The sequence below is a fragment of the Paenarthrobacter sp. MSM-2-10-13 genome (genome assembly GCF_011605365.1).
Taxonomy (GTDB): domain Bacteria; phylum Actinomycetota; class Actinomycetes; order Actinomycetales; family Micrococcaceae; genus Arthrobacter.
This window is the reverse complement of the sequence record NZ_JAAOXO010000007.1, coordinates 57,672-114,251: the sequence shown is the minus strand read 5'-3', so window position 1 is coordinate 114,251 and position 56,580 is coordinate 57,672. Positions and strand designations below refer to the sequence as shown.

The following is a 56,580-nucleotide window of genomic DNA, read 5'->3' as shown; positions in this document are numbered from 1 at the left end:
CGGCCATGAGGCGGGGAACCACAACATACACAGCGGCGGGAACCACCAGGGCCGTGAGCAGCAGCGCCCGGAGGACCGGGTGGAGCGGCTCCATGATGGGACCCAGGAGCAGCATGCCGATGGACACCAGCGGGAAGATGGCCAGCCAGGTGATGAGGGCCCGCATGTGAACGGACGGCGCTTTCGGACGGGCAGGGGCGGCCGGGGCCGCTGGGGTTTCAACGGCGATGCGGGAGCTTGTTTGTGTCGTCATGGCATTCTCCAACTAAACGGTTGCTTTTGGCTTGGAATTACAATAACCCCACTCTCCAACAAATACAACCATCCAGTTGGAAACTGGTAATATGACTCCTATGGCATGGGACACAGAGCGAACCAAGGCGCTGCTTCTAGAGGCGGCTACCAGTGAGTTTTGCACCCGCGGATTGGCCGGCGCCCGCATTGATCGCATCGCGGCGGAGGCCGGGGTCAACAAGGAGCGGATCTACCAGTACTTCGGCAATAAGAACGCGCTCTTCGACGCCGTGATCGTCGCCGCCCTCAGCTCCCTCATGGACGAAGTACCCATCGAAGGCAGCGGACCCGAAGCCATGGCGGACTACGCCGGCAGGCTCTTCGACCACCATCAGCAAGATGCCACGGCCCCACGCCTCCTGTTCTGGGAAGGACTGGAACGGGGCACGGAAGTGGTGGGGCTGCCAAAGCGGATGGCCAACTGCGCATCCAAGGTCAACAGCACCATCGCCGCCCTCCCCGGCGTCTCCAGGGAAGATGCAGGGGATCTCCTCATCACCATCGTGAGCCTGTGCGACGCCGCCCCGGTACTCCCGGCACTCGATGGACTGATGGCCGGCAACGACCCCGGCCGCGCACAAAGGCGACGCGCCGCCGTCGTACGTACCGTCTACTTGGCGGCTGCAGCGCTTGCCGCCGAGGCGCAGGAACCGGCCCGCACCTAAGCGCAACCGGCTTGCCCGCACGGCCCATCGTGACAACTTTGACACGAAAAGTGACTTAGTTGTGAAGTTGCCCCTAGCCAAGAGGGGGCGCCATGAACCATGCTTGCTGAATGTACTCAACGACGAGCCCATACCGCATCATCACGGTCTGCACTGGAAACATCTGCCGCTCGCCCATGGCAGCGCTCATGCTCACCGAAGCCTTCGGCGCGGAAGGGCTCGGCGAACTCGTGGCGGTGGACTCCGCGGGCACTACGGGCTACGAAGTTGGACACCCCATCGACCCCCGCGCCGCACGGGTTCTAACGGCCCAGCACCTCGCGTCCGAGGACCACGTTGCCCGCGAGTGGCGGCGTGAATGGTACGCCGAACGGGACCTGATCCTGGCACTGGATGTTGACCATTTCGGCTGGCTTCAGGAAGGGGCCCCGGATCACGCCTCCCTCGGAAAAGTCCGGATGCTCCGCAGCTTCGATCCCCACATGGCAGGCCGCAGCTCCCTTGACCTCGGCATCGAAGACCCTTGGTACGGCGGCCACACGGACTTCGACAACACGTGGACGCTCATCAACGCCGCCATCCCAGGGATAGTGCAGCACGTCAAAGCAGCCATCGCAGCGTCTCAAGACGCGAAAGCCCCCGAGCCCCAGCAGGTAACCTCTATGACATGACCCCTGCACCCGTGATCATCGCAGTTGACGGCAGGTCCGGCGCAGGAAAGACCACGCTGGCCGTTGAGCTGGCGGCCCGATTGCGGCAACACCACAAGGTTTCGCTGTTCCACCTGGAAGACATCTACCCCGGCTGGAACGGCCTCATGCCCGGCATTGAGCGCTACGTGGGCACGGTCCTGAAGCCGCTCAGCGAAGGCATGGCGGCAGAGTGGACCAGCTGGGATTGGGACAAACACTACGACGGCGGCCTGAACGTTACGCTGCCAGCCGAGATCGTGATCGTTGAAGGGGTAGGCGCGGCGGCGGACGCCGCCCGTCCCATGCTGGACGCCGTGGTGTGGGTGGAAGCCTCCGGCGACGAGCGCCGGCGTCGGGCTTTGACTCGTGACGGAAGTACCTACGAACCGTACTGGGACAGCTGGGCCGCCCAGGAGGATGAGTGGCTTTCAAGCGACCAGGTGATCAGTGCCGCTGACATTCGGGTGCAGAACCTTGCCGACGGCAGCGCTCCGGACGATGTCCTCCGAACCCTGATGTACCTGCCTTCGGTTGCTTCGATTTTGTCGCCGGAACTCAGTGCGCGACGGGGACTTCAGCTGCGATCCGAGCGCCTGGACGCAACGCCCGACGCTGAGCTGCTCTTCGCTTCCCTCTACGGCGAGTCCACCAACGCGGTGTGGTTGGATTCTTCCAACGCCACCGCCGTCGCCGGCCGTTCCCAAGCCGCCGCGCGCAGCCGTTTCAGCATCCTGGCTGACGACGGCGGCACGTTCGGACAGTCGGTGCTACACCGCTCCGGAACTACCCAAGTGACCGCCGGTTCCGCCTCCGTCAGAACCTCCGGGCCGTTCTTCCGCTGGCTCGATTCCGTCTGGGGTCGCCGGGCCGTCCGCGCGCCCCGAGGTTACGACGGCCAGTTCACACTCGGCTGGCTCGGATACCTCGGCTACGAACTCAAGCGCGAAACCGGCGGGAACCACATCCCCTCCGACACCCCCGACGCAGCCCTGCTCTTCGCCGGCCGCGCTGTGGTGGTGGATCATCGCGAACAGGCTGTCTGGCTGCTCGCCTTGGAAGCGCCCGACGCCGAGGAATGGTTCCGCGAAGCCCGCACCGCCGTCGAGGCTTTAGTCTCCCCCGCCGCCGGCCTCGCGGTCTCTTTCAATCCGGAGCCTGCCGGCCTTGAGTTCGTCAGCCGCGACTCCGCCACCGACTACAAGCGCAAAATCGCGGACTCGCAGCACCAAATCAGCGAAGGTAACTCCTACGAGATCTGCCTTACCACCACGCTGGAAGCCCCTGCCGCCGGCCTGGACCCGTGGGCGAGCTACCTGGCACTACGACGCCGGAACCCGGCACCGTTCGCCAGTTACCTTCGGTTCGGCGAATTGGTGGTGGCAAGTACGTCACCTGAGCGGTTCCTGCGCATTATGTCCGACGGCGGCATGCGCGCCGAGCCGATCAAAGGCACCCGCGGCCGGTCTACTGACGCTTCCGAGGATGCTGCATTGCGGCACGACCTCGAGACGTCACTGAAGGACCGCGCGGAGAACATCATGATTGTGGACCTGCTGCGCAACGACCTCAGCCACTTCGCCATCCCGGGTTCCGTGACGGTCAGCCGGCTGTGCGCCATAGAAAGCTACGCCACCGTCCACCAAATGGTGAGCACCATAGATGCGCACCTTCGGCCGGGTGCTCCGCGGGCGGAAGCCCTGGCTGCAGCCTTTCCCGCAGGGTCCATGACAGGTGCCCCGAAGATCAGCACCATGGACATCCTTGACCAGCTCGAATCCGGGCCCAGGGGGATCTACTCCGGCGCAATCGGCTACTTCTCACTGAACGCCGCAACGGACCTCGCCGTGGTGATCCGCACTCTGGTGGTCAATCCTGATGGCACTGGCGGGCGAACCCTGTCCCTCGGCGTGGGTGGGGCCATTACTGCGGATTCCGTGGCTGATGACGAGTACGAGGAAATCCGGACCAAGGCATACGGTGTGCTGTCCACGCTGGGTGCTGACTTCCCGGCCTGAGTTTTTGTACAGCTAATGCCCTCAAGAACGTCTCTAAAGGGCGTTAGCTGTACACAAACTACTGGAGCGTGGCGGTCAATCTGGCCACGTTATCCACATACTTGGCAATTGGGGGTCTATCCATCCAGTCGTCCAACGTAAGCTCCTTGGAAACCTCGCGATACGTGGATTCAACCGTCCGCATGAGGTCCACGGTTTCGGCGCCCAAGAGCATCACCGAAACCTCCATGTTCAGGGAGAAGGAGCGCATGTCCATGTTGCTGGAACCGAGAACGGCCACTTCGTCATCGATGGTGAAGTGCTTGGCATGGAGGACATACGGCGCCCGGTACAGGTAGATCCGTACTCCGGCGTCCAGCAAGGCTTCGTAGTAGGAGCGCTGGGCGTGATGGACCAGGAACTGGTCGCCCTTCTCAGACACAAAGAGCTCCACATCCACACCCCGCTGCGCAGCGGTGGTGATGGCGTAAAGCAAGGAGTCATCAGGAACGAAGTACGGGCTGCAAATGGAGATTCTGTGCTGCGCCGAATAGATCAGTGTGTTGAACAAACGAAGGTTGTTCTCAGTGGCGAACCCCGGACCGCTCGGCACTACTTGGGCGGTGACGTGCCCTGGAGAAGGCCGGCTTGGAAGGCGCAACTGATCCTCAAGCGACTCATCGGTCTCGCTGAGCCAGTCCGTGGCGAACACTACATTGAGGGTTGCCACGATTGGCCCCTCGAGCCGGGACATGAGCTCAACCCATTTACGGCCCACTTTGTGGTGTTTGGGATTGTTGTAGGACGGTTCAATCAGATTCTGGGAGCCGGTGAAAGCAATCTCGCCGTCGATCACCATGATCTTGCGGTGGTTCCTGAGGTCCGGACGCCTCCACTGACCATGGATAGGCAGCAGCGGAAGCATTCGCTTCCATTGGATCTTGCCTGCCTTGAGCCGGCGGATCAGGCGACGGTATCCCTTGACCCGCAGCGTTCCAATGTGGTCGAAGAGCAGCCTGACGGTGACACCCCGCTCAGCAGCTTTCTCCAGCTCAGTGAGCAGTTCGTCCGTCACGGAGTCGCTGCTCATGATGTAGAACTCGGCGTTGATGTAGGTCTTGGCACCCTTCACCGCTTGAGCCATGGCTGCGATGGATTCATGGTAGCCGGGGATCAGTTCAACCTTATTGCCATCAACCATGGGCAGGGATCCCAGGCGATGGTTCAGCTCACCGGCCGACTTCACCCATTCCGGACCCGAGTAGACGCTCACCGGATCCGCAAGATCGGACGTCACCGCCCGGACACGCCGGTTAACTTCTTCCTGCTGCTCACGCCGGCGCTTGGACAATTTGAAATTGCCGAAAAGGAGGAAGAGGACGAAGCCCACCGAGGGGATGAGGAACACCGCCAAAAGCCAGGCCATGGCCGTGGTGGGACGCCTGTTACCGGGAATGATGCCCAGAAGGACGATCCGCATGACCACTTCCGCAATAGCCCACGCGCCCAATAGCCAGGTCCACTCCTGGCCAAACGGAAAAGGAAAGAGCACCTACAAACCCCCACGCTCCAAGAACAACAGTAACCTCAGCCTATCCGGCAAAGTCTTGCGCAAAGTCATCCGCAACGGCACCGCACTAAGCTGGGACCATGACTTCCTCTGCCCCGACGGTCCTTGTTTTCCTGGACCCGGCCTTCGAAAACGGACGCATTGCCGACTCCAGCCAGCCCCAGCTCATGGCTACGGACCTTGGCGCCACCCGCGGCGATGGCGTGTTCGAATCACTCCTCGCCGTCCAGGGACGCCCCCGTAAGGTGCAGGCCCACCTGAACCGCTTGAGCGGTTCGGCCGCTGCATTGGACCTGGTGCTTCCGGAGCAGGATGCCTGGCGCAAGGCGATTGATACCGCCATCAGCGAGTTCCGCGAGGTCCACCCGGCGCCCACTCCGGAGGAAGACGAAGTAGTCGTCAAGCTGATCGTGACCCGAGGCGTCGAAGGCGCAGCCAGCCCCACATGCTGGGTGCAGGCTTCCCCTTCACCGGCGGGCAGTCGGCGGCAGCGCGAGACGGGCATCGACGTCGTCCTTTTGGACCGCGGCTTCGACACCGAAGCCGGCGAGCGCGCGCCGTGGCTGTTGCTGGGCGCCAAGACGCTGTCCTATGCGGTCAACATGGCTGCGCTTCGTTTTGCGCATAAGCAAGGCGCAGATGACGCAATTTTCACGTCCACGGACGGCCGCGTCCTGGAAGGCCCCACCTCCACGGTGTTGCTGGCTCACCTTGAAACAGTGGACGACGGCGAAGGGTCCGTCAGGACTGTCCGTCGCCTCATCACCCCGCAGCATGACAGTGGAATCCTGCCCGGCACCTCGCAGGGGGCGCTGTTCGCAGCGGCGAAATCAGCTGGCTGGGAGCTCGGCTACGGGCCGCTGGTCCCGCAGGACCTTTTTGATGCCGACGCCGTGTGGCTGATCTCGAGCATCCGTTTGATTGCTCCCGTGAATCACATTAACGGCAAGGAAATCGGTACACCGGCTGTTCGGAAGCAACTGACCGCCGAGCTCAACGCGTTGTTTGCGGGCATCGAGTAAGCCACCGGACGTCGAGAGTTTTCGTTGACGGAGCTCCGCTAGGAACCTAGCAGATGGCAAGTAGAGTAATCGCTCGCATGACTTAATGATTAGAACTTCTTGCCCTCGACTGTGAGTGGTCCGCGCGTTCAATCGCGTTTCTTAGGCTCCTTGAAATGGTCATTCGTCATGTGATGAATCTTGTTCTCGTGTTAGTTGGATCACGTCCGGCTGGTACTACTTCTGACTTTGCTGGCTAAACTTCCCGGAGGGAATATGGGACTCAGCTCCCCCACAGAAGCCGAAGCATCGGCAACCGAGGCGCAGTCTCAGACTGATGCCTCCCAAACAGGACTCCGCCGGTCCATGGAGGCCCGGCACCTGGTCATGATCGCCATGGGCGGCGTCATCGGCTCAGGCCTGTTCGTTAGTTCCGGATACACCATCGCCACCGCCGGCCCCTTGGGTGCGGTCCTCGCCTTCCTCATTGGCGCAGTAGTCGTCTATTTGGTGATGGCATGCCTCGGGGAGCTCGCTGTTGCGTTCCCCGTCTCTGGTGCCTTCCACATTTATGCCGCCCGGACCATCGGCCCGGCCACTGGCTTTGCCACCGCTTGGCTGTACTGGCTCTGCTGGGCAGTGGCTCTAGGTTCCGAGTTCACCGCGGCAGGCTTACTCATGCAACGGTGGTTTCCGGGCGTCGACGTCTGGATTTGGTGCTTCGTCTTCGCCACCGTCCTGTTCACACTGAACGCCATTTCATCGCGCGTCTTTGGTGAATCAGAGTTCTGGTTCGCGCTCATCAAGGTCGCCGCCGTCGTCGGCCTGATCATCCTGGGCGGGGCCGCCTTGGCGGGATTCCACCCCTTGGCCCCCGGCGAGTTTCCCTCCTTCGGCGAGAACTTCACCACGCCTGACGGGTTGTTCCCGAACGGATTCACCGGCGTCTTCGTCACCTGCCTGGCGGTTTTCTACGCGTTCTCGGGTTCCGAATTGATCGGTGTCGCCGCAGGAGAGACAGCCAACCCGGGCGCGAACATCCCCAAAGCAATGCGCACCACAGTCATCAGACTCATGATCTTCTTCGTTGGAGCGATCGTGGTCATCGCAGCTACCATCCCGTACGAACAAGTCAGCGTGGACGAGAGCCCGTTCGTCACAGTCTTCTCCATGCTGGGCATCCCCTATGCGGCGGACATCATGAACTTCGTGATCATCACGGCACTGCTGTCCGCCGGCAACTGCGGGCTCTTCTCCTGTGCCCGCATGCTCTTCTCGCTGGCCGATGAAGGCCACGCACCCAGGGCATTCCGGAAGTTGACCAAGCGCGGGATCCCCATGGTGGCCCTCTGCGTCAGCATGCTGGGTGGCCTTGCTTCACTGATCAGCAGCGTAGTGGCGGCTGAAACAGTTTACTTGGTACTGGTCTCCGTAGCCGGTTTCGCCACCGTTGGTGTGTGGATGTCCATTGTCGCTTCACACTTCGTCTACCGCCGAACGTTCATCAAAAACGGTGGCGACCTTTCAACGCTCCCTTACAAGGCTCCCCTGTTTCCGCTGGTTCCGCTCCTCGCATTCGCGCTCTGTTTGGTGTCGTTGATCGGCATCGCGTTCGACCCCAACCAGGTGGCGGCACTCTTCTTTGGGGTTCCGTTCGTGGGCGCCTGCTACGCCATCTTCTACTTCAAGTACGGGCGGCGGCGCTCGCTCAAAAAAGCAGCGAGTGGCTCTGCGGCTTCCTGACCTTCTTTGGATGCAGATCAGCCCCTGGACAACCTTTCCCGGTTGCGCAGGGGCTGATCTCGTCTCAAACAGGGTCAGGAGCCTACGGCTGCCGCACGCCCTCCAGCAGTTGAACTTACTTCTTGGCCGCGCGGACCGGGTGCTCACTCAAAATTGAAAGGCGGTTGAAGGCATTGATCCCGATCGCCGCCATGCACAGGACGCTGATCTGCTCGTCGCTATAGTGCTGGCGTGCTTGCTCGAAAAGTTCAGGGCTGGGCCTTGATGAGCTCATGCGGGTGATCTGCTCCGCAATCTCCATGGCCACGGCCTCAGCCGGCTCAAACAACTGCACTTCCTTGTACACGGCAACGAGGGACAGCCGTTGTTCCGTTTCCCCGAATTTCAGGGCCCTCCGGTGGTGAAGGTCAAGGCAAAAGGCACAGCCATTGATCTGCGAGCACAAGTAGTTGATGAGTTCAAGGGTGCGTCGCGGGATGCCAAGCCGGTCGGCTTCATCTACCAGCTGCTGGGAATAGTGGCTCAGTGTCGCGTAAAGATCCGGCTGCTGCTTATCCAGATAGCCGGCCAGACGTGGTTTTGTTTCCTGTTCGGGCATGCTTGGAGCCTAGCGCAACGGGGGTTCCTGCCCACGCTTCAGCTCCTGAATGCGCAGGCGCAAGAAGATGATAGCGAGCACCAAGGCGTAAATCACCAGAGCCGCGACAGCCACCATCAGCAGGGTGTAGAGAATACCAACAAGTGAAAACAAGAAAACCCCCAATTTTGCGGCGGCAGGGTGCCGGACCGAAGTATCAGATGCTAGCAGCCCCCATGAAAACCCGCGGGACGTGAGAAAGGATCCGCCCAAAACCCGCGGGACGTGAGAGAGTGACCGCCCAAAACCCGCGGGACGTGAGAGAGGATCCTACTCGCGGGCGTCGCGGGCGTCCCGGGCTGCAGGGGTGTCCGCAGCAAGGCGGATGCCGTGCTCGGCCAGCCACACCGGGTTGAAGGCCTTGCTCATATAGTTGGTACCGGCGTCGGGCGCTATGGCCACCACAACGGAACCGTGGGGCGCAGCGCGAGCCACGCGAATGGCCGCAGCCACAGCCAGCCCGGACGACGGACCGAGTGCAAGACCTTCCTCGTCAAGGAGCCGGTGGACGGTGGTGTAGACCTCGTCGTTGGGAATGCGCAGGAAACGGTCCACGATGGAGCGATCGAAGGCTTTGGGCCATTCAGGCTCGGGCCAGGAGTTGCCCACCCCGTCCACCAGGATCTCGCCTGGATGTCCACCACTGTAGGCCGAGCCATAGGGATCGGCACCAACAACCTCCAGGTGCCCGCCCGGCCGCGAAGCTGCCACGCGTTCCTTCAAGAACCTGCCGTTCCCACTGATGGTCCCCCCGGTTCCGATACCTGCGACAAGGTGGGTCACCAAACCACCCGTTTGTTCCCAGATTTCCGGGCCGGTGGTTTGGTAGTGCGCGGCGGGATTGGCAGGGTTATCAAACTGCATGGGCCGCCACGCGCCGGGTGTCTCAGCGGTTATCCGCGCAGCTACAGCGCGTGCGTTCTCAGGCGACTCCGACGGCGCGTTCCAGTCGGTGAGGATCACGCGGGCGCCATAGTTGTGCAGCGCGGCGAGCTTCTCCTCGGAAATCGTGTCGCCCGTAACCACCACCACCGGGTGGCCTGTCAGGTGTCCTATGAGGGCCAGCCCGATCCCGGTATTGCCGGACGTGCTCTCCACAATTGTGGCGCCGGGCTGCAGTTCCCCGGATTTCTCGGCCGCCCTAACCATGCTCAGCGCGGTCCGGTCCTTGATGGAGCCGCCAGGGTTTTCGGACTCGAGCTTGATGTGGATGGTGCTGCCCAGGCCGCGGCCCAGCGACTCCAATCTCACCAACGGCGTGTTTCCGACCCTCTCCAAGACCGAAGCATCCAAGCCGTCAGGAGGCCCGGAAGCGGCGTGAACACCATGTTTGCGAATCTCTGTACTCACCAGGTCTTCTCCCCTTCCTCAGAAAGTTCCTGGTCAACGAGGTCCCGCAGCTCGGTCCGCGCCAGTTCCACCAAGTCGGGCGCCGATGGCCGGCGGGCCAGTACGTCAGCCAAGCGACCCACGACGGCGCCGGTCCCCTTCCCGAGCGGTTGCGCGGCTCCCGCTTCGAGCAGCAGGTACGACGCCGTCAGCGCTTCGATCACCAAGAGCTTCTCCGCTGCGTCCAACGATTTTTCCAGTTGCTGCAACGCGAGCGGGGCAAGCGTTGAATGGTCTTCGACGTCGGCCGAGAGGGTTGGTGCGCCGAGCGTCGCCGGAGCGGCCAGGGCCTTGAGCTCGGCCAGCAGTCCCGCCGCCGAGTACCAGAGCAACCCGGGAAGTTCCTCTTGGGCCAGGCCTTCCCCGGATGCTGCAGCCTGCAAATGGCGCGCCCTGATGGCCCGTTGCGGCGGATACAACTTTGCGATGCGCCGCTCACAGGAAATCCCTACGTGCGCCAAGGCCAGCCGCAAACCCTCGAAGGCGAGGGCCAGCTGCATCGGCTGGAAGTTTCCGCCGGAGATCATGCGCCCGGATTCGACATCGACCAGCGGATTATCGCCACGGCCGTTCAGCTCCACGTCCAGGGCAGCATCGAGCTGCGCCGCGAGGGTTCGAAAGGCTCCGTGCGTCTGCGGTGCGGCCCGGAACGACAACGCGTCCTGCACCGACACCTCCGGCCGAACATCCTCCAGCCACCCACCGCTCAGCAGGCGACGCACAGCAGCAGCAGAGTCCCGCTGCCCGTCCACCGCCTTGGCCGCCTGGATCGCCGGCGAAAAGGGGCTGAGGTTCCCGCCGCCGTCGTACCTTGCGATCGTCTCCAGCGAGAGGGAAAGCGCGACGTCGGCCAGCTCGGCCAGCTGCTGCAGCCGCAGCAATGCGAGGGTTCCAACACCCACCGAATACGCGTTGGCACTTACCAAGGCGAGGGCCTCCCCCGGGGCGAGGACAAGGGGTTGGAGACCGGCGTCGGCAAGCGCTTTGGCGCCGGGGACCAGTGCGCCGTCCGCGTTGAACGCTTCACCTTCTCCGATGGCAACGGCGGCGACGGCGGCAAGCTGGGTCAGGTCCGATGAACCCACCGAGCCCTCACGCGGGATGGCGGGAAAGACCCCGCGGTTGAGCATTTCGGCATAGAACTCGGCGGTTCCAGGGCGTACGCCGGAACCGCCTCTGCTGAAACCGATGAGCCGGGCCAGGATCACGGATCTGGATGCAGCGCGGTCCAGATATGAGCCAACCCCGCTGTTGTGATACCTGACCACCTGGATCTGGTACGAAAGGAGCGACTTCTCCTCCACAGCGGTATCCCGGCCGGAACCGAGCAAGGTATTCAGTCCGTAGACCCGTTCGCCGGAGGCGGCGGTATACTCCACGATTTCCCGCGAGCGGCCGAGCAAAGACAACGCATCTTGGTTGAGTTTCACATGGAACCTCGGGTCTGCCGCCGCCCGGGCCACGTCCGCAACTAGCACCGGAGACGATCCGATCACCAGTGTCTGCGGCTTCCCCGGCACCATTAGAAGTCCAGGAGGTTTTGCCGAAACCCGCCGTTGCCGTAACTCTTCCTCAACAGCCCGCGACGCCTCAGTTCCGGCGTCAGCTTGTCCAGCACGCTGTGCACTGTTACCGGGTCCACGAAGCCGGAGAACAGGAACCCATCGCCCTCCACGGCGGAGCCTGTTTCCTCCAGGTAGTCAGCGATTTCGCCAACCGTGCCGATGATCGAGTCGCCTGCTCCGCCGCTGCGTGCCTGGAGGATCTGGCGAAGGGTGGAACCTGGAGGGGCAGCCTTGGCGAAGTGTTCCAGTGTGCCTTGGTTACTGTTGGTGCTCAGCTCGGGCAACGGAGCGTCGAGGTCGAACTGCTTGAAGTCGATGACGGAGAGGTAGGAGATCGAGTTGAGCTGGCTGTCGATGTCTCTCTGGGTGAGTTCACGCCGCTGCGCCCGCAGCTCCTGTGCCTCGGCTGTAGAACCAACAACGGTGGGCTTCAGGACGAAAAGTACCTTGACGTCGTCGGGATTTCGGCCGGCCTTCGCAGCTTCCGCGCGGATCGAGTCACGGTAGGACTTCATCCCGTCAACCCCACGAGCGAGGGCAATGGCGACGTCGGCATGGCCGCCTGCGAATGCCTTGCCCCGGGGCGAGGCACCAGCCTGAACCAACACAGGTTCCTCAGGCAGGGGCGCCGTGTTCAACGGGCCTCTGACCTTGAAAAAGTCTCCTTGGTGGTTGATGGGGTGCACTTTGTTATGGTCCGCGAACACCCCGGCTTCAACATCCTCAAGCACGGCCCCAGGTTCCCAACTCCGCCAAAGGCGCCTGACGACGTCCACGAACTCCTCCGCTTTCTCATAGCGGAGATCGTGTTCAATCTGCTGGTCCAGCCCATAGTTCTGTGCGGCGAGGTCGCTGCCGGAGGTGACGACGTTCCAGCCGAGCTGTCCTTCTGAAAAGTGTTGCAGCGTGGCCAGGAGCCTGGCGGCGGTGAAGGGCGGGTAGAAGGAAGCGCTGACCGTGGGCACGATTCCTAGGTGCTCCGTGACGGAGAGAAGGTACGGGACCAAGGCAAGGGGATCGTGCTTAGGTGCAAACGAGGCGTGGGCCAAGGAAACCTCGGCCGTACCCCCATAGGTGTCCGGAACGGTGAGGGAATCTTCAATGATGAACAGGTCCAAGCCGGATCGCTCAAACGCACGGACGGCCTCCTGATAGAGGGCGGGCTTCTTCCAGTCGTAGCCCAGGCCATAGCCGGGAGTCCCCCAACCCTGGACACCGAAACCGTGGCCCACGAACCATCCAAAGTGCAGCATGGGCTTGAGTGTAGAACTGCTTTGTCCGTTCACCGCGACCTGATTTCATGCGAAGTTACAGGGGGTCGTACTGGGTCAATTATGCTCCCGGGACGTCACATTTGGGCCCCGCCCATGACGGTATGGATTTCCACATACGGCGTTCGCCTTGTTCCGCAAACACCATGCGTCCGGAATGATCGCTGTATGAGTTCAGCCACCCGCACTTCCGCCAAGGACCGCCTTTGGGGCGTCTGGGCACTCAAGGGGTACAAACGTGAATGGCTGCGGCACGACGCCGTGGCGGGTGCTGCGCTCTTTGCCCTGCTGGTGCCTGCGGGCATGGCCTACGCGCAGGCGGCCGGTTTGCCACCCGTCACAGGGCTCTACGCCACGGTGATTCCGTTGCTGGTTTACGCCGTGGTGGGGCCTTCGCGCATTTTGGTCCTGGGACCCGATTCATCCCTTGCCCCCATGATTGCCGCAGCTATTGTTCCGCTTGCGGCCGGCAGTAGTGAGAGATCGGTGGCACTCGCCGGGCTGTTGGCTGTGTTGATCGGGGTGATCATGCTCGCGGGCTCCGCACTGAATCTCGGTGCCATCACCGGGCTGCTGTCCAAACCCATTAGGCTCGGATACCTGAACGGAATCGCCTTGCTGGTGGCGTTATCGCAGCTTCCGGCGTTCCTGGGGATAGAGGCCGACGGCGACATCTGGCAAAAGCTCGCGAAGGTCACCACCGGGTTGCTGGGCGGCGGGGTCAATGTCACCGCGCTGCTGCTAGGCGTCGGTTCCCTGGCCCTCATTTGGATCCCGCGGCTGCTGAAGTGGAAGGTACCTGGCGTCCTGCTGGCGGTGGTCGGCTCCTGCATTGCAACGGCTGTTTGGGGCCTGAACGACGACGTCAAGGTCACCGGGGTTTTGCCGCAGGGGCTGCCGATGCCCGCGCTCGGCGGCATTGGCTGGGCTGACGCTCTGATGCTGCTTCCCGCTGCGGCCGGTATTGCCCTCATGGCTTTCGCGGACACTGGCGTCCTGTCCCAGACATTGGCAGCGAAGGAAGGAAAGAGAGTCTCGGGCAACCGGGAGATGGCGGCGTTGGGGGCAGCCAACGCAGCCACAGGGTTGTTGGGCGGATTCCCCATCTCCGGCAGTGCATCCAGGACCCCGGTGGCCGTGGATGCTGGTGCCAAATCCCAGATGACCGGGGTGGTTGGTGCGGGGCTGGTTCTGGCTTTCATGCTGCTGGCTCCCGGAGTGACCGGGTACCTGCCTTCGGCCACCCTGGCGGCCGTCGTCATCGCTGCGGCAATTGCCTTGGCCGACCCCGCCGGTGTTAGGCGGCTCTTCAGCCTGAGCCGAAGCGAATCCGTGGTCATGCTGGCTGCGTTCCTGGGCGTTCTCACCGTTGGGGTACTGCAGGGAATCGTCGTAGCCATAGCCTTGGCACTTCTGGACTTTGTTCGGCGGGCCTGGGATCCGTACCGGACAGAACTCGGCGCCGAAGAAGGGCTCCCTGGCTATCACGATCTGGAGCGGCACCCCGAAGGTGAGCGCATCCCCGGACTCCTCATCCTCCGCTTTGATGCGCCCCTGTTCTTCGGTAATGGGCAGGTCCTGACTGCCTTTGTCCGGGAGCAACTGGACGAAGCCCCGGAGGAGACCGCGGACCCGGTTACCCATGTCATCCTCGCCGCGGAGCCCATCACCGGGATCGACACTACGGCGCTGGATGACCTGGTCACATTGGACGAATGGCTGGCCCGCAAAGGCGTGGATTTAGTGTTCGCCGAACTGAAGGGGCCTGTCAAAGACAAACTACTCCGCTTGGGCACTGCAGCCCGTTTTACGCCCGAGCACTTCTTCCCCACTGTGGGCGCAGCCGTGCGCGCACTGAAAAACGCATAAGGGAAGCACCGCCGATTACGCAACATGACGGCCGGACACCAGCCCGCAAGTGCAGCCCAAGGCCCGTGGATGTTACGTTTTTCTTGAGTAATGAGTACCAGCGCGAAGCCCTGACTTGCTGGTCGGCAACCCTCTCTCCGGCGGGGTGCCTCAGGTGACTACTCGGCGTATCGACAACTCGAACTGCAAGCGTGACTGAGGAGCACCAGCTATGCCTGAACCCACTGAAGAAAAACTTTCCTATCGCCTGATTACTGGCCCGGACACCCGTGATTTCTGCGAGCGGATCCACACCGCCCTCGCCGAGGGCTATGTGCTCCATGGCAGCCCGGCTGCCACGTTCAACGGCACGGACGTCATTGTTGCCCAAGCAGTGGTGCTGCCCGCCGCGATCGCCAATGCCGATGCCGCCGTTGCCAGTGCCGTTGACCAGCTTGAGAGCGACGACGACGAAGCAGCATTCGAGGGACACGCATGAGCTACGCAGGTGACCTGACCCCGCAGGATGCGTGGGCCAAACTCGAAGAAGGTGCCATCCTGGTGGACGTCCGCACCGAGGGCGAGTGGGCCCACATCGGTATCCCCGACACCAAAGCCACGGAAAACGATCCCCTTTTCATCCAGTGGAACCTCGCCGGCGGCATCCCCAACTCCCGCTTCATCGAGGACTTGCGTCAGCAGGCACCCGAGGACCACGGCGTTGAGTTGGTGTTCCTGTGCCGCTCCGGTCAGCGCTCCATCTCCGCAGCCATCGCCGCCACGCAAGCCGGTTTCACTGCCTACAACGTCTTGGAGGGCTTTGAAGGTGAACCGGACCGCTATGGTGAGCGCACCGTCAACGGTTGGAAGAACCGTGGCCTGCCGACGAATCTGGGGACTGAGTAAGTGACTTTTAATCCCGATGCCGCCGGTTGGAGCCCTGATACCCAGGCTGTTCGCGGTGGCCTTGACCGTACCAACTTCCAGGAAACGTCCGAGCCCGTTTTTCTGAACTCCGGTTTCGTCTACGAATCCGCTGCTGCCGCCGAGCGCGCCTTCACCGGTGAGGACGAACGTTTCGTATACTCCCGCTACGGCAACCCTTCCGTTGCAACGTTCCAGGAGCGGCTGCGCCTGCTCGAAGGAACCGAAGCCTGCTTTGCGACTGCGTCAGGTATGTCCGCGGTCTTCACTGCCTTGGGTGCCCTGCTGGCTGCCGGTGACCGCGTGGTTGCCGCCCGTTCCCTGTTCGGTTCCTGCTTTGTGATCCTCAATGAGATCCTGCCACGGTGGGGCGTTCACACGGTCTTCGTAGACGGCCCGGACTTGGAGCAGTGGCGCGAAGCCCTCTCCGAGCCCACTACCGCGGTCTTCTTCGAATCTCCGTCCAACCCCATGCAGGAGATCGTGGACATCGCTGCGGTCAGCGAACTGGCGCATGCTGCCGGGGCCACCGTGGTGGTGGACAACGTCTTTGCCACGCCCCTGCTACAACGCTGCGGTGAGCTGGGAGCGGACGTCATTGTTTACTCCGGCACCAAGCACATCGACGGCCAGGGACGCGTCCTTGGCGGCGCGATCCTGGGCACCAAAGAATTCATCGACGGCCCGGTCAAGCAACTCATGCGGCACACCGGCCCTTCACTATCCGCGTTCAACGCCTGGGTGCTAACCAAGGGCTTGGAGACCATCGGACTGCGTGTAAACCACAGCTCGGCATCCGCGTTGAAGATCGCAGAGTGGCTCGAGCAGCAACCCGCCATCAGCTGGGTTAAGTACCCGCTGTTAAAGTCTCACCCGCAGTACGAACTTGCGGCGAAGCAGATGAAGGCGGGCGGCACCGTCCTGACCTTTGAGCTATCTCCTTCGGCCGGACGATCAGCCAAAGAGGCTGCCTTCGCCTTGCTCGACGGTCTCTCCGTCATTGACATCTCCAACAACCTGGGCGACTCCAAATCCCTCATCACCCACCCTGCCACCACCACCCACCGGGCCATGGGACCGGAGGGGCGGGCGGCGATCGGGCTTTCGGATGGTGTTGTCCGCCTGTCCGTAGGGCTTGAAGATGTAAACGACCTCATCCTGGATCTGGAGAAGGCCCTCAAACAGGTCTAACCTTGCTGCCATGAGCGAGAACCATCCCTATCGCCGTGCCGGAGCGGTCATCGTTGCCGGCACGGTGGTGTGGTTCGTAGGAATCTCTCCAGTCTCACGCGTTTACATCACCCCCAACAACGCCGAGCGGCTGCGCATGCTCACAGCCGGACAGCGCGGCTGGATCGTGGGTCAGCACCTTACCGCCGTGGGAACAGTTGCAGTGCCTGTGGGAATCGCCGCCTTTGCCCGCGCTGTTCAGGACCAAGATGCCGTTCAAGGAAACGCATCGCATCGGAGGGCGAGGAAGTGGGCTTTCGGTGCAGCCGCCGCCTTACTCGCGGGCGCCCCGTTCTTCGTCTCAAGCCTCGCCCGGCGAGCATCCGACCTTGAAGGGTTCGCCTACCGCAGGGGATCCAACGCGCCGTTCCTGGCGTACTCCGGGCTGCATGTTGTGGCGTTGGCCGCGCTCGGCGGGAGCCTTCTTTCCTTACCCGCAAGCCGCTGGATTGGTATCACGGCTGCGGCCAGCGCACCCGTTTACGGCGCCATCCTGGCAGTCAAAAAGGACATCCCGCCGTTCTGCTTCTATCTGGTGGAGGGACTCGTCGGCGCCTACCTGATGACGTGGGAAGAACAGGACGCAAAGGCCTCCTGACCCGGGTCAGCATGCGAGGTCGTTCCTGATGCGCGCGGGGGCAGTACCCCGCATTCCGCGTCAGGAGGCCGAGTGGGGACAGGGCTGAGGCCGGCTCCCGGTCCGTTCCGCACCAGTTCCCGCCATCCGCACCAGAGGTATCTGGCGCAAACGGCGGAAACGGGAGCGCCAAAAGCACTAACGGGTGCCGCCGGCTGTCCAAGCAGCGCCAGCGTCAGTCCTGGAAGTACTCGATTTTCGCGCCAATGGTGTTCAGTCGCTCTGCAAGGTCCTCATAGCCGCGCTCAATCACGTAGATGTTGCGAAGTTCGGAGGTGCCCCTGGCTGCCAACATGGCAAGGAGCAGGCAAGCGGCCGGGCGGAGGGCCGGCGGGCAGCCGATTTCCGCGGCACGCCATTTGGTGGGTCCGTTGACGTAGATTCGGTGCGGATCCAGCAACTGCACCTGTGCGCCCAATTTGTTGAGTTCCGTCAGGTAGATGGCTCGGTTCTCGTACACCCAGTCGTGGATCATGGTCTGGCCCTCGGCGTTGCCTGCGATCACTGCGAAGAACGGCAGGTTGTCGATATTCAGGCCGGGGAACGGCATGGGGTGGATCTTGTCCTGTGGGGCGTGAAGCTCCGACGGCTTGGTGGTGACGTCCACCAGCCTGGTGCGTCCGTTGCGTGCCATGTATTCCCCGGATACCTCGAGGTTCTGGCCCATCTGTTCCAGGGTGGCAAGCTCAATTTCCATGAACTCGATGGGCACCCTGCGGATGGTGACCTCTGAGTTGGTCACGATGCCTGCGGTGATCAGGCTCATGGCCTCAATCGGGTCTTCGGACGGGAAGTACTCAATGTCCACATCAATGGCGGAACGCCCGGTGATCTTCAGCGTTGTGGTCCCCACGCCGTCAATTTCCACACCGAGGCCCTGCAAGTAGAAGCAAAGGTCCTGCACCATGTAGTTAGGGCTGGCGTTGCGGATGATGGTGGTGCCTTCACGGTGGGCGGCCGCCATGATGGCATTCTCCGTGACGGTGTCGCCGCGTTCGGTCAGGACGAAGGAGCGATCGAGATCGTCGGCGGGAGGAGCGGTCACGGAGTAGAAACCGGACTTCGCCTCCACTTCGAGGCCGAACTGGCGAAGCGCCTGCATGTGAGGTTCCACCGTGCGGGTTCCGAGGTCACAGCCACCGGCGTAGGGAAGAAGATATTCGCTGGTTTCGTCCAGGAGGGGACCCAGCAGCATGATGACGCTGCGGGTACGCCGGGCGGCGTCAACATCCATGGACTCGAGATCCAGTACCTCGGGGCGCCGGATGCGGAGATCGCTGCCGTTGAGCCATGTACATTCCATGCCGATGGAGGTCAGCACCTCAACGATCCTGTTGACTTCCTCGATCCGGGCGAGCCGTCGCAGCGTGGTGGTGCCGCGGTTAATGAGACTCGCGCACAAGAGGGCTACGCCGGCGTTTTTGCTGCTGTTGACGTCCACTTCACCGGAGAGGGTCCGGCCGCCCTCCACGCGGAGGTGGGTCATCTGCGGCTTGGCCACTTTGACGATGGACCGCCCAAAAATGGCTTCGAGGCGTTCAATCATGCGGAGGCTGAGGTTTTGTTTGCCCTGTTCCATCCGGGCGATTGCGCTCTGGCTGGTTCCCAATTCAGTAGCCAGCTGCCCCTGCGTCCAGCCTTTTTCGCCACGGGCGTCGCGGAGCAGGAGGCCTACATGTTCGGCGGTAGGTTGCGTCATAACCAATAAATATCACAAGTGAGCTAGAAGTTCAGTGCAACATGCCAATTCAGCGGTAAACATCACACCATACCCGCCCTGTGCGATATAGGGCACGACGTCGGAGACTCGCCTTGGGTGAACGCTTTCCCTCAGTTCCTTCAAGGGCAGAGCTCCCCATTGTGCCCCAACGGGAGTTGGCGAAGGATGTACAGGAAAGCTCAGGGGGAAATATGCCTTTCTACGGCGCCGACGTCGATCAGCTCAAAGCACTATCGAAAACCCTTGCCAGCGGGGCCTCGCTGCTGGCCACCCGCGCCCGGGAACTCGATTCCCTGATCGCGCAGGGCGGCTATTGGCAGGGACAGGATGCCAAACGCTTCGCCTCCGAGTGGCAGGGCCACTTACGGCCGCTGCTTGAAAGGACCTCGCGTGGGATAGAAGAAGCGTCCAAGTCTGTGCTCACCAACGCGGACCAGCAGTCGGGTGCCTCCACTGAGGGCGCCAGCGCAGGCAACAGCGGCCCAGGCGGCGGCTCCGGCGGAAGCGGGACCGGGACCGGGAGCGACTCCGCCAAACCGGCGAAGGACGCCACAACAAAGACCTCCAATCCCACGCCCCAGGAGATCCTGGACCAGTACCAGGTCAGTGACGCGGAGACCACTAACTGGCCCGGCGACTGGGATCCGTTGCGGTTCGTGACGGACCAAAGAGTGGTAACCGAGAAGGAAGCGGAACTTCTGAATGGCCTGGGACCCTTTGAGCTGAACGCTTTCAAGGGCATTCACGACGACGCCTTCAGCGTTGCCGATGAGCGCTTCCCCAGCGAAGACCGCAATGATGACCAGAATGACGCTTTCCGACACGCCTATTGGAACGCCCTCATGGTCAAGGAGTTTGGCGCTGACTGGGCTGAGGACTACGCCACCGCCCACGAGCAACTCCCCGGAAACCCGGCTCCACGCGAAGCAATGGATCTGTACAACAATGAGGTTGGTCGCAATGTGGCCATTGCCAATCCGGATGCCAGTGCTGAGGAGCTTGCAGACTTGATCGAGGAAGCCGTCAATAACGGAGACACTGTGGTGGTGGGACCAGACCTGTTGCCGCACCCGTCCAACCAGATCCCCGCCGACCAGACGGGCGACGCCGGCAACGCCGAGCCAGCCCCTGGTGAAGATCCTGAGTTCAACGACGAGTCCAGGACTACTTCGTGAGTCGTCCTGCCACCCCAAACGCACGACGCCGCACCAAGACTGCGGTGCCCCGCGTCACCATGACCAGCCTGCTCACCTTAGTTCTGGCCTGCGCCTTGGCCGCCTGTTCCCTCGGAGGATCCGTCATGCCCGAAACGAACGACCACCTCAACAATCAGGTCCTGGAGTCCGCCACGAACGGCACGGCGCTCAAGCTGTCCGATGCCACGGATTTCGACTGGGACCAAGCAGGTTTTGTCACGTCTGGAACCCCGGCCAAGGACATCGAGGAAGCCTTTGGGGAACCGCTCACCAAGGAGAGCCGCTACACCGCGTCACCGGCACTCTTCGTTTTCTTGAAGGACGGCAAAGTCACCAAAGCGGTCCGCATCGTCCCGGACGCCTTCTCAGGGGCTGACGCCAGGAAGAAGTACGGCCGCGATGTGGTCCTCACTCCGTCGGAGGGGCAGAAGGGCTACCTCACCTGGCGCGAGTAACGCCCACCGCGAGGAACCCGTCAATCGTTAGGCCCGCCAGTACCCCAACGCATCAATCCGGTGCTTGTCCACTCCGAGTTCTTTCCTCAGGTGCTTGACGATTGCCCGCGTACTTGATGCTTCGCAGGCGATCCAAAAAAAGTCGTCTCCCACGGAAACAGCGTCTGCCGTGAGCGCAGCGCAGACTTCCTCCACCAGAGCGGCACCGTCACGTTTGCGCGGAACCCAGGTGACGACGTCGGAATCGACGGTACGCACCTCAAGCGAGGGGTCGGCGTCGTGTTGGTATTCAAGCCACGCCGTCACGGGAGCTGCGCCTGCAGCAACACGCTGCCGCTCATCCAGCAGTGAATTAATGGCCGGGATGGAAGCGGGATCTCCCACAATCCACGTCCGCCGCGGGGCGGGCTGCGGGAACGTGAAGGAGCTGCCTTGGACGGTGGCATCAATGGTGTCGCCGGGCTGCACTGAGCGCGCCCAATCCGCAGCAACGCCGTGATGCATCGCGAAGTCCATGCTGAACGTACCGTCCGCAGGGGAGGCGTTGACCAAGGTGTAGGCGCGCTGGTGGGCCTTGCCGGAGTCGTTGAACCAGAGCCGGATCCACATGGTGGGATGCAGGCCGCTGCGCTCCAGGAGTCCGCCGTCCCGCACGTGCACACGGAGGAAGTCCGGGGTGATTTCTTCGCTCCCCGTGACTTCCAGGGTGAAGTCCTTGGCGCCCATGACTTTGAGGACGACACCTTCCCAATTGCGCTTCAAGCAACACTCCTTCACGAATGTCCACGATTTGTGAACGGGGCCAAAGCCATTTATCTTGAGCTTAAGTAAGCCTAACCTAAGTTCGAAAGCGGCCTAAGATTATGACGCCTGCCCCAACGCAGCAACCCGCCCCGGCAGGCGGCCCCGGAACGTACCGGGATCGGTGGGGAATCCCCCATTTGTGGGCTGATTCAGCCGATGAACTCGCCTTTCTGCAAGGTCAGAATGCGGCCACGGACCGCTCCTGGCAGATCGAGCTGGAACGGTGGCGTTCGGAAGGCCGCACAGCCGAAGTATTGGGCTCAGACGCGGTGCTCTGGGACCGTTTTGCCCGGCAGGCGCGGCTGGATGACACCGCGCGCCGCTGCTTTGAAAACCTCGACGCCGTCACTCAACGCTGGTGCGGGCAGTACGTGGCGGGTGTCAATAGTGCACTGGCGGAAGGCCAAAGGGGCGGAGCCGAGTTTGACGAGTCCGGCAGCGAACCCGAGCCGTGGAATCCATGGACCCCGCTGGGCGTCTTCCTGGTGCACCACATCCTCTTCTCCACCTTCCCCAACAAGCTGTTCCGGGCACACGTCGCGAGGACACTCGGCGACCACGCCGTCAGCCTGTTCAGCATCGAGGCACCCGTCTGGTCAGGCAGTAACGCGTGGGCGGCCCACGGCTCGACGACGGCCAGCGGCCTGCCGCTGATAGCCGGCGACCCCCACCGCCTCATGGAACTCCCCGGCGTCTACCAACAGGTACGGCTGGCCTGCCCCGAGTTCGACGCGATCGGATTCGCGTTCCCCGGAGTTCCCGGCCTCCCCCATTTCGCCCACACCGGCAACACCGCCTGGGCGATCACCAACGCCATGGCCGATTACCAGGACCTCTTCGTGGAGGAATTGCGCCGGATCAGCGACAGATCCGGTGATCGCATCGAGGCGCGCGGAGCGGAAGGCTGGGAGCCCGTCGTCGTGAGTTCCGAAACCATCACCGTCCGCGACGGTGAGGGAGTGGCCGTTGAAATTATTGAAACCGCGCGCGGCCCGGTCATCTCTGAAACGCCCGACGGCGGCGCACTGAGTTTGCGTTTCCCGGCCAGGGTCGAGGGGCGGTTGGGTTTCGAGGCCCTCCTGCCGCTGCTGCGGAGCCGGAGCGTTTCCGACGTGGAAGCCGCCTTCGATGCGTGGGTGGAGCCCGTCAACAGCGTAGTGGCCGCCGACGTTTCCGGGTCCGTACGGCATTTCGTCGCCGGGTTGGTTCCGCAACGGAATCCGGCCAACCGGCGCTTGCCCGTCCCGGCCCTCTCGGCCCGTCACGAGTGGGAGGGACAGTACGTGGTCCTGCCCCGCACCGAGGTCCAGAGGTTTACCGTCAGCGCGAACGACCGCGAAGCTGGCGGCGGTGACGTCGTGGCCATGGAGTTCGCGCCCGCGCATCGGGCCCTCCGCATCCGGCAGTTGCTGGAGTCGACCGCCGGTCCGTTATCCGTGGACGCCATGCAGGCCATCCACACGGACACTCTGCTGGGTCCGTGGCCGTTGTTCCGGTCAACGCTCTCCGGCCTTGACACCCAGGACCTGTCCAGGGAGGCCAAGGAACTGCGTGCGCTGTTGTTGACGTGGGATGGACTGATGGATGCCGGCAGCCACCAAGCTGCGGTCTTTGCAGCGTGGCGCGGAGCTATCGTCCAGCGACTGGCACGGCATTCCGCGTTGGCTCCCCTGAGTGAGCCCACTGGTTACTCAGCATTGTTCAGGCCTTGGTTATCCGTGGCATCCCGCATTGGATTCGCCTTGGAGACCCTCCTGGCGCATGGGTCCGAACTCGGCATTAACGTTGGAGTGGAAGCCGCCGCCGCACTTGAAGACGTTGCCTTGGAGGAGTCCATGCTCAACGGCGCTGCATGGGGTGACCGGCACAAACTTCTGGCCGTCCATGTCCTCCCCGGACCGCTCGCGTCATCGGCGCCCACCTCAGAGCTCAGCGGAGACACCGGGTGCGTCCTGTGCACCGACAGCCTGCCCGGTGTCGAAGACCGAAGCTTCCGTGGACCCGTGGCCCGCTACGTCTGGGACCTGGCTGATCGGCGTAACAGCCGTTGGATTGTGCCTTTCGGTGCTTCCGGCTCGCCAGGTCACCGGCACTTCGCCGATCAGCTGCCGCTCTGGACCGCGGGTCAACTCGCCCCAGTGGTCACTGACTGGCCTTCGTTGGCCAAAGATCATCCCTGACCAGCCCGTTCCGTCCCTCTCGTGACCCCACATCCGCCAGCATCCGCATCAGAACGCATCAGCCCCGAAGGAAGCCATGACCACCACCACCCAGGACTTCTCTGTCCGCACCACCGTTTACGCTGAAGACCTCGAGGGGTGGGGCGCATTGCGGCTTGTCCCGCTGGTTCCTGCCGAGGACATCCACTTCATCTTCGAATGGGTCACCCAACCCCGCGCCAAGTTCTGGGGCATGACGGAAAACTCCAGGGACGAAGTCCAAGGGATCTACGAGTTCCTGGACTCCTTGGAGACCCACCACGCCTTCCTGGCCCTCCTTGACGGGGAGCCACTGGCCCTCTTCCAGACCTACGAGCCCCTGCACGATCCCGTGGGTGAGGCATACCCCGCCCGCGAGGCGGACATCGGCATGCACCTGCTTCTGGCCCCCGCCACACGGCCTATCCCGCATTTCACTCCGAAGCTGGGCACGTCCTTGATCAAGTACATGTTCTCCCTGCCGGGCAAGGACCGGATTGTGGTGGAACCGGACTCCCGCAACGCCAAGGCCCTCCGCCGCCTGGAAGCGACGTGCTTTGAGTTGGGTCCCATCATTCAGCTCGCTGAGAAGGAAGCCCAGTTGGGGTTCCTGACCCGCGCAGGCTTCGATGAAATCCAGGAGCAGCAGGCTCTCTGAGCCCGCGTAGAGAGGACAAAAAGTGCCGCCGGCGGCCCCCAACGCTACCGGCGGCACGCTTGGTGCCCAGCTCACCAACGCCTCCAGCGCTAACGCCAGACGAAACTCCAAGTTCCCGCTCCAACGGCCGTCAGCACCGCACCGGCGGCGATCACCAGTCCGCCAAGGACCACCCACGCATCCAACAGCGAGTACGTAGATTCGCGCGCCCACGTCCGCCGGCCCCCGCCGAAACCGCGCGCTTCCATGGTCACAGCCAGCCGGGAAGCCCTGCGAACAGCTTGGACCAGGAGCCCGAAGCTCTGGCCGAGGGTTGCTTTCAGGCGTTGGAACGGGCTGCCTTGTGAACCCACCCCACGGGCGCGGCGGGCCATGCCAATGGTCTGCCATTCCTCGGCCATGAGCCCCACCAGCCTCATCGCCGCGAGGGACCCCAGGACAAAGCGGTGTGGCAGCTTTGCTTTCTGCGCCAAGGCATCAGCCAAGTCGGTGGGATCGGTGCAGGTCATCAGGAGAATGGCCGGCAACGCAATCGCCAAACCGCGCAGCATGAAACCCAGCCCCAGCTCCAGGGAACCTTCACTGATGGACCAGAGTCCGACGTCGAGCAGCACAGCTCCGCTGTCCGCCGCCACAATCGCGGTGCTCCAGCCGCCGATCGCTGCCGCGATGATCAGGGGCCAGGCCCGCTGCCACAGAAGCCTGAGAGTGAGTCCGGCCAGTGGAAAGAGCGCCAGTTCCGCAACCAGTGCTGTGGAGGCCGAGACCCAGTCGATGGACAGGGCCAGCACCAAGGAAATCAGGAAAACGGATACGAACTTGGCCAACGGGTTGGCTTTGGTCAGGAGGGCATGGTTCCCGCGCAGGTTCAAGGCGTCCCTCATGCTGCACCCGCTTCCTGACGTGTGGCTTCACCCTGTTGGACCGGGCCGAGCCGCAATTCCGTTCCGCCGAGCACAGCACTGAATTCTTGGTCGTGGGTCACGGAGACCACCGCGGTTCCGGCGTCCAGCAGCTCGGAAAGGAACGATGCCAGTTCTGCCCAGGTGTTGGCGTCCTGACCGAACGTGGGCTCGTCCAGGACAAGCACTTTCGGATGGGCCGCGAGCACCGTGGCCACCGAGAGCCGCCGCTTCTCCCCGCCGGACAACGTGTACGGGTTGGCATCCACCAAGTGCGTCAACCGCAACCGCTCCAGCAGTTCATCCACGCGTTCCTCGCCGTGGCCAAGATGCTTTGGACCAAACATGAGCTCATCCAGGACGTTGCCTGTGACGAACTGGTGCTCAGGTTCCTGGAAAACCGTCCCAATGCGGGAGATCAACTGCTCGGCTTTCCACTTGTACGGGTCAATACCGGCACCCTGGGAAAGGTCGACGGCGGCACTGACCTTGCCGTCCACCGGCGCAAGAAGGCCGGCCAACGTGAGCGCGAAAGTGGATTTGCCGGCACCGTTCGGACCCGTGATGGTCAGCGCTTGGCCTGCCCTGACCTGTGCACTGATGCCCGTTTGAACCGGCACGGGTGGGATGGTCTTGAACCTCTTGCGTCGGGGCTTTTCCCGCGAAACTGCGAGGTCCTGCGCCGCGAGGAGGAGCTGCGCGGTGTGGGGTTCGGCATGGGGATCATTCCGCCGTTCCCGGGTCGCCGGAACATATCCCGGCACCCAGACGCCGGCTGACATCAGCCTGGTGCGGGCTTCAGAAAGTACCTGGTCCGGTGGCCCGTCCAGGAGGACGCCACCCGTCGCCCGGCCCGCTCCCAAGCCGCCCGAGCCCGCCGCCTTTGTTGACCCTGGCTGCAGGACCACAATCCGGTCCACCAGGTCCTTCCACACGGACACTCGGTGTTCCACCACAACAAGGGTGGCGCCGGTCTTGTCCAGGCACCGCCCTACCGCATCCCGGACCTCCAGAACGCCTGCCGGGTCCAGGTTTGCTGTTGGTTCGTCCAGCAGGATCAGGCCGGGTCGCATCGCCAAAATGCCGGCCAGCGCCAGGCGCTGCTTCTGGCCTCCGGAGAGTGCCGCCGTCGGGTGATCCAACGCCAAACCGCCGCCTGCCGCGGTACGCAAGCCGACGTCGTCGAGCGCTTCATGGACGCGTTCCCAGATCTCGTCCCTTGGGACGGCGAGGTTCTCCGCGCCGAAGGCGACGTCGTCACCCACGCGCGAGAGGACCACCTGTGTCTCAGGGTCCTGCTGCATCAGCCCGGCCCGGCCACGCTGCTCGCGGGGCGCGACGCCGTCAATCAGCAGGGAGCCGGTCTCATCCGAGTCGTCTTCCTCGTCCCCCAGAACCCCGGCAAGGGCATGCAGGAGCGTGGACTTGCCCGCACCCGAAGGACCCAGCAGCAGCACGCGCTCCCCCGGTTCAATCCGAAGGTCCAGGCCCTCAATGGCAGCTTGGGCCCGGCCTGCATGCCGCCACCCCCAGCCCTCGGCGGAGATGGCAGCAGGCTGCACCGCGCCGCTAAGTGTGGCGGACATCAGTTGAAGACTGGCTCCGAAGCGGCCTTGCGCGAGGCAAAGGAGCTCAGCACCCCGGTCTTGGCCAGCCCGCGCGTCGCAATCCACGAGAGTGCGCCCGCGATGATCGCCCCGGAGATCGTGGTGAAGGTGATGTAGGCCAGCTTGTCGATGGCCTCGTAAGCGATGTTCCAGCCCCAGGGCAGGAAGGAGTCGTTCAAGCCGCAGAACAGGCCCGCGCCGGCGCCCGCAAGGAGAGCAGTGGGCAGGTTGAACTTCTTGTACCGGAAGGCCGCGAAGATGAGCTCGGCGCCGAGGCCCTGCAGGATGCCGGAGATGAGTACAGTGGTGCCGTACTGCGAACCCATGATGAGCTCGCCCGTGGCGGCAACAGCTTCGCAGAACAGCGCTGCACCCGGCTTGCGGATAATGAGCATGCCCAGGACCGCAGGGATCATCCAGCCGCCGGCGATCAGACCGGTGAGCGGCGGATACGTCGCATTCATGGGGATGGAGACCAGTGCGGCGCCCTGGGACCATGCCCAGAAAATCACGCCGCCGGCAATGGCGATCAAAGCCGCCACAACAATGTCTACAACACGCCAGTTATAACTGGTCTTCTTCACGCTTACCGTGGTCATTTTCTGCCTCCTGAGGTTACAGGAGGGGAAAGTGCTACCCGTCATCCAGCTGGCCTGCGCCGCCCGGATCCGGACACTCTGAGAAGCTCGACTCCCTTGCGCCGGTACTAACCGGATCAGGTTCGAGGGTCTGCGGCTATCCGCACTCTCAGCGCCCTCGCGTCTCCTGCATCTCTGCAGAGTCCGACGGCGGCGCTCCCCTGTCGTTATCAAATCTGCCCTGATGGGCTGGTTCAGTTTACACCTGAGCCCGTGGCGGGCGCTGGTCCGTTGGCCGGCATTCAGTCACAATCAGCCGCGGTAGAGCCCAGTGCTGAACCCCGTGCGCGTTGCGAGGCCCACTCTGCACCCTAAACCCACACCATTCCCTGCACACCGGGCCACACAACGGGACCTGAGAGAATGAACCAGCAGACTTCACCGCGGCAAAGGGGCACACTTCATGACGGACCTTCCCACCACCCATAGCGCTGTGCCCCAACCACGTCTGGCTGCAAGCGTCATCCTGCTCCGAGATGCCCCTTCCGGGCTCGAAGCCTTCGTCCAACACAGGGTCAGCACCATGGACTTCGCCGCCGGAATGGTGGTCTTCCCGGGAGGACGTGTGGACTCCGCGGACGGGTCCGGGTGGGACTACCCGGCGGAATTGCTTCAACGCCACGCGTCCGAGTGGAACCAGAGCTCCGTGGGCGCGAATCCTGCCGAAGCCGTGAGAAATGCCGGGACAATACTAACTGCGGCCATCCGCGAGGTTCAGGAGGAGGCCGGGCTCACCATCGAAGCCGCACACCTCCGCCCGTGGGCCAACTGGATTACGCCCACAGACATGCCCAAGCGCTTCGACACCTTCTTCTACATTGCCAAGCCAACAGCTGGTGCTACGCCCCAACACCAAACAACCGAGGCTTGGCAATCATTGTGGATGCCTGTGGCGGAGATTCTTGCAGCGGAAGCGGCCGGCACTTTGAAGTTGATGCCGCCAACCTATTACCTCCTCAAGGAACTTGCCGGGTTCGGAACAGTTGACCAGGTTTGGACGGCCGAGCACAGCGTCGTCCCGGTGCTGGCGCCGGTGGGCTCCATGGCAGCGTTCCTTAAGGAGCGGGAAAACCGTCGCTAACGCGTGCGATGGGTGTAGCCAGCTAGGCTGGGGACATGAACCTCTTCTTTAAGCTGATCGGTGCCGGAGTGAGCCTCGGGGCAGGCTTTGTGGGCACCAAACTCGTCAACAAAGGGTGGGAAAAAGCGACAGGCAACAAGCCGCCCCTGGGTCATGACGACGCAGAAACCAGCCTGCGCTCGGCCTTGACCTTCGCTTTGATCTCCGCCTTTGTCAGCACGCTCATCCAGGTCCTGGCGAGCCGGGGCACCCAGCGGGCCATCGCGCGCTTCGCCAAGAGCCACGACATCGTCTAGGCATCCAAACCACGACGCCGGGATCACCTGCAGGTGATCCCGGCGTTCGTTGTTGCTGCTGCTAGCTGTCGCTCCGCGGTTCCTGGCCGGCAGCCGCCCTTTGGACCACGGCCTCCAGTTCATCCTTGGTGAGCTTCTCCCGGTGTCCATGTTTGGTGCGGTAGGCGGAACGGCCAACCATGTGCGCTGACACTGGTGCTGTGAGGAGCTGGAAGATCCATGCCACCAACAGAACCGGCCACACCCACCATGTCCGCATCTGAAGTCCGATCGCGGCCAGCATGAGGAACAGACCCAGGACCTGCGGTTTGGTGGCTGCGTGCATGCGGCTCATGAGGTCCGGGAACCTCAACAAGCCAATGGCTGCGCCCAGGGACATCAGCGCGCCCACCACCAGGAACACGGCGGTGACAGCATCAACGACGAAGTCAAGGCCCGAAGCGTCAGGATTCATTGCTCTGTTCCCTTCGCTCGGCCACAAACCGGGCAACGGTCACCGAGCCAATAAACCCGATCACTGCCAGAGCCACCAGCAGCATCAGGTTGTTCAGGTGCTTGTTCAGCGCCATATCGATCGCCAAGGCAGCGCCCAGGATGGCCAGCAAAACATCTGATGCCAGAACACGGTCCAGAAGGGACGGACCGACGGCGATGCGGACAATCGCACCTGCAGCCGCCAGGCTGAGGATGACGGCGGTAACCACCAGAACTACTTCCTTCACAGCGCCGCCCCTTCCAGCCCGGGCCGTTGTTCGGCCTTGAGCGCCTCGACTTCTTCGCGTGTACCCATAATGCGGATCAATCCTGCTTCGATGTCTTGGGTTTCCTGACGAATTTTGTCGATATCCGCCTCTTCATAAATGTTCAGTGCGTGCAGGTACAGCGTGGAAGTGGAGCGGTCCACCTCCACCACCAGGGAGCCTGGGATCAACGAGATCACGTGGCCGGTGGCCGTCACCATGAGGTCGGAATGGCTCCGCAACGGAACGGCGACGACGGCGCTGCGGACCTTGGGCCCTTTTGCTACAGCCAGGTACAGCACCAGGAAGCTCGCTGCCACCACTTTGGCGAGGAACATCAGCGCAAAGGGAATGGCGCGAAGAATGTTGAACCTGCCGCTGAGCTCGACGGGCGGAAGGTAGAAGAACTTGGCCACCAGCACGGCAATCAAGGCGCCAAACAGGAGATTCCCGGGGCTGAAGTCCCGCCACAGGGCACCCCATACGATCACCAACCAGATGAGCAGCGGCAGCTCCGTGCGGAACGAGATCGGTTTACGGCTCATTTGGCATCCCCCGTCTGCACGTCATCCCTTCGAACCAGCGGCGGCACCACAACCGAATCTCCGAGGACCGAGTGAATATAGGCCGAACGGTCCAGCATGATTCCTGCGGAGCCGTCAGCGACCTTGAACAACGGGCCTGCAAAGACGGTCAATGCCACGCCGAACACCACCAGTCCAGCTGTGGATCCCACCATGGTCCGTGGAAGTACTCCCACGTTCCCGGGCGTTTTTAGCACGGGGTCCGGATACTCAGCGTCCTCGGGCCTGCGCCAGAACGCCCTGTTCCAGACACGGGCGATCGCCAGCAGTGTCAGCAGGCTGGTGACCACGCCGCCCACCACCAACGTGATCGCCAACGGCGTCCCCAGCTCCACACCTGCTTGCAGCAACCCCAGCTTTCCAAGGAAACCGGAGAACGGCGGAATGCCCGCCAGGTTCATTGCGGGGATAAAGAACAACAAGGCCAGCAGCGGGGAGAGCTTGGCCAAGCCACCCAAGCGGTCTATGGACGAGCTGCCACCACGCCGCTCAATGAGGCCGGTGACCAGGAACAAACTGGTCTGGACGGTGATGTGGTGGGCTACGTAGAAGACCGCGGCGCCCAAACCTGCCACTGAGCTCATGGCCAGGCCAAACACCATGTAACCGATGTGGCTCACCAAGGTAAAGGACAGCAGACGTTTAATGTCGCTCTGGGCCAAGGCACCCAGAATTCCGACAATCATGGTCAGTAGCGCCACCACCATCAGTGGGACGTTCAGCGTGTCCCCTGGGAACAAGAGCGTCTCTGTCCGGACCATCGCGTAGACACCCACCTTTGTCAGCAATCCTGCGAACACGGCGGTGACTGGGGCGGGAGCAGTTGGATAGGAGTCAGGAAGCCAGAAAGACAGTGGGAAGACTGCGGCCTTGATGCCGAACGCCACCAATAGCATCACATGCAGGAGGTTCTGGGTGCCCTGGTCCAGCTCGGCCAGCTTGATGGCCAGGTCCGCCATGGTGATGGTTCCGGTGGCTCCATAGATCATGGCGATCGCAATGAGGAACAGTACGGACGAGACCACGGAAACCACCACATACGTGACACCGGCCCGTATACGCGGGCCCGTACCGCCCAGCGTCATCAGCACGTAGCTTGCTGTCAGCAGGATCTCGAAACCGACATAGAGGTTGAAGAGGTCACCGGTGAGGAAGGCGTTGGACACGCCCGCCACCAGGATCAGATAGGTGGGGTGGAAGATTGAGACCGGCGCTTCCTGGTCACCGTCGGCCATACCCTGACCCGTTGCATAGATGAGCACCGCAAGGCTCACCACGGTGGAGACCACCAGCATGAGCGAGGAGAACTGGTCCACTACCAGGACCACACCCCACGGGGGCAGCCATCCGCCCAAAGTGACCGAGGTGGTGCCCCCATCCCATACGGAGATCAGGAGCAGGCACTCGAGCAGGAGGGTTGCACTGAGAATGCCGATGCTCACCACCCTCTGGGCGGAGTGGTGGCGGATCAGCAGAAACGCCAGGGCAGCACCCAGAATTGGTAGGAGGACAGCTAGCGGCGACAGGTTCGCGAGATTCACGCGCTGCCTCCTTCCCGGGTTGTTGCCGTGTTGGGGGTCTCTGTGGCGTCCGGTTTGTCACGATCCGCCGGGCTGGCCGGGGTGACCGCGAACTCCGAGGTTTCCAGCGGCACGATGGCATCGTCCTCGGCATCGAAGCTCGGCGTCTTCGCCACGCGAACGTCTTCAAGGTCATCCTGGATCTCATCCTGACGAGCCAGGACCCACGTGCGGTAGATAATGCCCAACATGAAGGCCGTCACCGCGAAGGAAATGACAATCGACGTCAGGATCAGTGCCTGCGGCAGAGGATCACTGTATGCCTCCGGGGCCGTTTCCTTGCTGAACAGCGGCGCAAGGCCTGCATACCCTCCGGTGCTCAGGATGAGAATGTTGGTGGCGTTGGCCAGCAACATCAAACCCAACAGCACGCGGGTCAGACTGCGTTCCAGGATCAAGTAGATACCGCAGGCGTACAGCACGCCCATGACGATCAGCAGGGTCAGGTTGATGCTCATGCGTTACCCTTCCCGAGCGCAGCGGATTCAGCGGCTTCGTGGGCAAGCTCAGGATGCTCGGCGGCATCTTCATCCGCGAGCGGCGCGCCTTTGCCTTCAAAGTGCTCGTCGATTTCGGCGCCGAGGCTGCGGAGGACGTCCAGCGCCAACCCCACCACCACGATGTACACGCCGATGTCGAAGATCGTGGACGTGACGAACTTGACGTCACCAAAGACGGGCAGCCAGAACTCGATAATCGCGCTCTGGAACACCTGACCTCCCAGGAAGAGTGGAACCACACCGGAGGCTGCCGCGGTGGCAAGTCCCGTCCCCAGAAGGGTGCCGGCACTGATGGTCGCTGCCTCGCTCAACTCGAACCGGCCACCGGCCAAGTACCGGATGGTGAGGGCAAGGCCGGCGGTGAGGCCGCCCGCGAAGCCGCCGCCCGGCAAGTTGTGTCCGGCCAGGAGAAGGTAGATGGAAAAGACGATCATCGAGTGGAAAATCAGCCTGGTCACGACTTCAAAGATGATCGAGCGTCGCTCCGGCGCCAGCGTGCGTCCCGCCACCAGCCAGGCATCTCGCGTGACGTCGGTGAACTTCTTGGCGACGGCCAGGGCGGCTCCGTCGTGCGAATCACGGTCGACACCGGTGCGGCGCCCCACACTGCCTTCAGGCACGGCTTCGGATGTCTTGATGCGATCGCCGCGGCTGCGGACGAAGATCAGGCTGGCAACACCCGTAGCTGCAATGGCCAACACGGAGATTTCCCCGAAAGTGTCCCAGGCCCGAATGTCCACGAGAGTCACGTTGACCACGTTCAGACCCCCGCCACCTTCATAGGCCAGTCGTGGGAAATCGAGTGAGATGGGGGTGGCAACGCGCGCCCCCATGGCGTAGATGGCAACGAAGATCATGGTGATACCGAAGGCTGCGCCAATGATCACTCGGATCACCCGGAGCCTGCCACCGGTCCGGTCCCTTAGCTCAGCGGGCAGGCTGCGCATGGCGAGCACGAAGGCCACCAGCACGATGGTTTCCACGAGCATCTGGGTCAAGGCAAGGTCCGGAGCACCTTGCAACGCGAACATCAGGGCGATGCCGTAGCCGGTTACTGACACCATGAGGACCGCAAGGAAGCGCTTGTTGGCCCGGACCGCAGCCAGGGCACCCACCACGATCCCGATTCCGGCCACGATCTGCAGCGGGGAGTTCGGGTCAATGAGGTAGATGCCGTCCGGCAGGGGCTTGTTGGCCATGATCAAGGCGGTGGCCGGCACAGCGAACGCTACCGTCAGAATTACTGCCAGATAGAAGTACAACGAACCACGCTGTGTGCGGCCGGTAACCCAGACGGCAATATCGTCCAGGGCGCCAATGGTGTTCTGGTACGCGCGGTCGCCATCCACCCAGTCCGGAACCACGCTTTGTGCCCGGGAGACGAGGTTGCGTCCGTAGAACATCGCGGCGCCTGCCGCGAAAGTTATCGCTGTCAGCCCCAAAGCAGGGGTGATGCCATGCCACAAAGCCAAGTGTCCGGCGTCGACCGCGTCCGCGCCGTCAGCGAATAGCGCTGCGTAAGGCTGGATCCACGTGTCCACGGGTGCCGGCCATACACCGTAAGCGATGGTCAGGAGGCTCAAGATCGCCGGTGCGGCCAGGAAAGCGGGCTTGATGGGCTTGAAAGGCGTGGGCTCCACGCCGGGCTTGACGGCGAACGCACCCCACATGAAGCGGGCGCTGTAGGCGAAAGTGAGGATGGAACCGATGACCAGCCCAACCAGGATCCAGATGCCCCACACCGGAGCATGATCGCCGGTGCCGTAGTGGACGAAGGCCTCAAATACCGATTCCTTGGCCACGAAACCAGCTAACGGCGGCACGCCGGCCATGGACGCGGCGGCAATACCGGCCACCACTCCGAGGGCACGCGAAGAACGGAAAACCCCGGAAAGCTTGCGGATATCGCGCGTTCCGGATTGGTGGTCAATGATGCCCACCACCAAGAAGAGAGCCGCTTTGAACAGGCCGTGGGCCAGCAGCAGACCCAATCCCGCGAGGGCAGCATCCGGTCGGCCCAGGCCTACCACCATGGTGAGGAACCCGAGCTGGCTGACGGTGCCATAGGCGAGAATGAGTTTGATGTCGGTTTGGCGAAGCGCACGGTAGCCACCTACCAGCATGGTGGCCAGGCCCAGGCCGAGAACCACGGGAAGCCAGAACTCCGACGTCGAAAATCCCGGAGCCAGACGCGCCACAATATAGATGCCAGCCTTGACCATCGCTGCCGCGTGCAAGTACGCGCTGACAGGTGTGGGAGCCGCCATGGCGCCCGGCAGCCAGAAGTGGAACGGAACAAGCGCCGATTTAGTCACCGCACCGGCAAGGACAAGTACGACGGCGGCAGCCACCGCTCCTTGCATCGGTCCGCTCATGAGCGTCCCGGCTTGGTCCAAAATCTCTGAAATCCGGTATGTTCCTGCAGCCTGGCCCAAGACGATGAGGCCCACGAGCATTGCCAAACCACCAGCTGTGGTGACCATGAGTGCCTGGAGCGCCGAACGGCGTGCAGCCAAACGGGTGCGCGCATAGCCGATCAGCAGGTAGGACAGGATGGTGGTGAGTTCCCAGAAGATGAAGAGCATCAGCAGGTCATCGGAGGTCACCAAACCGAACATCGCGCCGGCAAAGGCCAGGAGTTGAGCTCCGAATCCGCCCAGATCCGCGTCCTTGTTTTTGAAGTAGCGGGCGCAATAAATCAGCACCAAAGATCCAACGCCGAGGATCAGGAGCGACATCACCCACGCCAGGGGATCCATACGGAAAGCGAGCTCGAGCTTAAGGGTGGGGATCCATGGAAGGATTTCTTCCATTCCTCCACCGGAATATGCGGCCTCGTACTGGAAGACCAGCCAAACAAAGGCGCCCGCAGGGACAGCCGCGAGGGCGTAGAACGCATTTCTGCCCAGTTTGCGGAAGATCAAGGGCGCCACAGTTGCCGCTACAAAGGTGATGGCGAGAACTGTGATCACTGTTATCTCCGCAAAGTCAGGAACATATTGTCAAAAGTTGGAGCAGGCGGTCATACGTTGGGTTCGGTTTACCCAGTTTATCAAGGCGGACCGACAGTTTTCGGCATCGGAACCCGTCTGCGCGGACGGCTTAAAGCCACGTTGTCCACATACCGGTCTGTCATGTGCCCACCGATATCCCTACCCCCTATAGCATTCAAGCTATGAACGCGGCCGCAGTTCCCGAAGCCTCCCATCCGACGTCCGAGCTTGCCTCGGGACCTGTTGCCTCCAAAAAGGCACAAATCCTCGCTTGGGCATCCTGGGACTGGGGATCAGCTGCCTTTCAAGCGGTCATGACCACCTTCGTTTTCACCGTGTATTTGACGTCTAATGCCTTCGGAGGTGAGGACGCTGCCTCGGCAGCCCTCGGTGCCGCGCTGGCAATTGCGGGCCTAGCTATTGCACTGTTTGCTCCCGTCACGGGCCAACGTTCAGATGCCGGAGGGCGCCGCAAGCTCTGGCTTGGAGTCAACACGACCGCCACAGCCGTCCTGACTGCGCTGTGCTTCTTCGTTTTCCCGAGGCCGGAATTCCTGCTCCTCGGCGTCTGCCTGATCGCTCTGGGCAACATCTTCTTCGAGTTTGCAGGCGTGAACTACAACGCCATGCTGGCCCAGATCTCAACCCCCAAGAACATTGGCAGGGTCAGTGGCTTTGGCTGGGCTATGGGGTACCTCGGAGGAATCGTGGCGCTCCTCCTTGTCCTGCAGTTGTTTGTCCAGCCTTCCTTCGACTGGTTCGGCTCGTCAACGCAGGACTCACTGAACATTCGGCTCGTTGCCATCTTCTCCGCCCTATGGTTCTTCATCTTTGCACTTCCCGTGATGTTCGCGGTTCCGGAAGTTTCCGCGAGGCGAAACACCACATCCCTGGGTTTTGTGGACTCCTACAAACTTCTGTTCCGCCGCATCAGCGCGATCTACAAGACCAGTCCCCACACCATCTACTTCCTGCTATCCAGCGCGATCTTCCGCGACGGCCTCGCGGCCGTGTTTACCTTCGGTGGCGTCATCGCCGCCGGTACTTTCGGATTTGAACTCAAGGACGTCATCTTCTTCGCCATCTTCGGCAACGTAGTCGCTGCCGTCGGCGCGATCATTGGAGGCTTCCTTGATGACAGGATCGGGCCCAAGGCCGTCATCGTCCTTTCCCTGGTTGGCCTCCTCATCGCGGGCACAGCCATCCTGGTTCTCGGCAATGGGGACTACGTCTTCTTCGGAAATGATTGGCCCGGGACCACCACGTTCTGGGTCTTCGGTCTGATGCTCTGCTTATTCGTGGGACCAGCCCAATCGTCATCACGGGCGTACCTGGCAAGGCTGGCCCCGGCCGGGGAATCCGGTGAACTCTTCGGGCTTTACGCCACAACTGGCAGGGCAGTCAGCTTCCTCGCCCCCACACTTTTCACCCTGTGCATCACCATTGCCTCGCCGCTTGTTGCAGAAGGTGAAGCCCAACGCTGGGGCATCCTGGGAATCATGGTGGTGCTGCTCGCGGGCCTCTTGGTGATCCTCCCGGTGAAGCCGCCGGCCCAAGTGGAAATAGCCGTGGTCCCCGAGCGTTAACTACATAGGGCCGGTTGGGCATGAACGCCGTACCGGACCCGTACAACAGAGTTAGGGTGAAGCTATGAACGTGGATGAGACTGAACTCCCAGGCCTCGGGGTCCGTAAGGATTTCGTCACGGCCTCGGGCCGTCGCATCGGTGTCGTGGAACTTCGAGAGGGCGAGACAGAGCTTTTCGTGTCCACCTGGGATGATCCTGACACCTGCCAGGCATCCATCCCTTTGACAGCCGACGAGGCTTCCACATTAGGTAACCTCCTGGGCGGGCAACACATTGCCATGCGCTTGGCCGAGGAGCATCGCGAGATACCGGGCATCGTCACCCGCCAGTTCTCCATCACACCGGAGTCGCCCTTCGTGAACCAACCCATGGGCAAAGCGCAGATCCGCACACGCAGCGGCGTCTCCATCGTGGCGATCATGCGCGAAGGCGAGGTGGTCCCGTCGCCGGCTCCCGACGTCGTACTTCACACCGGCGATTTGCTCGTAGCGGTCGGCACGCAGGAAGGTCTTGACTCGGCAGCCGACATCCTCCGCAACGGTTGACCGGTATGGATCCGCTTGCATTAGCCCTCGTTGAACTGGGGGCCGTCGTCTTCTGCCTCGGTCTCCTGGCTCGACTAGCGGGCCGAATAGGCATGTCCCCCATACCCCTCTACTTGGTGGGGGGCTTGGCTTTCGGAGCCGGCGGGTTCGTCAAACTCGATGGCATGCACGAGTTCGCCCATCTCTCGGGAGAAATCGGCGTCATCCTCCTGCTGCTGATGCTCGGACTGGAATATACGGCGTCGGAGCTTGTTACAGGTCTTCGAAGATCGTGGCAGGCCGGCGTCATGGACTTTGTCCTCAACTTCCTGCCGGGCGCCGGATTGGCCGTGCTTTTGGGATGGGGACTCGTGGGTGCAATCGTCATGGGCGGCGTCACCTATATCTCGTCGTCCGGCATCGCCGCGAAGGTGATCACCGACCTCGGCCGAATCGGTAACCGCGAGACGCCCGTTGTGCTTTCCATCCTGGTCTTTGAAGACCTGGCAATGGCCATTTACCTGCCCATCCTGACCGCCATCCTTGCCGGTGTGGGATTCCTCGGCGGACTGCAAACGGTGGGAATTGCCCTCGCCGTGGTCACGGTGGTTCTGGTGATTGCGCTCAAGCACGGCCACCGGGTCTCGCAAGCAGTGCACAGCGAGAACTCGGAGGTCTTCCTCCTCAACGTGCTTGGCCTGGCTCTCCTCGTGGCGGGCATTGCATCTGCCCTGCAAGTCTCCGCCGCAGTGGGTGCGTTCATGTTGGGCATCGCTATCTCCGGTGCGACGGCCCACAACGCCACCAGGATACTCGAACCTTTGCGGGATCTTTTTGCTGCCATCTTCTTCGTGGCGTTTGGACTCAACACGGACCCCACCTCCATTCCCCCGGTCCTTGGATGGGCGCTGGTGCTGGCATTCGTCACCGCCGCAACCAAGATGCTCACAGGAATTTGGGCCGCCAAGCGCGCGGGCATCGCTGTGCCGGGCCGCTTCCGCGCAGGAGCTGCGTTGATCGCCCGCGGTGAGTTCTCCATTGTCATCGCAGGGCTGGCTGTTGCTTCCGGGGCCGTGCCCGATGAACTTGCAGCCCTCGCTACCGCTTACGTACTCATCATGGCCATCCTCGGCCCGCTTGCGGCCCGCTTTGTGGAGCCAGTGGTCAAGGCCATCCGAAAAACTCCGGGAGCACCACCCCGCACGCCGGAACGCGCACCCGCGTAGCAAGCACGTCACCCTCCGCCGAGGGGGCGGGATCTCACCCTCCGCCGAGGGGGCGGGATCTCACCCCAAAGACACACCCAGAGCCCGGGGAGCTAACCCCTCGGCGGCACGCCAGAAGACGCTAAATGGACGTCCGGTGGAAATTCTGGTGGCTGCGGCTGGCGGTGGGTCCACGCTGGCCTTGGTAGCGGTTGCCGTACTCACCGGAACCGTAGGGGTGCTCAGCGGAGGACGTCAGACGGAAGAAGCACAGCTGGCCGATCTTCATGCCCGGCCACAGCTTGATGGGCAACGTGGCAACGTTGGAGAGCTCCAAGGTCACGTGACCCGAGAAACCGGGATCGATGAAGCCAGCCGTGGAGTGCGTCAGGAGCCCAAGCCGCCCCAGGGATGACTTCCCCTCGAGGCGCGCAGCAATGTCGTCGGCCAAGCTGACAGTTTCGTAGGTGGAACCGAGCACGAACTCCCCTGGGTGAAGAATGAATGGCTCGTCGCCCTCCACTTCCACCAACCGGGTCAGTTCTGGTTGTTCCTCGGCGGGGTCGATGTGGGCGTATTTATGGTTGTCGAAGAGCCGGAAGAACCGGTCAATCCGCACGTCCACGGAAGACGGCTGAACCATCGCGGGGTCGTACGGTTCAAGAACAATCCGTTGGGATTCTATTTCGGCACGAATATCGCGGTCAGAGATCAGCACAGCATCAAAAATACCCCATGCATTGTCCACGCCGCCCCATGGGACTATAGTTCCCGGACATGTACAACCGCGCCCGTACTTGGGGGCAACGAGCATTCGCGGGGTAATTGTGAGAAAACTGGCTGCGCCTGCCGCCATTGTGCTGGCCTGCACCCTGGCTCTCGGGGTGGTTGCTTCCAGCCAGATTTTTCCCTCAACGCAGACCAACCCCGGCCCCACGTCCACCCCTTCGGCAGAGGTCCCGTCAGGACTGACGGGACCGAAGGAAAGCACGACGGCGGAGCCCGCACCTTCCGCGCCCCTCCCGGCAGCCGGCAACGTATCCCCGCCGTCCACGGCGCCCGCCCCGGACGCAGGGACTTCGACGCCGACACCAGGCATCACGACGGGAGCCGACTCAAACGGTGGTCCCGTCGCCGTGGATCCCGTCTTTGAAACTCCGCCGCCGTTGCCCAGCATCGGGCCCTCGTGGGGTCCGGACAACCCCTCGGACCCTGGTGTCTCCGGACCGCCGGCAACTGAACCGGCGCCACCAGCGACCGCCGGCACCGTCCCCAGTGAGGCACCGCCGACGGCCCCGGCCGCAGGACCGAACCCCGCGGACTCCTTACCCACCGAACCAGCCTCACCCACCGAACCGACGGAACCGACGGGCTCTCCGAGCCCGTCGCCCACTGACACCGCCTCTCCACCCCCGGCGGCCGAACCCTCGGCGACCGAACCCCCGGCGACCGAACCTCCGGCAACCGAACCCCCAGCAGTCGACACCGCACCATCTGGATCAACTCCGCCTCCGCCCCCTGCAGTAACCCAAAACCCGGCACCCTCACCCACCGCCCCCGCGCCGTTCCCGGGAAAGGCCCCCAGCGGCGACATTAATCCTGACAACGGCGCCCTGGCCCTCCTCCCTGACAGCAACACGGCAGCGATCCTGACGGTTTTCAACGCGATCAACAGTTACCGCGCATCGCTCGGCCTGGCCCCCGTGAAGTACCACGCAACTGTGGCCAGCCTGGCCCAGGATTGGTCCAACAACATCGCAACGCGTGAGGTGATCCAGCACCGCGCCAATTTTTGGACGGATCCTCGAGCGCTGAACCCCAACAACGGCGCGGGTGAGGTGATCGCTGTCCGCTGGGACCGGGACGCGGCGCAGCTTGTGGAGTGGTGGAAGGGATCGCCGGGGCACGATGCGCTTCTCCGTGATCCTCGGTTCAATGTCATGGGCATCGGCATCACGTACACGGATGGCAATTGGCAGACCACCCCGAATCGATTCACGCTCTGGGGTGTGGTGAATTTCTTCGGCTACACCACCTTGCCGGCAGGGACCACCACCAGCCCGGGCGGCACCGTCCCGCCACCAACGGATCCTGTAGGTGTCTGCGAACCTGGCAGCAAGCACCAACCACCCACCCTTAACCTCAGCGCGGCATCGATCAGCAGCGCTGCAGACCTGGTATCAATCGCCGGCGACGGTTCCGTGGTGGCCTACCCTTCGTGGGGTGGCGGCCGGTACGGCGGTGGCAAGAGAATCGGACTCGGGTTCACCGGGCTGAAGGACCTCTTCATTACGGACTGGGACCGCGACGGTGTGTTTGACCTGATCGCCCAAAGACTCGACGGCGCCCTCTTGGTGTATCCCGGTCTTCAAGCAGGAGGTTTCAAGGATCCCGTTGCACTTGGGCAGGGCTGGGGGACGCTAAATATTGCCGTGGGCACGTGGTGCGCCAACAACCGGCTTCCCCAGATCGTAGCCATGGACTCGGGCGGCAACCTGTACCTCTACAAGAACGCGGGCCTGGCCTATATTCGTGCGCAGGCGGCGATTGGAACGGGTTTCCCGGCCATCAGACTGAACATGGTGGATTACAACGCCGACGGATTCCAGGATTTGCTCACCACTGAGGCCAACGGCACCCTCCGTTTGTATCGGGGCAGCGGACTGGGCACGCCCAAGCAGGAATCGCGTCCGGTAGTGGGTGCTGAATGGACCGATTACATCGGGCTGCGAACGCTGCGCGGTGTGACCGGTCCCGACTCGACGGGTGTTGCCGGGCTGAACCGCAACGGTGTTGTTGAGTACTGGGATCTCAATACCGGACGCCTCACAACTCCGGTGACTATAGGCATCGGTTGGGGCGGCCTGAAGTTCGCCCAGTAGTACCGTGCCTCAGCGCCTAACCCGGGTGTCGGCGTCGTACGCCAACAGCGGCGACTACCCCTCAGGGTGGGCTTCGATGGCAATCTTGAGCTGTTCCAGCTGCGCCACTTCGCCCTCTAAGGCTTTCTGGATCACGCCGTTCATGAGCTTACGCAGGCCCTTGGGGTGGTATTCAAGGGCGAACCGGAGCCGGGTGGTGTTGCCTTCGGTGCTGAGGTAGAAACCGCCGGTGGACCGTGCTGGCCCAGTCACCACGGAATAGCGGACTTCGGCTCCTGGGCGGGCGTCGGTGATCCTGAAGTCGGCGGCGACGGGACGGCCGCCGGGGCCGGTTATCGTCTGCTGGTACAGGGCACCTTTTTGGCCGCGAACGCCGGACCGAAGCGCGATGCTGCGCACTCCGGAACGCCAGAGGGAGTTGTTCATCCCGTCCATGAGGAATCCGTAGACGGTCATGGCGTCCCTATTGATCACCACTTCATGGGCTGCGAATGCCACGGAACCTCTTTCGGCGTACGGTCGAATATTCGTAGCCCGGTTCCCCATACGCTGCAGCTAACACCTTCAGAATAGTCAGGGGCGGGGCGCCCACGACACAAGACTGCCGAGCCTTGACCGAATGGTTATCTGCCGATTATTGCGGGTAACTGCTGACAGGCGACCGCGGGCCGGGTAGAGTGCCTGCGGCTGGTTACAAAAAAATTGGGGGCGTTATGCGAGGGAAAAATCATTCGGGTTCCGTGGGGAACGCACGACGACGACTGGCAGCTTGCGCTGCGATCTTCAGCCTGGCGGTAGCTGGCGGGGTCATGGCTGGGGCGCCTGCCACGGCAGCGCCGGTCCCTGGCACGGCAGCACAGGCCGCCGTCGTTCAAGCAGCGGTGCCAACCGCAGCGAATCCGCTACCGAGCGTCGATCCTGTGGGAAACCCCGCGAGCTACTCTGTTTTGGTCAATAAATCCAGGCCCCTGAATCCTGTGAGCTACGCTCCGGGCGACCTTGTTAATGCCCGCGGCTCCGGGCAGTACCTGCGCGCCGAAGCTGCGGCATGGCTCAACGGTTTGTTCCAAGGTGCGGCCGATGCCGGCACGGGCGGGCTTGCAGTGGTGAGCGGCTACCGTTCCTACGCGCAGCAGCAGCAGGTTTACTCCTACTACGTCAGCATCTACGGCCAGGCCCAGGCGGATCTCATTTCGGCACGCCCAGGACACAGCGAGCATCAGACCGGATTGGCTGTGGATGTGGGGAACGCCAACGGTTCGTGCGGGCTTAGTACGTGTTTCGGTGACACGGCCGCCGGCATCTGGGTGGCCGCGAATGCCCACAAGTACGGCTTCATAGTCCGCTATCCCAACGGTTATACGAACATCACGGGCTACAGCTATGAGCCGTGGCACCTGCGTTACGTCGGCGTGGATCTGGCCACCGATATGAAACGCCGGGGCTTTCCCACCATGGAACAGTACTTTGCGGGCAATCCCACCGCTTATGCGAGCATCACCTCCGGAGCGGACTTGGTGGCCGCAGACTCTTCCGGCCGGCTCCTTCGCTACCCTGCGCACGGTGGCGGCGGCTACGGCGTTCCCACGGTGATCGGCTCCAACTGGCATGGCTTGAAGCAGGCCTTCGTAGTGGACTGGGATTCTGATGGCGTGTACGACATTCTGGCTCAATGGGACAACGGCACTCTGGGCTTGTTTACGGGCTGGCCTGGCGGTGCTTTCTCCACTCAGATCGTGGTGGGAACCGGTGACTGGGACAAGATGAACATCACCGTGGGCAAATGGTCCGCCGCGGAACGCTTCCCAGGGGTCGTTGGCTATTTCCCGGATGGCGGGCTGCGCTACTACCCCAATACCATGGGCAGGGCGTTGATCTACCGCGTGGACATTGGAAGCGGCTGGGCTGGAATGGGCCTGACCATGGCCGACTGGAATGCCGACGGCGCCAACGACATCCTGGCCACCACAACCTCCGGGCACCTGCTCAGCTACCCCGGCAACAGCAGTGGCGGCTTCGCGGGACTGCCCACCACCATTGGTTCCGGCTGGGGCACCATGAAGGCGCTGGTTCCGAGCTTCGGTTTGTCGGGCCCGGGAACGCGCAGCATCACAGCCCACACCGTGGACGGCTATCTTGTGGACTACCCCCTGGGTGCCGGGGTCTGGGGTGCCCAGCGTCAGGTGGGCAACGGCTGGAATGGCATGAAGCTGTTCAAATAGGACCGGGGTGGTCCACGGTGACGGGCCGCAGCGGTCTACGGTGCGCCGGTCATGAGGAGTCCCGCAACTGCGCTAAGCTAGGACTCGCTCAGGGGATTTTTCCCGGGCAACGCGGGCGTAGCTCAATGGTAGAGCGCTAGCTTCCCAAGCTCGATACGCGGGTTCGATTCCCGTCGCCCGCTCCAAGAAAACCCCGGATCCAACGATCCGGGGTTTCTTTTGTCTCCAGGCTGCCGCCCAGCCCTCGTGACTCCGGCCACAACCCGGTCCGGGGAAGGTGTATCGTCAGGAGTCAGGAGCCATCGCGGCTCCGCTCTAAGGGAGCCATCATGGGCGACAAATCACCGCGCCAAACCGCATCAAAGAAATCCAGTAAATCCATCAAGGAAAAACGTGCGGATAAGCGGGCTTCCGAGTCTTCCGCCACCGAGGCCGCGAAGCCTTCCACCGGCAACAAGAAGTGACCGCGCCAACCGGCCAGCTCAGCATAGGCGTCCTGGCTTCCTCGCTGAAGCCCAATGAGCGCCGTCTACCGATCCACCCGCAGCATTTGGAGCGGATTGCCCCTGAAGTTCGCGGGCAACTTCGCTTCGAGCATGGCTACGGCGAGCGGTTCGGCGTTCCGGACAGCAAACTTGAGTCTTTGGTAGGCGGGCTCGGAACGCGTGAGGAATTGATTGCCGACAGCGACGTCATCCTCCTCCCTAAGCCGCAGGCCCAGGATCTGGCTGAACTCCGTGACGGTCAAACGTTGTGGGGCTGGCCGCACTGCGTGCAGGACCGGGCGATCACCCAGTTGGCAATCGACAAGAAGCTCACGCTCATTGCTTTTGAAGCGATGAACCACTGGGCGGGCGATGGTGGCTTCGGCCTCCACGTCTTCCACAAGAACAATGAGCTCGCCGGGTACTGCTCCGTGCTGCACGCCCTGGCCCTGACGGGTTCCACCGGCGACTACGGCCGCCGGCTCAGCGCCGTCGTCATTGGCTTCGGTGCCACCGCCCGCGGTGCTGTCACGGCGCTCAATGCCCATGGCATCCACGACGTCCAGGTCCTGACAAACCGTGGCGTCGCCGCCGTCGGGTCTCCGATCCACTCAGTGCGGATCGTGCAGTTCGACCATGACAGCAAGGCGCCTTTCCTGAGCGAAGTCATCACGGACAAGGGCCGCAAACCCCTTGCGCCGTTCCTTGCAGCGGCGGACATCGTGGTGAACTGCACCCTGCAGGACCCCAATGCGCCGCTGACATATCTGCGCACGGAGGACCTGGCCGAATTCCAGCCGGACAGCCTCATCGTGGATGTTTCCTGCGACGAAAGCATGGGCTTCAGCTGGGCACGGACCACCACGTTCGACGAGCCCATGTTCCGCGTTGGTGGGCACGTCAATTACTACGCAGTGGACCACAGCCCGTCCTACCTGTGGAACTCGGCCAGCTGGGAAATCAGCGAGGCCCTGCTGCCCTTCCTGGAAACCGTGGTGGCGGGACCGGAGGGATGGGATGCCAACGAAACCGTCTCCCGGGCCATCGAGATCCGCGACGGCGTGATCCGGAACCCGGACGTCCTGGAGTTCCAGGGACGCTCGGCGAAGTATCCGCACATACCTGCGGCCTAGCGCCACGCCACATGAAGCGCCCCGGTTCGGCTGGGGCGCTTCACCTGTTTTAGGCGGTCTGCGGCTCCCGCACGATCCGCAGCACCCGACGCCGATCACGCAGGTCCACCTTGATGTGCAGGGATGACTTCCGGGCCAGTACGACGGCGACTACCGCAGCTGCGATGGCCGGCACCCCACCGGAGATCAGGACGGCCAGGTGCGGACCGAGGTGCTCGGCGAGCCAGCCCATCATGGGACCGCCGATTGCCTGGCCGCCGATCAGCACCACCAGGTACAGGCTCATGACGCGGCCGCGGATGCTCATGTTGGAGCTGGTCTGCACCATTTGGTTGGCCGCGGTGAGGAACATCAGGCACCAGAATCCGGCCAGGACCATGGTGACGCTGAACCACACCATGGTTGGCATGAGCGAGGACACGCAGAGCATCAAACCGTACAACCCGGCGGAGGTCACCACCGAGCGCAACCGCAACTGACGACGCCGGGTGGACGCCACCGCTCCCGCGAGTGCACCGAGCGCAACCATAGCGTTCAGCAGGCCGTAGCCTCCGGCACCGGCGTCGTACACGTGATCCGCAAACGCGGCCAAAAGCACCGGCAGGCTCATCGCGAAAACTGCCACGAAGCCGGCCATCAACCATGGCCAATAAATGGTTGGCTTGCTCAGCGCGTAGTTGAGGCCTTCGCGCAGCATTCCCTTTTTGCGGGGCGTCGGCTGGCTGAGGTGCAGCTGGTCCTTGCGGAGGATCAGCAGCATGGCCACCGTGGAGCAGCATGCCACGGCGTTGGCGGCGAAGGCCCAACCGGCACCCACGGCCGTGAGCAACACGCCGGCCAGGGCGGGACCGATCAGGCCACCCAGCTGGAACGTCGTGGAGTTCACACTGATGGCGTTGCGCAGGTACTTGGGTCCGACGAGCTCGTTGACGAACACCTGCCTGGCTGGCTGGTCCAGGACGGTCACGAAGCCCAAGGCAAGGGCGATCACGTAGACGTGCCATACTTCGACGCGGCCACTCAGGGACAGCACCGCGAGGAGGGCAGCCAGTACCGCGGCCGCCGATTGGCAGATGATGAGGATCTTGCGCTTGGCAAAACGGTCGGCAATCATGCCGCCCCATGGGCCAAGGAAAAGTGACGGCATGAACTGCAACGCCACCGTAATTCCGACCGCGGTGACGGACCCGGAAAGTTGAAGCACCATCCAGTCCTGGGCGATGCGCTGCATCCAGATGGCGATCACGGCGATGAAGTGGCCAATCGCGAAGATCCTGAAGTTGGGGACCTTCAGGGAGATGAAAGTATGCCGCCAGGGCAGCTTTTCACTCACGACGGCGAGTGGCTGGGTGACGGTGTCCGGCGGCTGAGGCGCGGAGAGGGAATCGATGACGGGCTGGCTGACGTTTGCCGCTGAAGGCGGTGGGGGTGCCAAAAGTAGTCCTCGGATCGAGAGTTTCGGTGGGATACGTTTAACGCTATGGTTGCCAGCAGCAATTATGGAAGCGTATTGCGCCTATAACTAGCATTGCGGAATGCAATGAGCCTTCTCCAATGGCGCAGTACTCCGGCCCGGCGCTGACCTGCGCTTGAGGAGTTACGTGTTCGAACCTGTCCAGCTCCGTTCCTTTTTGGCCGTCGCAGAGACGCTGAGTTTCACCAAGGCTGCAGAACGCCTGGGGCTGGCACAGCCCACAGTCAGCCAGCACGTCCGCAAGCTCGAGGCCTCCGCCAAGAGGGTGTTGGTTGCCCGCGATACGCGCGAGGTCCGGCTCACTGATAACGGCGACGCCATGGCCGGATTTGCCCGCAGCATCCTTGCCGCCCACGACTCCGCCGCCCGCTACTTCTCCGGTTCAGCCATGCGCGGGCGGCTCCGCTTTGGCACCGCAGACGACCTCGCCATCACCGGCCTTCCCCGGATCCTTCGCGAGTTCCGGCAGCTGTACCCGCAAATCAACCTGGAGCTCACCGTCAGCCAAAGTGACCAGCTCTACAAGCGGCTCAATGCCGGGCAACTGGACCTGGTGTTCGTGAAATGGGTGGCCGGAGCCAAGGAAGGCACTGTAGTCCGGCACGACAACTTTGCGTGGGTGGGCGTCGAGCAAACCATTCTTGAGCCCGGAGCGCCGGTCCCCCTCATCGCCTACCCGGCGCCAAGCCTCAGCCGGAAGCTGGCTATTGATGCACTGGAAGCCGAGGGCCGGACCTGGCGGATCACGTGCAGCACCAAGCAGATCAGCGGAGTGTTGGCTGCGGTACGCGCGGGCATTGGAGTTGCGGTTATGCCCGCCTCGCTGGTGCCCGAGGACCTGAAAGTGATCACCCAGCGGTTCGACCTCCCGCCAGTGGGGGACGTCGACTTCACCCTGATCCGGAACCCGCTGGCCAACGCCGAAGTGATCGATGCCCTCACCCAGGCGATCATGGGCCGGACGCTGAGCAAGTCGAACTAGTGGAGCGGATGGCTTGGCCGGGCTGGGTTCCACCTGCGCACCCCTTAACGCCGAATGCACCCATAACCGCTGCTGCGCACGGCGGAAACGGGTGCGACGCCGGCGTTCAAGGGGTGCACGGGGCGTAAACGGGTGCACGGGGCGGAAACGGGCGCGCACGGCGGGAGCGGGTGCGCACGGCCGGCAGGAGCGGGTGCGGATGTGTTCGACATGCGATACGCCATTACTGGGTAAGCGCATTCCCGGTATCCTAAGACGATGATCGACCTCACCACGCTGGCTGACCTCACGCCTGGCATTTGTTCCGTCACCCTCCGCGCACACGGAATCGACGAGGTGGTCCGAATTTCCTCGAATGCGGGCCTGGCCGGCATCGAGTGGGGTACTGACGTCCATGTCAGTGACGCAGAATCAGCCGCGCACGCGAAGGACGCCACGACGGCTGCCGGACTGACAGTCCTATCGCTCGGCTCGTACTACCGCTGCGGGGCCTTTGGAGACTTCGGCCGGGCACTGGACCTCGCCGCCTCCTTAGGCGCTCCAAGAATTCGGGTCTGGGCAGGGGAACTGGGTTCGGCCAGCGCGAGCCAGGAGCACTGGGACGCAGTTGTGCAGGACACCCGACGCATTGCCGATCTTGCCGCGGCGCGCGGAGTCGCCATCGCTTTCGAGTACCACGGCAACACTCTCACCGACTCCCCCGCCACCACCCTCGACCTACTGGACCGGGTCAACCACGCCAACGTCGGCACCTACTGGCAGCCCGCCGTCGGGCTTTCAGACAAGCAGGCCCTTGAGTCCCTCCACGAAGTCTTGCCGCATCTGGTGGGCGTGCACTGTTTCTCGTGGGGCCCCGAAGCTGAGCGTTTCCCGCTTCGGAATCGGAAGTTGCTGTGGCAGACCGTCACCGATGTCCTCCGGGGCAACGGCAAGGACATGGACATCATGCTGGAATTCGTGGAGGACGACCTCCCGGACAACGTGCTCAACGACGCCGCGTTCCTGCACACCATCACTCTGGGTGAGGACTAGCCCGGAGACCGCTACGCAGTCCAACCCATCCGGCGAAGCCACGCGGCGCAGAGCCCGGTCCATTGCTCGGCACCGGGCGTTCCGGCTGCCAGGCCGATGCCGTGGATACCGTTGGGAAAAACGTGCAGCTCCGTGGCAACTCCGGCTCGGCTGAGCGCTCCTGCGTAGGCCAGGCTGTGGCTGACGGGAACGGATTCGTCGTGTGCCGTGTGCCAGAGGAACGCCGGCGGTGTTGCCGGGGTGACGTGCAGCTCGGCGGAGAGCTGCCGCAGGATTTCAGGCCCCGCCCCCTCGCCGGCCAGGTTGTCCACGGATCCCTGATGCACCGAATCGACGAAGGAAATGACCGGATAGCAGAGGATGCTGAGGTCCGGAACCGACTCGCGGATGTCCAGCGCAGGATCGCCCGCGGGCACCTGCACAGACAATGTGGCCGCAAGATGCCCACCCGCCGAGAACCCGAGGACACCCACACGCGAGGGATCAACCTTCAGCCCATGCCCTCCGTTGCGGATCCAGATCATGGCTTGCTTGGCGGCGGCTAACGGCACCGGGTGCCGATGCGGTGCCACTGGATACCGCAGCACGAACGCGTGGATCCCCAGCGAAGCGAGCCACTCTGCCACAGGTTCGGCTTCATGGTCTGCCGTTTTCGCGTAGCCCCCCCGGGCAGAACCAGAACTGCGGGCGCCGCCAGACCGGAAGGCCCGACGGCGGGAATCACCGTGAGTGCCTGGGGCGCCTTGACGGGCGGCACCGTCATACCTGCGATTCCACCGGGGTTTCAGTGCTGCGGCGGAGCTTGACCGCGCCGCTGACAGGTGGGGTGTCGGGATCTCCGGCGGCGAGGCGTCCAATATCCTCGAGCGGCAAATGCACCGTTGAAAGAGCGGGCCGGAAGTCGCGAAGGGTTTCGATGTCGTCAAAGCCGGCGATGGTGGCATCGCGGGGAATCCACACCCCCTCAGGCCGTAGCGCCGCAGTGACTCCGATAGCCATGACGTCGTTCACGGCGAAGATGCAGAGCCGTTCCTGGGACGCTTTGATGCGGTCCGCGAGAGCCAGGCCGGCTTCGTATCCCCCGGCGCGGTTGAATCCTGTGCGGATCACTTCAGCCGCAGGCCTCCCAGCGCCCTCAAGCCCGCGCTGGAAACCGCGGACCCGGTCGTCGGAGGTGAAGAGCCCTTCTGGACCGGCAACGATCAGGAATTCGCCGTCGTGGGTAGCGGCCAGTTCGGCGGCCAGGCCGGCGGCGAGCTCTTCATTGGGGACCTTCACCACGTGGTAGCCCTCGGTGGTGGACGCGCCGACTACCGGGTGACCCACCACTCCCACGTGCCCGCCGTTGCGGCAGTAGCGGTCCAGTTCGGCAGCGAGTTCACTGTTTCCTTGCTTGTCCTCGGCGCGGACTGAGCGCGATCCGGCGATCACGATGGAGTCGGCACGGCGGGCAGCGAATGCAGCTACTGCTTCCTTCTCGTCGTGCGGGGTGCCTGATGTGCTGGCCAGCAGGACCATGCGGTTCTGTTGGCGGGCCGCTTCCTGGACGCCGCGGGCGATGGCAGAGAAGTAGGGATCGGCGATGTCGTGGACAATAAGGCCGATCAACCCTGAACTGGACTTTGCGAGCGCCTGCGCCTGCGCATTGGGAACATAACCCAGTTTGTCGGCGGCTTCGCGGACGCGTTGCGCGATGTCTTCTGCTGGTTTACGGGACGAGCCGTTGAGGACCCGGGATGCCGTAGCCAGGGAGACCCCGGCCAAACGGGCAACTTCACTCAGTGTGCTGGCGGCCACGGGGCCCTCCTTTTCTGCAAGCGTCGGGACTGGCGCTAAGGAAATTATGGCAGTTCTCTTCGAATTGTGGGAAAGCGCTTGCCAATACGGCGCGCCATGGTGCATGATCGATTGCAGCGGGAATGCGCTTTCCCACATGACATAAGTAAGCACCGGCAACGCTCAGCGGCCGGCACACAAGGCACTGGAGAAAACATGGGCTTCGAAACAAAGACGATCCGTATCGCCATGAACGGCATCACCGGCCGTATGGGCTACCGCCAGCACCTGCTGCGGTCCATCCTCCCCATCCGCGATGCCGGCGGCTTCACCTTGGAAGACGGCACCAAGGTTCAGGTGGAGCCGATCCTGGTTGGCCGCAACGAAGCCAAGATCCGCGAGCTCGCCGAACTCCACAAGGTCTCCGAGTGGACCACCGACCTGGACGCCGTCATTGCCGACCCCACCGTTGACATCATCTTCGACGCGTCCATGACCAGCCTCCGCGCTGCCACCCTGAAGAAGGCAATGCGCGCCGGCAAGCACATCTTCACCGAGAAGCCCACGGCCGAGACCCTGGAAGAAGCAATCGAGCTGGCACAGATCGGTAAGGAAGCCGGCGTCACCGCAGGCGTAGTGCACGACAAGCTGTACCTCCCCGGCCTGGTCAAGCTCCGCCGCTTGGTGGATGAAGGCTTCTTCGGCCGAATCCTTTCCATTCGTGGCGAGTTCGGCTACTGGGTCTTCGAAGGCGACGTCCAGGCTGCACAGCGCCCGTCTTGGAACTACCGCAAGGAAGACGGCGGCGGAATGACCACGGACATGTTCTGCCACTGGAACTACGTCCTTGAAGGCATCATCGGCAAGGTCAAGAGCGTCAACGCCAAGACCGCAACGCACATCCCCGCACGTTGGGACGAGGCCGGCAAGGAATACAAGGCCACCGCTGACGACGCCTCCTACGGCATCTTCGAACTCGAAACCCCGGGGGGCGACGACGTCATCGGCCAGATCAACTCGTCCTGGGCCGTTCGCGTCTACCGCGACGAACTGGTTGAGTTCCAGATCGACGGCACGCACGGTTCCGCCGTCGCCGGTTTGAACAAGTGCGTTGCGCAGCAGCGCGCCCACACCCCCAAGCCAGTCTGGAACCCGGACCTGCCCGTCACGGAATCCTTCCGCAGCCAGTGGCAGGAAGTCCCCGCCAACGCTGAACTGGACAACGGCTTCAAGCTGCAGTGGGAAGAATTCCTGCGCGACGTCGTCGCCGGTCGCGAGCACCGCTTCGGCCTGCTTTCCGCAGCACGCGGTGTGCAGCTGGCCGAACTCGGCCTGCAGTCCTCGGCTGAGCGCCGCACCATCGACATCCCGGAGATCACCCTCTAATGACGTCACTGATTCTTCCCACCGACGACGGCGGCACCCGCGAGTACCGCCTTCAGGCGGCCACATCGTGGACCAAACCGACTGCTCCTTTGACGGCCCGCCGCGCCTACGCCGCAGCACACGTCATCCCTGAGGTCTCCGCGGACAACACTCCCGGCGCCCCGGCCCAGCTTGACTGGGACGCCACCCTGGCGTACCGGCACGAGCTGTGGTCCTATGGCTTGGGCGTTGCCGATGCCATGGACACCGCACAGCGCGGCATGGGCCTGGATTGGGCCGCGACCCAGCAGCTCATCAAGCGCACCGGCACCGAGGCCGCTTCCGTCGTGGCAGCGGGCAACGCCGCCATCGCCGGCAAGTCCGTCCGGGACCTCGTTTCCTGCGGCGCCGGCACCGACCAGCTGGACATCACCGCCCTTCCCGAGGGTGCAGCGGGTATCCAGGCCGTCATTGATGCTTACCGCGAGCAGATCGCGGTGGTCAGTGAGGCCGGTCCCAAGGTCATCCTCATGGCATCCCGCGCCCTGGCCAAGGTTGCCAACGGCGCCGACGACTACCTGCACGTCTACTCGACACTCCTGCAGGAAGTGGACCAGCCCGTCATCCTGCACTGGCTGGGCACCATGTTCGACCCCGCGCTGGCAGGCTACTGGGGCTCCGATGACGTCTCCGTTGCCACCGAAACGTTCCTCAGCCTGATCCGCGAACACTCGGACAAGGTTGACGGCGTGAAGGTTTCGCTGCTGGACGCCTCACACGAGGTCGCCCTCCGCGCCAACCTGCCGGAAGGCGTCCGCCTCTACACCGGCGACGACTTCAACTACCCGGAACTGATCGACGGCGACCAAACGCACCACTCGGACGCCCTTCTGGGCATCTTCGCGGCGATCTACCCGGCCGCTTCGGTAGCGTTGCAGAAGTACGACGCCGGTCAGGGCGCCGAAGGGCGCGCCATCCTGGACTCCACCCGTGAGCTCGGAAAGCACATCTTCAGCGCCCCCACGTTCTACTACAAGACGGGCATCGCCTTCATGTCCTGGCTCAACGGCAAGCAGCCCGGCTTCCAGATGGTGGGCGGCCTGCACTCCGGCCGTTCGGTGCTGCACTTGGCCAAGACCTTCGAACTGGCAGACCAAGCCGGCTTGCTGAAGGATCCGTCGCTGGCCGCGTTCCGGATGTCTGACTTCCTGCGGATCAACGGGGTGGGCGCATGAGCTCCGATTTCTCGCGACTCTCCCTGAACAGCGCCACCACCAAAAAATGGACCCTGGCCGAAGCCGTTGACGGTTGCGCCCGCGCCGGCATCCCCGCGATCGGGCCGTGGCGCGACCGCGTGGCCGAGGCCGGACTGGACAAGGCCGCCAAGCTCATCAAGGACGCCGGTCTGCGTGTTTCCTCGCTCTGCCGCGGTGGCTTCCTCACCGCAGCCGATGCCGAGGGACAGGCCGCAGCTCTGGCTGACAATTTCGAAGCCGTCCGCGAAGCAGTAGCGCTGGACACCCAGGAACTGTTCCTGGTGGTTGGCGGGCTTGCTCCCGGAGAGAAGGACGTCGTCGCTGCACGCCAGCGCGTGGCGGACCGGCTCCAGGAACTGGTTCCCTTCGCCTCCGAAAACGGCGTCCGCCTGGTGCTGGAACCACTGCACCCGATGTACGCCGCGGACCGCGCACTGATCTCCACCCTTGGCCAGGCACTTGACCTTGCGGCGCCCTACGACGCAAAGGCTGTCGGCGTCGCCGTCGACACCTTCCACGTCTGGTGGGACCCGGAACTGAAAGCGCAGATCGAACGTGCCGGCCGCGAGAACCGCATTGCCTCGTACCAGGTGTGCGACTTCAACCTGCCCATCGCTGCGGACGCGCTGTTGTCCCGCGGCATGATGGGCGACGGCGTCATCGACTTCGCCACCATCGGCACCTGGGTCAGGGACGCCGGGTACAAGGGCGACATCGAGGTAGAGATCTTCAACCAGGAAATCTGGGACGCCGATGGCGACGCAGTCCTGGAAACCATGAAGCAGCGCTACGCGGAGCTCGTCCTCCCGTTCGCCTAACAACGTGGTCCTCCCGCGGATGCCCTAAGTTCCGCGGGAGGATCGCTCCAAAGCCAGCGGGCTCCTGCCAAGGTCACGGCAGGGGCCCGCTTTTGTGTCAGCTAAAAGTCCTCGAACGCGCAGGTGAGATAAGTGGTACACAGCTGAAACATGGCGTCGATGGGAGGAAACAATGGGCACCTACGCTGGTTTTACCTGGACAAAGACGTCCACGAAACCCCTGAAAGGACACCACCATGATGCTCTTGAAGACACTGACCTTTTTCCTCGACGCCAGCGGCAGCCACAGCGGGCCGTCCGGCGATTCCGCCAGCGAACACGCCCCTGCTGTCGCCACCGAACGCCTGACCTCCAGCGCCTGGGAGGGCTGGTGGGATGACGCCGATCAGGGTTTCCCCGCCGAGGCCTGATCGCTCATGAAGCTCGAGCAGTCAGCTGCATGCGGGCTTTCGGCCGGCCGATCAAGGTGACCGAGCCGCCGTCGGGCGCTGTCAATTCCAACCTGATGTTCCGCGAGCCCTCTTGGGGTTCGATTGAGTCGACCTGGAAAACCTCACCACTGATCCGGACGCTGTCGCCGTTCTTGATGGCTTTGAGCTTCTTGCTGCGCATGTCAGTGCTTGCGGCGGGAGTCTCCATTCGGGTTACTTGCCTGTCCGGGGCTCGTCGCCGTGGGTTTCACGGATTTCTTCGCCGTCCCGGATGACTTGGTCTTCCTTTTCCTGCATTTTGTCGCTCTTCTTGGTATCGCGCGGCGGGAGTTGAATGCTCTCCTCGGCCTCAATGCCGCCCTGGAGTTGGCGGCCGCGCTCCATTTCGGCGTCGAACTCGGCGCCGAACAGCAAGGACATGTTGAGGATCCAGAGCCACAGCAGCATGATGATGACGCCCGCGAGGGCACCGTACGTCTTGTTGTAGTTGCTGAAGTTGGCAACGTAGAAACCGAAGCCCAGCGAGGCAAGGGCGAAAATCACCAAGGCAATGAGAGAGCCCATGCTCATCCAGCGAAACTTGGGCTGCTTGACGTTGGGCGTGAAGTAGTAGAGCACGGCAATGATCGCGACCACAATAACTATGAGGACCGGCCATTTGGCGATATTCCATACGGTCAAGAAGGTTTCGGACAACCCGATGGCACCGCCGATGGCCTCCGCCACGGGTCCGCTCAGGACCAGCATGGCAGCGGCGAGCGCTGCACCCACGACGGCGACGACGGTGACGGCGAGCATGGTGCCCCGCAGCTTGATGAAGCCGCGGCCTTCGTCCACTTCGTAAACCCGGTTCATTGCTCGACTGAAGGCGGTGACGTAGCCCGAGGCGGACCAGAGCGCTACCAAGATACCGAAAACCAGGGCGAGCCCGGCCGTGTTGGACTGAGTCAGTTCCTCGATCGGCTGGCGCATGGCGTCAACGCCCGGCCCCGGCGCGAACTGCTGCACAATATCCAACAGTGATGACGTTGTCTTGCCGGCGTCTCCGAAGATGCCAATGAGGGAGACCAGCGCCAGGAGCGCTGGAAACAAGGAGAGGACGGCGTAGTACGTTAGGCCGGCCGCCGCGTCAGGGCATTGATCCTTGGTGAACTCCCGGAGCGTCCGCTTGGCGATGTACATCCATGTGGGCTTGGCGAGATCGTTGGGACTGTCCGGCTTACGCGAATCCTCCGGAGAGGGAGCGGTCTGCGCCTTGGCGGTACTGGTGTGGGCTGAGTCTTGTGAAGTCATGGGGCACTCGTCCGTGGGGGTAGTTTGCGCGAACAACTGATCCATCAATAGTAAGCATGCTGATGATTCATTCGGAAGGACCCACGCCGTTTTATCGCCAGCGATCGCAAACGCGGCCCAGGCACCCCCGCTCAGGCTAGCTTGCTCGCCAGCAGGAACTCGAACGGCGACTCAATAACGGACCGGATCACCTGGCCCGCAGCACCAAGAAGGGTTCCGGAGTGCTCCAGGGCCGAAACCGTCAGGTTGCCCGGATCAAGCAGGCCGGGCGCATAACGGTCCAAGCTGGTCAGCAGCGCCGGTTTGAGCCATTCCGCCAGGACCGCAAAGTGTCCGCCGAGAACTACTGCCTCTATGTCCATCAACCGGGCAGAAGAAGCGAGCGCGACGCCCAAATACTTTCCGGCGTCGTGTACCGCCCGAGTGGCCTGCGGCTCCTGGGCAGCCAAGGCCGCCAGCAGCAGTTCCGTACGCGCACCGAGTGAGCCCTCAGGAATGCCGGCGGCCTCGAAAATGGCCTCCTGGCCAGCGAACGTTTCCAGGCAGCCCGTGCCTCCGCAGGAGCAGCCCGGCCCATCCGGGTGGACTACGATGTGGCCGAGCTCACCCGCAGAGCCGCCCGGCCCGGTGTAAAGCTCGGAGCCGATGATCACGCCACCGCCCACGCCGACTTCGCCGGAAACGTAGAGGAAGTCCGGCTGG

General features: G+C 62.9%; 54 protein-coding genes, 1 tRNA gene, 1 pseudogene and 2 riboswitches (2 of these 58 running past the window's edge). Of the genes and pseudogenes, 30 read left to right on the top strand and 26 right to left on the bottom strand.

From position 1 onward, the window contains the following. A protein-coding gene (locus tag HAV21_RS14535; RefSeq protein ID WP_166842206.1) for a hypothetical protein crosses the window boundary here: on the bottom strand, window positions 1–253 show its 5' portion. Its footprint begins 68 nt before the window's first position; the window shows 253 of its 321 coding nt (coding positions 1–253); its start codon is at window positions 251–253; the stop codon falls past the left edge of the window. Window positions 254–353: 100 nt separating this feature from the next. Between HAV21_RS14535 and HAV21_RS14530 the strand changes: the two genes are divergently transcribed. From HAV21_RS14530 to pabB, 3 genes are all read left to right on the top strand, one after another. Beyond that, complete coding sequence (locus HAV21_RS14530; protein WP_166842205.1) at window positions 354–959, top strand: TetR/AcrR family transcriptional regulator; 606 nt, start codon at window positions 354–356, stop codon at window positions 957–959. 110 nt (window positions 960–1,069) lie between these two features. Beyond that, window positions 1,070–1,630: a low molecular weight protein-tyrosine-phosphatase gene (locus HAV21_RS14525; protein WP_166842204.1), complete on the top strand. Its 561-nt coding sequence runs from the start codon at window positions 1,070–1,072 to the stop codon at window positions 1,628–1,630. Beyond that, complete coding sequence (gene pabB, locus HAV21_RS14520) at window positions 1,627–3,666, top strand: aminodeoxychorismate synthase component I (RefSeq protein WP_166842203.1); 2,040 nt, start codon at window positions 1,627–1,629, stop codon at window positions 3,664–3,666. The genes HAV21_RS14525 and pabB overlap by 4 nt, the downstream gene beginning before the upstream one ends. A gap of 58 nt (window positions 3,667–3,724) precedes the next feature. Here the strand turns inward: pabB and cls are convergent, their stop codons facing one another. Beyond that, window positions 3,725–5,197: a cardiolipin synthase gene (gene cls / locus HAV21_RS14515; RefSeq protein WP_142937775.1), complete on the bottom strand. Its 1,473-nt coding sequence runs from the start codon at window positions 5,195–5,197 to the stop codon at window positions 3,725–3,727. 98 nt (window positions 5,198–5,295) lie between these two features. On the opposite strand from cls, the gene HAV21_RS14510 reads away from it, so the two are divergent. Continuing rightward, entirely contained in the window at window positions 5,296–6,237 is a 942-nt protein-coding gene (locus HAV21_RS14510; protein WP_166842202.1) for an aminodeoxychorismate lyase, read from the top strand. 255 nt (window positions 6,238–6,492) lie between these two features. Beyond that, window positions 6,493–7,959 (top strand): amino acid permease, encoded by a 1,467-nt coding sequence (locus tag HAV21_RS14505; protein WP_166842201.1) that lies wholly within the window; start codon window positions 6,493–6,495, stop codon window positions 7,957–7,959. A 115-nt stretch (window positions 7,960–8,074) separates the two neighbouring features. On the opposite strand, the gene HAV21_RS14500 is transcribed toward HAV21_RS14505, so the two are convergent. The 5 genes from HAV21_RS14500 to HAV21_RS14480 all read right to left on the bottom strand — a co-directional run bounded on the left by HAV21_RS14500 (window position 8,075) and on the right by HAV21_RS14480 (window position 12,836). Further along, window positions 8,075–8,557 (bottom strand): carboxymuconolactone decarboxylase family protein, encoded by a 483-nt coding sequence (locus tag HAV21_RS14500; protein ID WP_166842200.1) that lies wholly within the window; start codon window positions 8,555–8,557, stop codon window positions 8,075–8,077. A gap of 9 nt (window positions 8,558–8,566) precedes the next feature. Next, window positions 8,567–8,710 (bottom strand): hypothetical protein, encoded by a 144-nt coding sequence (locus HAV21_RS14495; RefSeq protein ID WP_165450169.1) that lies wholly within the window; start codon window positions 8,708–8,710, stop codon window positions 8,567–8,569. 156 nt (window positions 8,711–8,866) lie between these two features. After that, complete coding sequence (locus HAV21_RS14490) at window positions 8,867–9,949, bottom strand: cysteine synthase family protein (RefSeq protein ID WP_166842281.1); 1,083 nt, start codon at window positions 9,947–9,949, stop codon at window positions 8,867–8,869. Continuing rightward, the gene (locus HAV21_RS14485) at window positions 9,943–11,508 is read right to left on the bottom strand and encodes an aromatic amino acid ammonia-lyase (RefSeq protein WP_166842199.1); all 1,566 of its coding nucleotides are present in this window, start codon (window positions 11,506–11,508) and stop codon (window positions 9,943–9,945) included. Before HAV21_RS14485 ends, HAV21_RS14490 begins: the two co-directional genes overlap by 7 nt. Beyond that, the gene (locus HAV21_RS14480) at window positions 11,508–12,836 is read right to left on the bottom strand and encodes an NtaA/DmoA family FMN-dependent monooxygenase (protein ID WP_166842198.1); all 1,329 of its coding nucleotides are present in this window, start codon (window positions 12,834–12,836) and stop codon (window positions 11,508–11,510) included. The genes HAV21_RS14485 and HAV21_RS14480 overlap by 1 nt, the downstream gene beginning before the upstream one ends. A 153-nt stretch (window positions 12,837–12,989) precedes the next feature. On the opposite strand from HAV21_RS14480, the gene HAV21_RS14475 reads away from it, so the two are divergent. The 5 genes from HAV21_RS14475 (at window position 12,990) to HAV21_RS14455 (ending at window position 17,421) form a co-directional block, all read left to right on the top strand. Then, the gene (locus tag HAV21_RS14475; RefSeq protein WP_166842197.1) at window positions 12,990–14,690 is read left to right on the top strand and encodes a SulP family inorganic anion transporter; all 1,701 of its coding nucleotides are present in this window, start codon (window positions 12,990–12,992) and stop codon (window positions 14,688–14,690) included. Between the two features lie 86 nt (window positions 14,691–14,776). Next, a riboswitch (SAM riboswitch) is annotated at window positions 14,777–14,888 on the top strand. Between the two features lie 13 nt (window positions 14,889–14,901). After that, window positions 14,902–15,168, top strand: coding sequence for a DUF1737 domain-containing protein (locus tag HAV21_RS14470; protein WP_166842196.1), 267 nt, complete (start codon window positions 14,902–14,904; stop codon window positions 15,166–15,168). Next, entirely contained in the window at window positions 15,165–15,575 is a 411-nt protein-coding gene (locus tag HAV21_RS14465) for a rhodanese-like domain-containing protein (RefSeq protein ID WP_142937761.1), read from the top strand. The genes HAV21_RS14470 and HAV21_RS14465 overlap by 4 nt, the downstream gene beginning before the upstream one ends. Further along, window positions 15,576–16,784, top strand: coding sequence for an O-succinylhomoserine sulfhydrylase (locus tag HAV21_RS14460; protein ID WP_142937760.1), 1,209 nt, complete (start codon window positions 15,576–15,578; stop codon window positions 16,782–16,784). Between the two features lie 10 nt (window positions 16,785–16,794). Then, window positions 16,795–17,421 carry a hypothetical protein gene (locus HAV21_RS14455; RefSeq protein ID WP_166842195.1) on the top strand — a complete coding sequence of 209 codons (627 nt, stop codon included), beginning with the start codon at window positions 16,795–16,797 and terminating at the stop codon, window positions 17,419–17,421. A gap of 214 nt (window positions 17,422–17,635) precedes the next feature. Here the strand turns inward: HAV21_RS14455 and HAV21_RS14450 are convergent, their stop codons facing one another. After that, a complete protein-coding gene (locus HAV21_RS14450) occupies window positions 17,636–19,159 on the bottom strand; it encodes a UDP-N-acetylglucosamine 1-carboxyvinyltransferase (protein WP_142937758.1) in 1,524 nt (507 codons plus the stop codon). Between the two features lie 212 nt (window positions 19,160–19,371). Here HAV21_RS14450 and HAV21_RS14445 point away from each other — a divergent pair, with 212 nt between their 5' ends. Continuing rightward, entirely contained in the window at window positions 19,372–20,355 is a 984-nt protein-coding gene (locus HAV21_RS14445) for a WXG100 family type VII secretion target (RefSeq protein WP_166842194.1), read from the top strand. Then, the gene (locus HAV21_RS14440; protein ID WP_166842193.1) at window positions 20,352–20,831 is read left to right on the top strand and encodes a hypothetical protein; all 480 of its coding nucleotides are present in this window, start codon (window positions 20,352–20,354) and stop codon (window positions 20,829–20,831) included. The genes HAV21_RS14445 and HAV21_RS14440 overlap by 4 nt, the downstream gene beginning before the upstream one ends. Before the next feature lie 27 nt (window positions 20,832–20,858). On the opposite strand, the gene HAV21_RS14435 is transcribed toward HAV21_RS14440, so the two are convergent. Further along, a complete protein-coding gene (locus tag HAV21_RS14435) occupies window positions 20,859–21,593 on the bottom strand; it encodes a siderophore-interacting protein (RefSeq protein ID WP_166842192.1) in 735 nt (244 codons plus the stop codon). Window positions 21,594–21,694: 101 nt separating this feature from the next. Between HAV21_RS14435 and HAV21_RS14430 the strand changes: the two genes are divergently transcribed. Together HAV21_RS14430 and HAV21_RS14425 are read left to right on the top strand one after the other, a co-directional pair. Beyond that, window positions 21,695–23,815, top strand: coding sequence for a penicillin acylase family protein (locus HAV21_RS14430; RefSeq protein WP_166842191.1), 2,121 nt, complete (start codon window positions 21,695–21,697; stop codon window positions 23,813–23,815). A gap of 76 nt (window positions 23,816–23,891) precedes the next feature. Continuing rightward, a complete protein-coding gene (locus HAV21_RS14425) occupies window positions 23,892–24,491 on the top strand; it encodes a GNAT family N-acetyltransferase (RefSeq protein WP_166842190.1) in 600 nt (199 codons plus the stop codon). Between the two features lie 89 nt (window positions 24,492–24,580). Here HAV21_RS14425 and HAV21_RS14420 read toward each other — a convergent pair whose 3' ends face one another. Genes HAV21_RS14420 through HAV21_RS14410 form a run of 3 tightly spaced genes read right to left on the bottom strand, consistent with a single transcriptional unit; the run spans window position 24,581 to window position 27,599 of the window. Further along, window positions 24,581–25,375 carry an energy-coupling factor transporter transmembrane component T gene (locus tag HAV21_RS14420; RefSeq protein WP_166842189.1) on the bottom strand — a complete coding sequence of 265 codons (795 nt, stop codon included), beginning with the start codon at window positions 25,373–25,375 and terminating at the stop codon, window positions 24,581–24,583. Beyond that, window positions 25,372–26,979, bottom strand: a complete 1,608-nt coding sequence (locus HAV21_RS14415; protein ID WP_166842188.1) for an ABC transporter ATP-binding protein — start codon at window positions 26,977–26,979, stop codon at window positions 25,372–25,374. The genes HAV21_RS14420 and HAV21_RS14415 overlap by 4 nt, the downstream gene beginning before the upstream one ends. Continuing rightward, a complete protein-coding gene (locus HAV21_RS14410) occupies window positions 26,979–27,599 on the bottom strand; it encodes an ECF transporter S component (RefSeq protein WP_166842187.1) in 621 nt (206 codons plus the stop codon). Before HAV21_RS14410 ends, HAV21_RS14415 begins: the two co-directional genes overlap by 1 nt. A 75-nt stretch (window positions 27,600–27,674) precedes the next feature. Beyond that, a riboswitch (TPP riboswitch) is annotated at window positions 27,675–27,811 on the bottom strand. A 230-nt stretch (window positions 27,812–28,041) separates the two neighbouring features. Here HAV21_RS14410 and HAV21_RS14405 point away from each other — a divergent pair. Continuing rightward, on the top strand, window positions 28,042–28,719 hold the full coding sequence (locus tag HAV21_RS14405; protein WP_166842186.1) for an NUDIX domain-containing protein: 678 nt from the start codon (window positions 28,042–28,044) through the stop codon (window positions 28,717–28,719). 35 nt (window positions 28,720–28,754) lie between these two features. Then, window positions 28,755–29,015: a DUF4235 domain-containing protein gene (locus HAV21_RS14400; RefSeq protein WP_142937748.1), complete on the top strand. Its 261-nt coding sequence runs from the start codon at window positions 28,755–28,757 to the stop codon at window positions 29,013–29,015. 61 nt (window positions 29,016–29,076) lie between these two features. Here the strand turns inward: HAV21_RS14400 and mnhG are convergent, their stop codons facing one another. From mnhG to HAV21_RS14370, 6 genes are read right to left on the bottom strand one after another with little or no spacing between them, the layout of a single operon-like run. Continuing rightward, a complete protein-coding gene (mnhG, locus tag HAV21_RS14395) occupies window positions 29,077–29,469 on the bottom strand; it encodes a monovalent cation/H(+) antiporter subunit G (RefSeq protein WP_142937747.1) in 393 nt (130 codons plus the stop codon). Then, window positions 29,459–29,737, bottom strand: a complete 279-nt coding sequence (locus HAV21_RS14390) for a monovalent cation/H+ antiporter complex subunit F (RefSeq protein ID WP_142937746.1) — start codon at window positions 29,735–29,737, stop codon at window positions 29,459–29,461. The genes mnhG and HAV21_RS14390 overlap by 11 nt, the downstream gene beginning before the upstream one ends. Further along, window positions 29,734–30,300 (bottom strand): Na+/H+ antiporter subunit E, encoded by a 567-nt coding sequence (locus tag HAV21_RS14385; RefSeq protein WP_166842185.1) that lies wholly within the window; start codon window positions 30,298–30,300, stop codon window positions 29,734–29,736. The genes HAV21_RS14390 and HAV21_RS14385 overlap by 4 nt, the downstream gene beginning before the upstream one ends. Further along, window positions 30,297–31,880 (bottom strand): Na+/H+ antiporter subunit D, encoded by a 1,584-nt coding sequence (locus tag HAV21_RS14380; RefSeq protein ID WP_166842184.1) that lies wholly within the window; start codon window positions 31,878–31,880, stop codon window positions 30,297–30,299. The genes HAV21_RS14385 and HAV21_RS14380 overlap by 4 nt, the downstream gene beginning before the upstream one ends. Continuing rightward, window positions 31,877–32,377 (bottom strand): Na(+)/H(+) antiporter subunit C, encoded by a 501-nt coding sequence (locus tag HAV21_RS14375; RefSeq protein ID WP_142937743.1) that lies wholly within the window; start codon window positions 32,375–32,377, stop codon window positions 31,877–31,879. The genes HAV21_RS14380 and HAV21_RS14375 overlap by 4 nt, the downstream gene beginning before the upstream one ends. After that, complete coding sequence (locus HAV21_RS14370; protein WP_166842183.1) at window positions 32,374–35,391, bottom strand: Na+/H+ antiporter subunit A; 3,018 nt, start codon at window positions 35,389–35,391, stop codon at window positions 32,374–32,376. The genes HAV21_RS14375 and HAV21_RS14370 overlap by 4 nt, the downstream gene beginning before the upstream one ends. 203 nt (window positions 35,392–35,594) lie before the next feature. On the opposite strand from HAV21_RS14370, the gene HAV21_RS14365 reads away from it, so the two are divergent. From HAV21_RS14365 to HAV21_RS14355, 3 genes are all read left to right on the top strand, one after another. Further along, window positions 35,595–36,998 (top strand): MFS transporter, encoded by a 1,404-nt coding sequence (locus tag HAV21_RS14365; RefSeq protein WP_166842182.1) that lies wholly within the window; start codon window positions 35,595–35,597, stop codon window positions 36,996–36,998. A 64-nt stretch (window positions 36,999–37,062) separates the two neighbouring features. After that, window positions 37,063–37,545: a cation:proton antiporter regulatory subunit gene (locus HAV21_RS14360; RefSeq protein WP_142937740.1), complete on the top strand. Its 483-nt coding sequence runs from the start codon at window positions 37,063–37,065 to the stop codon at window positions 37,543–37,545. A gap of 5 nt (window positions 37,546–37,550) precedes the next feature. Beyond that, a complete protein-coding gene (locus HAV21_RS14355) occupies window positions 37,551–38,750 on the top strand; it encodes a cation:proton antiporter (protein ID WP_142937739.1) in 1,200 nt (399 codons plus the stop codon). 121 nt (window positions 38,751–38,871) lie between these two features. On the opposite strand, the gene dcd is transcribed toward HAV21_RS14355, so the two are convergent. After that, complete coding sequence (gene dcd / locus HAV21_RS14350; protein ID WP_142937771.1) at window positions 38,872–39,447, bottom strand: dCTP deaminase; 576 nt, start codon at window positions 39,445–39,447, stop codon at window positions 38,872–38,874. Between the two features lie 109 nt (window positions 39,448–39,556). Here dcd and HAV21_RS22285 point away from each other — a divergent pair, with 109 nt between their 5' ends. Next, entirely contained in the window at window positions 39,557–41,611 is a 2,055-nt protein-coding gene (locus HAV21_RS22285) for a CAP domain-containing protein (RefSeq protein ID WP_347877659.1), read from the top strand. A 54-nt stretch (window positions 41,612–41,665) separates the two neighbouring features. Here HAV21_RS22285 and HAV21_RS14340 read toward each other — a convergent pair whose 3' ends face one another. Continuing rightward, complete coding sequence (locus HAV21_RS14340; RefSeq protein WP_142937738.1) at window positions 41,666–42,109, bottom strand: SRPBCC family protein; 444 nt, start codon at window positions 42,107–42,109, stop codon at window positions 41,666–41,668. A gap of 242 nt (window positions 42,110–42,351) precedes the next feature. Here HAV21_RS14340 and HAV21_RS14335 point away from each other — a divergent pair, with 242 nt between their 5' ends. The 4 genes from HAV21_RS14335 (at window position 42,352) to HAV21_RS14325 (ending at window position 45,451) form a co-directional block, all read left to right on the top strand. Continuing rightward, window positions 42,352–43,833, top strand: a complete 1,482-nt coding sequence (locus tag HAV21_RS14335) for a M15 family metallopeptidase (protein WP_347877658.1) — start codon at window positions 42,352–42,354, stop codon at window positions 43,831–43,833. Between the two features lie 111 nt (window positions 43,834–43,944). Beyond that, window positions 43,945–44,018: transfer RNA gene (locus tag HAV21_RS14330), tRNA-Gly, on the top strand. A 144-nt stretch (window positions 44,019–44,162) separates the two neighbouring features. Next, window positions 44,163–44,297, top strand: a complete 135-nt coding sequence (locus HAV21_RS22495; RefSeq protein ID WP_011776304.1) for a hypothetical protein — start codon at window positions 44,163–44,165, stop codon at window positions 44,295–44,297. Next, window positions 44,294–45,451: a N(5)-(carboxyethyl)ornithine synthase gene (locus HAV21_RS14325; RefSeq protein ID WP_166842180.1), complete on the top strand. Its 1,158-nt coding sequence runs from the start codon at window positions 44,294–44,296 to the stop codon at window positions 45,449–45,451. Before HAV21_RS22495 ends, HAV21_RS14325 begins: the two co-directional genes overlap by 4 nt. 49 nt (window positions 45,452–45,500) lie before the next feature. Here HAV21_RS14325 and HAV21_RS14320 read toward each other — a convergent pair whose 3' ends face one another. Beyond that, window positions 45,501–46,886, bottom strand: a complete 1,386-nt coding sequence (locus HAV21_RS14320; protein WP_142937734.1) for an MFS transporter — start codon at window positions 46,884–46,886, stop codon at window positions 45,501–45,503. 166 nt (window positions 46,887–47,052) lie between these two features. Between HAV21_RS14320 and HAV21_RS14315 the strand changes: the two genes are divergently transcribed. Both HAV21_RS14315 and HAV21_RS14310 read left to right on the top strand, forming a co-directional pair. Next, window positions 47,053–47,907, top strand: coding sequence for a LysR substrate-binding domain-containing protein (locus tag HAV21_RS14315; protein WP_166842179.1), 855 nt, complete (start codon window positions 47,053–47,055; stop codon window positions 47,905–47,907). A 258-nt stretch (window positions 47,908–48,165) separates the two neighbouring features. After that, entirely contained in the window at window positions 48,166–48,939 is a 774-nt protein-coding gene (locus HAV21_RS14310; RefSeq protein WP_166842178.1) for a sugar phosphate isomerase/epimerase, read from the top strand. 11 nt (window positions 48,940–48,950) lie between these two features. Here HAV21_RS14310 and HAV21_RS14305 read toward each other — a convergent pair. Continuing rightward, window positions 48,951–49,702 (bottom strand): annotated as a pseudogene (locus HAV21_RS14305) (alpha/beta hydrolase). Next, a complete protein-coding gene (locus tag HAV21_RS14300) occupies window positions 49,699–50,736 on the bottom strand; it encodes a LacI family DNA-binding transcriptional regulator (RefSeq protein WP_166842177.1) in 1,038 nt (345 codons plus the stop codon). The pseudogene HAV21_RS14305 and the gene HAV21_RS14300 overlap by 4 nt, the downstream one beginning before the upstream one ends. 195 nt (window positions 50,737–50,931) lie before the next feature. Between HAV21_RS14300 and HAV21_RS14295 the strand changes: the two genes are divergently transcribed. From HAV21_RS14295 to HAV21_RS14280, 4 genes are all read left to right on the top strand, one after another. Beyond that, entirely contained in the window at window positions 50,932–52,101 is a 1,170-nt protein-coding gene (locus tag HAV21_RS14295) for a Gfo/Idh/MocA family oxidoreductase (RefSeq protein WP_166842176.1), read from the top strand. Then, entirely contained in the window at window positions 52,101–53,315 is a 1,215-nt protein-coding gene (locus HAV21_RS14290) for a dihydrodipicolinate synthase family protein (protein WP_166842175.1), read from the top strand. Before HAV21_RS14295 ends, HAV21_RS14290 begins: the two co-directional genes overlap by 1 nt. After that, the gene (locus tag HAV21_RS14285) at window positions 53,312–54,154 is read left to right on the top strand and encodes a sugar phosphate isomerase/epimerase family protein (RefSeq protein ID WP_166842174.1); all 843 of its coding nucleotides are present in this window, start codon (window positions 53,312–53,314) and stop codon (window positions 54,152–54,154) included. Before HAV21_RS14290 ends, HAV21_RS14285 begins: the two co-directional genes overlap by 4 nt. Before the next feature lie 236 nt (window positions 54,155–54,390). Further along, window positions 54,391–54,564 (top strand): hypothetical protein, encoded by a 174-nt coding sequence (locus HAV21_RS14280; RefSeq protein ID WP_165450167.1) that lies wholly within the window; start codon window positions 54,391–54,393, stop codon window positions 54,562–54,564. Between the two features lie 4 nt (window positions 54,565–54,568). Here the strand turns inward: HAV21_RS14280 and HAV21_RS14275 are convergent, their stop codons facing one another. The 3 genes from HAV21_RS14275 to HAV21_RS14265 form a co-directional block, all read right to left on the bottom strand. Next, window positions 54,569–54,793 (bottom strand): hypothetical protein, encoded by a 225-nt coding sequence (locus tag HAV21_RS14275; protein WP_166842173.1) that lies wholly within the window; start codon window positions 54,791–54,793, stop codon window positions 54,569–54,571. A gap of 5 nt (window positions 54,794–54,798) precedes the next feature. Next, window positions 54,799–55,878: a YihY/virulence factor BrkB family protein gene (locus tag HAV21_RS14270; RefSeq protein ID WP_166842172.1), complete on the bottom strand. Its 1,080-nt coding sequence runs from the start codon at window positions 55,876–55,878 to the stop codon at window positions 54,799–54,801. 131 nt (window positions 55,879–56,009) lie between these two features. Further along, window positions 56,010–56,580 carry the final stretch of an ROK family transcriptional regulator gene (locus HAV21_RS14265; RefSeq protein ID WP_166842171.1) on the bottom strand. Its footprint extends 698 nt past the window's final position, so the window shows 571 of its 1,269 coding nt (coding positions 699–1,269); its start codon lies beyond the right edge, outside the window; its stop codon occupies window positions 56,010–56,012.

Excerpts from the sequence above, each read along its gene's own strand:
- HAV21_RS14530 (WP_166842205.1), top strand. The coding sequence starts at position 354 with ATGGCATGGGACACAGAGCGAACCAAGGCGCTGCTTCTAGAGGCGGCT.
- HAV21_RS14525 (WP_166842204.1), top strand. The coding sequence starts at position 1,070 with ATGTACTCAACGACGAGCCCATACCGCATCATCACGGTCTGCACTGGA.
- pabB (WP_166842203.1), top strand. The coding sequence starts at position 1,627 with ATGACCCCTGCACCCGTGATCATCGCAGTTGACGGCAGGTCCGGCGCA.
- HAV21_RS14510 (WP_166842202.1), top strand. The coding sequence starts at position 5,296 with ATGACTTCCTCTGCCCCGACGGTCCTTGTTTTCCTGGACCCGGCCTTC.
- HAV21_RS14505 (WP_166842201.1), top strand. The coding sequence starts at position 6,493 with ATGGGACTCAGCTCCCCCACAGAAGCCGAAGCATCGGCAACCGAGGCG.
- HAV21_RS14500 (WP_166842200.1), bottom strand. The coding sequence starts at position 8,557 with ATGCCCGAACAGGAAACAAAACCACGTCTGGCCGGCTATCTGGATAAG.
- HAV21_RS14485 (WP_166842199.1), bottom strand. The coding sequence starts at position 11,508 with ATGGTGCCGGGGAAGCCGCAGACACTGGTGATCGGATCGTCTCCGGTG.
- HAV21_RS14475 (WP_166842197.1), top strand. The coding sequence starts at position 12,990 with ATGAGTTCAGCCACCCGCACTTCCGCCAAGGACCGCCTTTGGGGCGTC.
- HAV21_RS14470 (WP_166842196.1), top strand. The coding sequence starts at position 14,902 with ATGCCTGAACCCACTGAAGAAAAACTTTCCTATCGCCTGATTACTGGC.
- HAV21_RS14465 (WP_142937761.1), top strand. The coding sequence starts at position 15,165 with ATGAGCTACGCAGGTGACCTGACCCCGCAGGATGCGTGGGCCAAACTC.
- HAV21_RS14455 (WP_166842195.1), top strand. The coding sequence starts at position 16,795 with ATGAGCGAGAACCATCCCTATCGCCGTGCCGGAGCGGTCATCGTTGCC.
- HAV21_RS14450 (WP_142937758.1), bottom strand. The coding sequence starts at position 19,159 with ATGACGCAACCTACCGCCGAACATGTAGGCCTCCTGCTCCGCGACGCC.
- HAV21_RS14445 (WP_166842194.1), top strand. The coding sequence starts at position 19,372 with ATGCCTTTCTACGGCGCCGACGTCGATCAGCTCAAAGCACTATCGAAA.
- HAV21_RS14430 (WP_166842191.1), top strand. The coding sequence starts at position 21,695 with ATGACGCCTGCCCCAACGCAGCAACCCGCCCCGGCAGGCGGCCCCGGA.
- HAV21_RS14425 (WP_166842190.1), top strand. The coding sequence starts at position 23,892 with ATGACCACCACCACCCAGGACTTCTCTGTCCGCACCACCGTTTACGCT.
- HAV21_RS14420 (WP_166842189.1), bottom strand. The coding sequence starts at position 25,375 with ATGAGGGACGCCTTGAACCTGCGCGGGAACCATGCCCTCCTGACCAAA.
- HAV21_RS14415 (WP_166842188.1), bottom strand. The coding sequence starts at position 26,979 with ATGTCCGCCACACTTAGCGGCGCGGTGCAGCCTGCTGCCATCTCCGCC.
- HAV21_RS14410 (WP_166842187.1), bottom strand. The coding sequence starts at position 27,599 with ATGACCACGGTAAGCGTGAAGAAGACCAGTTATAACTGGCGTGTTGTA.
- HAV21_RS14405 (WP_166842186.1), top strand. The coding sequence starts at position 28,042 with ATGACGGACCTTCCCACCACCCATAGCGCTGTGCCCCAACCACGTCTG.
- HAV21_RS14400 (WP_142937748.1), top strand. The coding sequence starts at position 28,755 with ATGAACCTCTTCTTTAAGCTGATCGGTGCCGGAGTGAGCCTCGGGGCA.
- mnhG (WP_142937747.1), bottom strand. The coding sequence starts at position 29,469 with ATGAATCCTGACGCTTCGGGCCTTGACTTCGTCGTTGATGCTGTCACC.
- HAV21_RS14385 (WP_166842185.1), bottom strand. The coding sequence starts at position 30,300 with ATGAGCCGTAAACCGATCTCGTTCCGCACGGAGCTGCCGCTGCTCATC.
- HAV21_RS14375 (WP_142937743.1), bottom strand. The coding sequence starts at position 32,377 with ATGAGCATCAACCTGACCCTGCTGATCGTCATGGGCGTGCTGTACGCC.
- HAV21_RS14365 (WP_166842182.1), top strand. The coding sequence starts at position 35,595 with ATGAACGCGGCCGCAGTTCCCGAAGCCTCCCATCCGACGTCCGAGCTT.
- HAV21_RS14360 (WP_142937740.1), top strand. The coding sequence starts at position 37,063 with ATGAACGTGGATGAGACTGAACTCCCAGGCCTCGGGGTCCGTAAGGAT.
- HAV21_RS14355 (WP_142937739.1), top strand. The coding sequence starts at position 37,551 with ATGGATCCGCTTGCATTAGCCCTCGTTGAACTGGGGGCCGTCGTCTTC.
- HAV21_RS22495 (WP_011776304.1), top strand. The coding sequence starts at position 44,163 with ATGGGCGACAAATCACCGCGCCAAACCGCATCAAAGAAATCCAGTAAA.
- HAV21_RS14310 (WP_166842178.1), top strand. The coding sequence starts at position 48,166 with ATGATCGACCTCACCACGCTGGCTGACCTCACGCCTGGCATTTGTTCC.
- HAV21_RS14295 (WP_166842176.1), top strand. The coding sequence starts at position 50,932 with ATGGGCTTCGAAACAAAGACGATCCGTATCGCCATGAACGGCATCACC.
- HAV21_RS14290 (WP_166842175.1), top strand. The coding sequence starts at position 52,101 with ATGACGTCACTGATTCTTCCCACCGACGACGGCGGCACCCGCGAGTAC.
- HAV21_RS14285 (WP_166842174.1), top strand. The coding sequence starts at position 53,312 with ATGAGCTCCGATTTCTCGCGACTCTCCCTGAACAGCGCCACCACCAAA.
- HAV21_RS14280 (WP_165450167.1), top strand. The coding sequence starts at position 54,391 with ATGATGCTCTTGAAGACACTGACCTTTTTCCTCGACGCCAGCGGCAGC.
- HAV21_RS14275 (WP_166842173.1), bottom strand. The coding sequence starts at position 54,793 with ATGGAGACTCCCGCCGCAAGCACTGACATGCGCAGCAAGAAGCTCAAA.
- HAV21_RS14270 (WP_166842172.1), bottom strand. The coding sequence starts at position 55,878 with ATGACTTCACAAGACTCAGCCCACACCAGTACCGCCAAGGCGCAGACC.